This window comes from Micromonospora sp. LZ37 (assembly GCF_059359015.1).
Genome location: NZ_JCADBL010000019.1, coordinates 1 through 55,578, shown reverse-complemented (window position 1 = coordinate 55,578; position 55,578 = coordinate 1). Strand labels below are relative to the sequence as shown.

The following is a 55,578-nucleotide window of genomic DNA, read 5'->3' as shown; positions in this document are numbered from 1 at the left end:
CACCAGCAAGTCGTTCACCGCGCTCGCGGTGACGCAACTGGCCCGGGCCGGCCGGGTCGACCTCGACGCCCCGGCGCGCACCTACCTGCCGTGGCTGCGGCTGGGCGACGGGGACACCGCCCGCACGGTGACGGTGCGGCAGCTACTGACGCACACCAGCGGACTGCCGGCCGTGTCGAACTCCACGCTGACCGACCGCTACGACAACAGTTCCGGCGGGCTCGCCCGGTCGGTGCGCGACCTGGCCTCCGTGCGTCCCGTCGCCGCGGTCGGGCAGGGGTACCGGTACAGCGACGCCAACTACATGATCCTGGGGGCGCTGGTCGAGAACGTCACCGGTGAGACCTTCGGCGGGTACCTGCGCCGCCACGTCCTGGACCCGCTCGCGATGACGCGTTCCGCGGCGACCGCCGAGGAGGCCCGCGCCGTGGACGTGCCGCCCGGGCACCGGTACTACCTGGGCCGCCCGCAGCGGCACGACACACCGTTCGACACCGCCGGGGTGCCGTACGGGTTCCTCGCCGCCAGCCTCGACGACCTGACCCACTACGCGAGCGCCCAGATCGGCGGCGGCCGTTACGGGGACGCGCCGGTCCTCGACGCCGACGGAGTGCGACAGATGCACACCGGAACCGCGGACACCGGTCACGGCGGCAGCTACGGCCTGGGGTGGAAGAACAACACGCTCGACGGCACGGGCATCGGCATCGTCTGGCACTCCGGCGCCACGCCGAACTTCTTCAGCCACGTCGTGCTCGTGCCGCGGTCGAACCTGGCGGTGGTCGTGCTGACGAACGTCTACGCGCTGCCGATGGACGCGCCGTTCAACGCCGGAGCGTTCGACCTCGCCCGGATCCTGCACGGCCACGCCCCCGCGGTGGCCGCCGCCGAGGACCCGATCTTCATGTGGGTCCTGGTCGGGCTGCTCACCATCGCGGCCGTGCTGCTCGCCCTGCTGGTGACGACGCTGGTCCGACTCGTCCGCGCCCGCCGACGGGACACGGTCCGCTCACGCCGCCGGACCATCGTCACCACCGCCGCGTGGATCGGCGGATGTGCCCTCGCCGCGGCCGTTGCCGCCTGGCTGGTGCCCACCCTGTGGGGGGCCGGCCTCGCCAAGGTGCACATGTGGGCCCCCGACATCGGCCACGCCATCGTCGCCGTGGTGGCCCTGGCCGGTGTCCTCGCGCTGACCCGGATCGGCATCGGCGCGCACGCCCTCGGCGGGCCTCAGAGATCGAGGATCAGGGCGCGGTGATCGAAGATCTCCGGCTCCGTCGGGATCTCGAAGTGCTTGACCGCGGCCCGGTCGGACACGAGCAGTTAGCTTGCGAGCCGCTCTGCCTGGTGGCGGCGGGCCGGGGTGTCGCCCTTGCCGGCGGGGTCGCGCCGCCCGTGCACCTGGACCACCCACACCGCGACATGGCGTTCCGCCGCGCCCTGGTCACCTTGAAAGGCGGTGACCGCGCCTACGTGCACTGGGAGACCCCGACCGCCCGCCTGCTGCCCCGGCTGCTGGCCGGGCCGCAGCGCCGCCGAGTTGCAGGCCAAGTCCCGCCACCACGCTCGGCATCTACGTCCGGCTCGGTGAGGAGACCTCCGCCCGCATCACCGCCGAGAACGACGAGCACCACCATCGGCACAGGCGCTGACCGCGTCCCACGTACCGGGATCACGGAAAACGGCCGAAGCGGCTCACCGGAAACCCTCAGCTTGAGGAAATGACCCCAGGTGAGGGCCTAGATCAACTGCTTACCGTTGTCTTTAATCTGGAAACTACGGGCGGTCCACGGACCGGTCCCGGCTGGCCCGCGCGTCGTCCAGCCCGCTCCGGGCGGGGGCGGGGCGGTCGGGTCGCCGTGTGCCGCCGGGGCCGGGCGGGGTGAGTGAGTCCGGCCACCACCTCCGCCCGGCGGCGTTGGCGCGGCGCGGGCCCGTACTACCGTCCTGCGGGCGGTCGCCGCCCCGGCCGGGGACGCCGCGCCCACCCTGCCCACGAAGGACGGCCACATGCGCGCCACCGTGATCCACGGACCGAACGACATCCGCGTCGAGGAGGTCCCGGACGCCGCCGTCCGCCGGCCCACCGACGCGGTGGTGCGGGTGGTCACCGCCTGCATCTGCGGCAGCGACCTGTGGGCGTACCGCGGGGTGGCCGCCCGCCGGCCGGGGCAGCGGATCGGACACGAGTTCCTCGGCGTGGTTGAGGCGGTCGGCGCCGACGTCACCTCGGTGCGGACCGGGGACCTCGTCGTCGCGCCGTTCGTGTGGTCCGACGGGGTCTGCGACTTCTGCCGCGAGGGCCTGCACACCTCCTGCCCGCAGGGTGGGTTCTGGGGCTCCGAGGGCTCCGACGGCGGCCAGGGCGAGGCCGTCCGCGTCCCGTACGCCGACGGCACCCTGGTGCGGCTGCCGGCCGAGGCCGCGGACGACGAGCGGCTGCTCACCGCGCTGCTCGCCCTCTCCGACGTGATGGCCACCGGCCACCACGCCGCCCTCGCCGCCCGGGTCCGTCCCGGCGTCACCGTCGCCGTCGTCGGGGACGGCGCCGTCGGGCTCTGCGGCGTGCTGGCGGCCCGCCGCCTCGGCGCCGAGCGGATCATCGCGCTGGGCCGGCACGCCACCCGCACCGACATTGCCCGCTCCTTCGGCGCCACCGACGTGGTCGCCGAGCGGGGCGACGCCGCGATCGCCGCGGTGCAGGAGCTCACCCGTGGTCAGGGCGCGCACGCCGTGCTGGAGGCGGTCGGCACCGGGGAGTCGATGCGGACCGCCATCTCGATCGCCCGCGACGGCGGGGCGGTCGGCTACGTGGGGGTGCCGCACGGCGGCAGCGCCGGCGTCGAGATCGGGCAGATGTTCGGCCGCAACGTCGCCTTGGCCGGCGGCGTCGCCCCGGCCCGCGCGTACCTTCCGGAGCTGCTCGCCGACGTGCTCGACGGCACCCTCGACCCCTCGCCGGTGTTCGACCGGACGGTCACCCTCGACGGGGTGCCCGACGGTTACCGGGCGATGGACGAGCGCACTGCGCTCAAGGTCCGCATCACCTTCTGATCACGGAATGCCGCCCCTGCCGGCCGGCGTCCGGCGGACCGGTACGGTGCTCGCCGTGACCGCAGACGATCACCGTCCGGCCGGCCCCGTCGCCGTGCTCGCCAACCCGTCCGCCGGCCGCGGGCGGCACCGTGACCTGCTGCCCCGGCTGCTCGACGGGCTGGCCGCCGCCGGCCGCGCGGTCGAGCTGCTGTCGGCGCGTACCCCCGACGAGGCCGAGGCGGCGTGCCGCGCCGCGGTGGCCGGCGGCGCCGCCGCGCTGGTCGCGGTCGGCGGTGACGGCACGGTGCACCAGGCGTTGCAGGCGGTCGCCGGTACGGCGGTGCCGTTCGGCCCGGTCCCGGCGGGCACCGGCAACGACTTCGCGGTCGACACGGGCTTCCCCGCCGACCCGCTCGCCGCCGTCGAGGTGATCGCCGCCGCGCTGCGCGAGCGCCGCAGCCGTCCGGTGGACCTGGCCCGGATGACCGGCCCGGACGGCGGCGACCGCTGGTACGGGGCGGTGCTCGCGGCCGGGTTCGACGCGATCGTCAACGAACGGGCCAACCGGATGCGCTGGCCCCGCGGTCCCCGCCGGTACGACCTGGCGATCCTGGTCGAGCTGGCCCGGCTGCGCCCGCGCCGCTACACGCTGCGTCTCGACGGCGAGGAGCACCACCTCGACGCGGTCCTCGTCGCGGTCGGCAACTGCGCCAGCTACGGCGGCGGGATGCGGATCTGCCCGGCCGCCGACCCGACCGACGGCCTGCTGGACGTGGTGGTCGGCGGGCGGTTCGACCGGCACACCCTGATGCGGGTCAAGCCGCGCATCTACGCCGGCACCCACGTGACGCACCCTTTAGTGCGCAGCTACCGGGCGCGCGAGGTGGAGCTCTCCGCCGAGGGCATCACCACGTACGCGGACGGGGAACGCTCCCTCGCCCTGCCGGTGCGGATCACCGCCGTGCCGGGGGCGGTGCGGCTGCTGCGCTGAGCCGCCCGCCGGCGCCCTCGACCACCGGTCCGCCGTCCGGTGCCTGACCGGCGGTGGGGCCGGCGGCCCGGACCGCGCCGACGCTGGCGGCGATCACCAGCCCGATCGCGAGCACCTCCGTGGCGTGCAGCTCCTGCCCGAGCACCAGCCACCCGGCGAGCGCGGCGAGCGCCGGGCCGAGGCTCATCAGGACGGCGAACGTCGAGGTGGCCAGCCGGCGCAGCGCCAGCAGTTCGAGGGTGTACGGCAGCACGGAGGCGAGCAGCGCCAGCCCGGCGCCGAGCGCCAGCACACCCGGCTGCCACAGCCGCGCCCCGGCGTCGAGCAGCCCGACGGGCAGGGTGACCAGCGCCGCCACCGCCATGGCCAGGGCCAGGCCGTCGGCGCGGGGAAAGCGGCCGCCGACCCGCGCCGAGCAGACGATGTACGCCGCCCACAGCGCGCCGGCGCCCAGCGCGAGAGCCGCGCCGACCGGGTTCAGCCGGTCGAAGCCACCCTGGCCGAGCAGCGCCACCCCGGCCAGCGCCAGGGCGGCCCAGCACCAGGCGGTCCACCGGCGTGCGCTCAGCACCGACAGCGTCAGTGGTCCGAGTACCTCCAGGGTCACCGCCGGCCCCAGCGGGATCCGCTCGATGGCCTGGTAGAACACCGAGTTCATGCCGGCGAGGGCGAGCCCGAACGCGACCACGGCAAGCCAGTCGGCCCGGTCGTGCCCGCGCAGCCGGGGCCGGCAGACCAGCAGCATCAGCAGCGCGCCGAGGGCCAGCCGCAGGGTCACCGTGCCGGCCACCCCGGCCCGGGGGAAGAGCAGTGCGGCGACCGCCGAGCCGAAGTTCACCGACAGCGCCCCGCCGAGCACCAGTGCGACCGCCCCCGCCCGGCCGGCGCCCCAGCGGCGCAGGGTGCGGGCGGGTGCCGTGGGGCCTGCCGCGCCGGCGGGCGTCGACGGGCCTGCGGTGCGGGCGTCCATGCCGGCGACGCTAGTGTGCCGGCCCGGCGGCCCTGCGGCCGGTGGTCGCCGGGGTCGACACCGCCACACCGCCGAAGCACGTCGCGGGGTGGCGTCTGCGGACCGATGACCCCGACCAGCCCTCGCCGATGGCGGCCGCGGCCCTCGGCAGCCGTTGCCGTCACCGGCCCGCACGTAGCGCCGTGCCCGCAGCCGCCACCGGCGCGGCCCACAGGCATCGCCGGACGGCGCCCGCAGGCATCGCCGGACGGCGCCGCAGGGCGGCCCAGTCGTCACCGGGCTCGACTCGTCCCAGCGGCGACGGTGCCGGTTGTGCGTCCTTTAGAGCTGATGACGTAAACGAATCACCGCCCCGGGCCCGGGTGAGTCGTTTACGTCATCAGCTCTAAAGGGTCAGCCGACCGGGTCTCGGGTTGCGCGGAAGCGAGCGCAGCACGGGGACGAGCGCACTCGGGCAGGTTCGGCGCGTCGGCGGCGACGACGGCCGCCTGGTCGTGATCGGTCAGGGTGGCCAGGACGGCGTGTTGACGGTGGCCGGCTGACCTCGTGGATCACGGTGTCGGGCCAGACCATCGCTTCGGCGAGCGGCCGGTCCGCCGCGGTCACGGCGACCGCGGTCTCGACCTCGGCCAGGGTGGCGAGCAGGTCCACCACGTCCTCGGCCAGCGCGGCGCGCCAGGCCGAGAGGTCGATGCCCGGCGGCGACCAGGCCACCGGGGCGAGCGGTGCCACCAGCACTCGTCGGGTCAGGCGGTCGGGGGGCGCGCGGCGCCGACGAGGCGGTCGAGCCACTCGGCGAGCAGCGTCCGCTCGGCGGCGCTGAAGCCAGCGGCCACCTCGGGCAGCGCGGCCCGCAGCGCCACGGCGTGCCGGACCGGCCGGTCGGGTGGGCGGATCGCCCGGGCGGCGGGGCTGTCGGCGCAGACCGCCGCGACGAGCGCCTCCCGGGTGGCGGGAGAGAGGTCGGGGTCGCCGCCCTGGATGAGGGTGAGGGTGACTCCGCAGCTCGCGGCGTGCACCATCTCGGCAGCCCGGTCCACGCCGACCCGGAGCCGGCCCGCCTCGGCGACCCGGACGACGAGCTGGCGGAAGATGTCGGCCGCCACCCGGGCGGCGGTGGACCGTACGCCGGGTCGGGGGTCTCCGTACATCAGGGTGTGGAAGGCGGGGTTGGCCACGCCGAAGCCGACGTGCATGTCCCAGCCCCGGCGCAGGTCGTCCACGGGGTCCTCGGCGGGCTCCTGGGCCGCCTGGGCGTGCAGGTACGCCGCGAAGCCGTAGCTGGCCGCCGCGTCCAGCAGGCCGCGCATGTCGCCGAACTGACGGTAGATGGTCGGCGCCTGCACCCCGGCCGCGCGGCTGACCGCCCGGGTGGTCACCGCGTCCCGGCCGCCCTCGGCGAGCAGCGCGGCGGCGACCCGCACGATCCGGTCCCGGGCCGACGTCTCAGTCATGACAGCGACGATAACCTCCGGCTGTTAGCGGCCATCGCTAACGCGAGAATCATGATCGTGTTAGCGGCGATAGTCGGTCGGTTCCGGGCCCGCTACCGGGCGGTGGGGCTGTCGGTCAGCTCGGCAGCGCCAGGTCGAGCACCGCGCCGAGGCCGTTGCGGCGCCCCGGCTCGGCGCACGGCAGCACCAGCACCGCGCAGCCGGCGTCGACCGCGCCCGCGTCGGCCGGGGTGTCGCCCACCATCAGCGCCCGCTCCGGGTCCACCCCGAGCATGCCGCAGGCCCGCAGGAAGATCCCCGGATCCGGCTTGCACCGCCCCACCTCGTACGACAGCGCGTACGCGTCGACCAGCTCGTCGAGGCCCCAGGCGGCGAAGAGCGGCCGGATGTCGAAGCCGATGTTGCTCACCACCGCGACCTTCACTCCGGCCGCCCGCAGCGCGGTCAGCGTGGCGGCGGTGTCCGGGTAGGGCACCCAGCCCTCCGGCACCAGCAGCCGCTCGTAGAGCGCCTCGGCGAAACCCTCGATGCCGGCGTCGACCGTCTCGGCCAGCCCGGTGTACGCCCCCCGGTGCGCGTGCTGGTAGAGGTCCCGGTCGGCCCAGAGCTCCGCCAGCCGGGCCGGCACCCGGGCCGGCGGCGGCCCGCCCGCCCGCCCGGCCGTCATCAGCCGGTCGGCCAGCGCGGTGGCCCGCATCCGCTCCAGGCTCACCCCGCACGCCGACGCGGCGGCGAGCACCCAGTCGCGGGGCTCCTCCACCTGGGCCAGGGTGCCGTGGAAGTCGAAGAGGACCGCCTCCACGGGGCGGCGGGACGCGCCCGAACGGACGGCGTCGTCGGCGCCGTTCGAGGCGAGGGGCGGTTCGGCATGGTCCGGCACGTCGTGCACCCTACCGACCGCCTCGGACGGTCCCGCCGGACGGCCTTGTCCAGTGCGCGTCGGGGGGAAGCACTAATCTTGGACACATGTCGAGCCCCGCCGAGCGGTACGCCGCGGCGCGCCGCCGGGCCGCGCAGGCCTCCGAGTTCCCGGCCCTGGAAGAGTTCGCCCTCGACCTGGGATTCGATCTCGACGACTTCCAGCGGGAGGCGTGCCAGTCCCTGGAACGGGGCAGCGGTGTGCTGGTCTGCGCTCCCACCGGCGCCGGCAAGACCGTGGTCGGCGAGTTTGCCGTACACCTCGCGTTGCGCGGCACCCCCGGCAGGCCGGCGGGGGCCGACGGCGCCGACGGCCCCGCCCCCCGGCGCAAGTGCTTCTACACCACCCCGATCAAGGCGCTGTCCAACCAGAAGTACCACGACCTGGTCGACCGCTACGGCGCCGAGCGGGTCGGCCTGCTCACCGGCGACAACGCGATCAACGGCGACGCGCCGGTGGTGGTGATGACCACCGAGGTGCTGCGCAACATGCTCTACGCCGGCTCCAGCACCCTCGAGGGCCTGGCGTACGTGGTGATGGACGAGGTGCACTACCTCGCCGACCGGTTCCGCGGCGGGGTCTGGGAAGAGGTGATCATCCATTTGCCCTCCTCGGTCACCCTGGTCTCCCTCTCGGCCACCGTCTCCAACGCTGAGGAGTTCGCCGACTGGCTGGTCACCGTGCGCGGCGAGACCGCGGTGGTGGTCAGCGAGCACCGGCCGGTGCCGCTGTGGCAGCACATGCTGGTCGGCAAGCGGATGTTCGACCTGTTCCACGACGCCGACGCCGCCCGCAAGCACGACGTGCACCCGGAGCTGCTGCGCTACACCCGCGACACGGTGCGCCGGCTGGAGCTGGGCGAGGGCCGCAGCGCCGGACCGGGCGCCGGTCGGCGGGGCCCCCGCTGGCGCGGGCCGATGCGCCCCGACATCGTCGACCGGCTCGACCGGGAGGGGCTGCTCCCGGCGATCCTGTTCATCTTCAGCCGGGCCGGCTGCGCCGCCGCGGTGCAGCAGTGCCTCGCCGCCGGGCTGCGGCTCACCTCCGCCGAGGAGCGCGCCGAGATCCGCCAGGTGGTGGAGAGCCGGGTGACCGCGATCCCCGGTGAGGACCTGACGGTGCTCGGCTACTGGGAGTGGCTCGACGGCTTGGAGCGCGGCCTGGCCGCCCACCACGCCGGCATGCTCCCGGTCTTCAAGGAGGTCGTCGAGGAGCTCTTCGTCCGGGGGCTGGTCAAGGCGGTCTTCGCCACCGAGACCCTCGCCCTGGGCATCAACATGCCGGCCCGCTGCGTGGTCCTCGAACGGCTGGTCAAGTACAACGGCGAGGCCCACGTCGACCTCACCCCGGGGGAGTACACCCAGCTCACCGGCCGGGCCGGTCGACGCGGCATCGACGTCGAGGGGCACGCCGTGGTGGTCTGGTCCCCGGAGACCGACCCGCGGCACGTCGCCGGCCTCGCCTCCACCCGCACCTATCCGCTGCGCTCCAGCTTCCGGCCCTCGTACAACATGGCGGTCAACCTGGTCGGCACCGTCGGGGCGGAACCGGCCCGGGCGCTGCTGGAGTCGTCGTTCGCCCAGTTCCAGGCCGACCGCTCGGTGGTCGGCCTGGCCCGGCAGGTGCAGCGCAACACCGAGACCATCGAGGAGTACGGCGCGGAGGCCGCCTGCCACCACGGCGACTTCGAGGAGTACTTCGCGCTGCGGGTGGCGATCGCCGACCGGGAACGCGCCATCGCCCGGCAGGGACAGAGCCAGCGCAAGGCCGCCGCGGTGGAGTCACTGGAGCGGCTGCGGATCGGCGACGTGATCCGGGTGCCCTCCGGCCGCCGCGCCGGTCTCGCGGTCGTCCTCGACCCGGCCACCGGCGGCTTCGGTGAACCGCGCCCCCTGGTGCTCACCCAGGACCGCTGGGCCGGCCGGGTCACCCCCGGAGACTTCACCACCCCGGCCGAGGTGCTCGCCCGGATCCGGGTGCCGAAGCACTTCAACCACCGCTCCCCGGCGGCCCGGCGTGACCTGGCCGCCGAGGTCAGCGGCACGGGGCTGGACCGGCACGGCGGTCGCCGGGGCGGCCGGTCCCGGCAGACCCCGGGCGACGACCACCAGCTCAGCCAGCTCCGCAACGAGCTGCGCCGGCATCCCTGCCACGCCTGCCCGGAGCGGGAGGAGCACGCCCGCTGGGCCGAGCGGCGCCGCCGGCTGGAGAAGGACACCGAGGAGCTGCGGCAGCGGGTCGCCGGCCGGACGGGCTCCCTGGCCCGTACCTTCGACCGGATCGTCGCGCTGCTCACCGCCCGCGGCTATCTCGCCGCCGACGGCGCGGTCACCGACGCCGGCCGGATGCTGGGTCGGATCTGGACGGAGGCGGACCTGCTGGTCGCCGAGTGCCTGCGCCGCGGCGTCTGGGACGGTCTCTCCCCGGCCGAGCTGGCCTCCGCCGTCTCCGTGGTGGTCTTCGAGGCCCGCCGCGACGTCGATGAGCGTGCCTCACTGCCGCGCGGCGCGGTCGCCGACGCGGTCGACGAGACGCTCAAGCTGTGGAGCGAGATCGAGGCCGACGAGGCCGGCCGTGGTCTCACCGTCACCCGCGAACCGGATCTCGGCTTCGCCTGGCCGATCTACCGCTGGGCGCGCGGTGAGGCCCTCGCCAAGGTGCTCGCCAGCGGCCACGAAATCGACGGGGAGATGCCCGCCGGTGACTTCGTCCGCTGGGCCCGGCAGGTGGTCGACCTGCTCGGCCAGCTCGCCGACTCCGGCGGCGCGTCGGTGGAGCTGCGGGCCACCGCACGCCAGGCGATCGCCGCCGTCAACCGGGGCGTGCTCGCCTACCACGCCACGGCATAGTCACCAGCGGGTCACGCGGGCCGGCCGCGGCGGTCACCACGACCGCCGCAGCCGGCCGTAGGGCATCAGGAACGGTCGGCCAGCGCGTCCACCAGCCGCCGGCACGAGCCGGCCAGGTTCCACCGCTGCGCCAGCTCCAGCAACCGGTCCGGGTCCACGGGCGCCGTCGGTAGCGCGGTGGCCAGCTCCGGCAGCGGGACGTCCCGCGCCACCTCCACCACCTTCGGCGCGACGGCCAGGTAGTCCCGCGCCCCGACCAGCCGGGCCCGCAGCCCCGGCGCGAAACCCGATCCGGGGTCGTCGAGCGCGTCGAGGATGCCCGGCAGGCCGCCGTAGCGCTCGATCAGCCGGGCGGCGGTCTTCTCGCCCACGCCGGGCACCCCGGGCAGTCCGTCACTGGGGTCGCCGCGCAGCGCCGCGAAGTCGGCGTACCGGTCGGCCGGCACGCCGTACCGGGCGCGGACCGCCGCGTCGTCGCAGTCGTCCAACTTGGCCACCCCGCGACCGACGTAGAGCAGCCGCACCCCGCGGACGTCGTCGACCAGCTGGAACAGGTCGCGGTCGCCGGAGACCACCTCGGCCGGCGCGGGCTGCGTCACCGACAGGGTGCCCAGCACGTCGTCGGCCTCGTAGCCGGTGGCGCCGACCGCGGTGATGCCGATCGCGGAGAGCACCTCCAGGATCACCGGCACCTGCGGAGAGAGGGTGTCCGGCACCACCTCACCCCCCTCGGGCGCCACCCGGTGCGCCTTGTACGACGGCAGCAGCTCCACCCGCCAGGCCGGCCGCCAGTCGTGGTCCAACGCGCAGACCATCCGGTCGGGCCGGCGGGTGCGGACCAGCTGGGCGAGCATGTCGAGGAAGCCGCGCACGGCGTTGACCGGCTGGCCGTCCTCGGTCCTCGCGGCCGACTCGGGGATGCCGAAGTACGCCCGGAAGTAGAGGCTGGGCGAGTCGATCAGCAGGATCGGGGGTCGCTGTGTCACGCCGGACAGCCTGACACAGCCCCCCGACGACGTGGGGGAGGGCGGGCCCTCGCCGAGGGTGGAGGGGCCGCGGTGCCGCCCGTTCAGCGCCGGTCGTCGTGCCGGTAGAGGCTCTCCCGGCGGGCCAGGTGCTGCACGGCGTAGCTCGCCACCAGCAGCGCGATCGCCAGCACCACCTCGATGCCGGCGAGAGCGCCGTCGGCCACGGTGAGGCCGAGGGCGAGCAGCACCAGCCCGACCAGGGCGAGGATGCCGGCCCAGAGCAGCCTTCGTCGGCGTACCCCGGCCCGGTCGTCCGCCACCGCTCCCACCTTCCGCCCGATCCGCTCCCGGTCCAGGCTATCGGCGGTGACCGGCCGGCGGACCGATAACGGGTGGGTGGGGCCGACGTCGACCGGCAGACTGCGAGGCATGGCGTTCCTGCCCGGTCTGATCCTCTGCCGCCGCTTCCACGACGAGGTCGTCGCCCCGCTGCTGGCCCGCCACCTGCCCGGCCTGCGGTACGCCGCCGGTCTGCTCGACGGCGGTTCGGAGCTGCTCGGCCTGGACACCCCGCGCTCCACCGACCACGACTGGGGCCCGCGGGTGCAGCTCTTCGTCGCCGACCCGGCCGAGGTCGCGCCGGTCCGCGCCGCGCTCGACGCCGACCTGCCGCCGGAGTTCCTCGGCTGGCCGACCCGGTACCGCGGCGGCGCCGACACCCGGCTCGGCGTGGCCGATCCCGGGGGTGACCGGCACGGAGTGAGCGTGGACGAGCTGGGCGGGTGGCTGCGCGGCCGGCTCGGCTTCGACCCGGGGGCGCCGGTGGCGGCCGCCGACTGGTTGGCCACACCCACCCAGCGGTTCGCCGAGCTGACCGGTGGCGCGGTCTTTTACGACGGCCTGGACGGGGCGCTGACCACCGCCCGGGCCCGGCTGGACTGGTATCCGGACGACGTGTGGCGGCACGTGCTGGCCGCCGCGTGGAGCCGGGTCGGGCAGGCCGAGCACCTGGCCGGACGGTGCGCCGAGGTCGGCGACGAGCTGGGCAGCCGGGTGGTGGCCGCCGGACTGGCCCGGGACCTGATGCGACTCGGGCTGCTGCTGCACCGCCGCTGGCCCCCGTACGACAAGTGGCTCGGCACCGCCTTCGCCCGGCTGCCGGCGGCGGCGCCGGTGATCGGCGCGCTCGGCGACGCCGTCGGTTCCGGCGACTGGGCCGACCGGCAGGCCGGCCTGGTCCGGGCCCTGGAGAGCCTCGCCGGCTGGACCAACGACACCGGGCTGGCCGCGCCGGTCGACCCGACGGCGCGCCCGTTCCACTCCCGTCCGTTCCTGGTGCTCGACGCCGCCCGGTTCGCCGCCGCGCTGTCCGTCGCGATTACCGACCCGGCGCTGCGGAGGCGCCCGCCGGTCGGCGCGGTCGACCAGTACCTGCACAGCACCGAGGTGCTCGGCCACCCCGACCGGGTCCGCCGGGTCGCGGCGGCGGTGCTGCCGGACTGATCGCCGGCGGTTTCCGGTCGTTCCGTCGCTGCCACCGGGTGGGCCCGCATCGCCTCGGGTGTGACGCCCGCCGCCCAGAGCCCGGCGATCGGTGGTGCAATGAACGACGCCCTGCCCCAGCTCGGACCGGTCCGGCAGGTCCGCACCGACGTCCTAGACGTCGGCTACGTCGACCTGGGCCCCGCCGACGGTGATCAGGTGCGAGGTGGCGCGACCCTGACGACCGGCCGGGCTACGCCGGCCCGGCGGGGAGGTTGCGGTCGCGCTGCCGCACCCCCGGCCCGCCGTACGGGTAGTCGGCGACCGGCGGGGCGCTCGCCTCGTCCAGCAGCCGGGTCTGCTCCGCGTCCAGGCTGAGGTCGGCGGCGGTGAGGTTGTCGTCGAGCTGGTCGGTGGTCCGGGCGCCGAGGATCACCGAGGTGACCGCGGGCCGGTCGGCCAGCCAGGCCAGCGCCACCGCCGACATGGAGACGGCGCGCTGGGCGGCCACCTGCCGCACGGCGTCGATCACCCGCCAGGTGCGCTCCTGGGCGTTGCGCCCCGCGTACGCCTCGACGCCCCGCTCCGGGTCCTCACCGAGCCGGGTGGCGCCGGTGGGTGCGCTGTCCCGCTGGTACTTGCCGGTGAGCCAACCACCGCCCAGCGGGGACCAGGGCAGGATGCCGATGCCCTCGTTCTCGCAGACCGGCACCAGCTCGAACTCGACCTCGCGGACGAGGAGGTTGTACTGCGGTTGCAGGGTCACCACCGGGGTGAGGCCGAGGTGCTGGGTCAACAGCGCGGCCTTTTGCAACTGCCAGCCGGTGAAGTTGCTGACCCCGGCGTAGCGGATCTTGCCGGCGCGTACCGCGTCGTCGAAGAAGCGCAGCGTCTCCGGCAGCGGCGTCAGCGGATCCCAGGCGTGCGCCTGGTAGAGGTCGACGGCCTCCACGCCGAGCCGCCGCAGGCTGGCGTCCAGGGCCCGGGTGAGGTGCACCCGGGACAGGCCGGCGTCGTTGGGCCCGGGTCCCATCGGGAACCGCCCCTTGGTGGCGATCACCACCCGGTCCCGCAGGTCCGGGCGCGTGCGCAGCCACCGTCCGACGATCTCCTCGGAGACCCCGGCGGAGTAGACGTCGGCGGTGTCGACGAAGTTGCCGCCGGCTTCGACGAAGCGGTCCAGCTGGGCGAAGCTGCCGGCCTCGTCGGTCTCCGCGCCGAAGGTCATCGTGCCCAGGCAGAGGTTCGACACCACCGTTCCGGTGGCCCCGAGGGTGCGATAGCGCATGGCGTCCTTCCGGTGGTCGGCTGCGACTCCGCCGATCCTCGCACCGGGCCGCGCCGTCCGCACGGGCGCCCACCGGCGGCCCCGCACTGCGGATCGGCGCGGCATCGGGCAGAGTGGCACCCGCGATCGGGATGATCCGACGCGAGGCGCGAGGAAGGGACAGTGGCCGTGGCCGATCCGTCCGGGGTGATGTTTCCGCGCACCGGTGCGGGGCGCAGCACGAGCGCCTTCGGTCGCGCCGTCGTCGCCGACGCCCTGCGCGCCGTCGACCCGGTCGGCGCCCGCTCGGTGGAGCACGAGACCGACTGGCGGCACGGCTACCTTAGACACTTCCGCCGGCTCGTCGAGGCGGGACTGCTCTCCCGCGACGCCGCGCTCACCATCGCCCGGGACGGGCTCGCCTCGCTGCACGCCCGGATGAGGGTGGTCGGCGCCGACGGCGGCGAGACCGGACTGGACGAGGTCTTCGCCACCGCGAGCGACCACGAGGCGCTGGAGACGGCGACGGTCACCGGCGCCGGCCCGGTCGAGCGGGAGCTGTCCCTGCCGTACCGGGGCCAGCGGCTGCGCGGCGACGACCTGCGGCGGCGACTGGACGCCTGGGTCGCCGCCGGCGTGGTCGAGCCGTCCTGCGCCGAGGCGGTCGGCGCGGTCCTCGCCAACCCGGACTGGCTCGACCTGCGCGACCAGCGGGTGGTGGTGCTCGGGGCGGGCGCGGAGATGGGTCCGCTGCCGTCGCTGCTGCGCTGGGGCTCCGACGTCGTCGCGGTCGACCTGCCGCGTCCGGAGCTGTGGCGGCGGCTGCTGCGGACCACCCGCCGCCACGGCGGGCGGCTCCGGCTGCCGGTCCGGCCCGGCACCACCGCCGACGACCCGGCGCTGGAGTCCCGCGCGGGCGCCGATCTGCTGCACCGGCTCCCGCAGGTCGCCGAGTGGCTCGGCGGCACCGACGGCCGGCTGGTGCTCGGCAACTACGTGTACGCCGACGGGGCGACCAACGTGCGGGTCGCCATGGCGGTCGACGCGCTCACCGTCCACCTCCGGCAGCGTCGTGACGACGTCGCGCTGGCGTTCCTCGCCACCCCCACCGACGTCTTCGCCGTACCGGCCGACGCGGTGGCCCACGCCGAGCGGGGCTACGCGGCCCGTGGCTGGGCCCGCCGGTCCCTGCGCGTGGTCTCCGGCGGCCGGCTGCTGCACCGTAACTATCCGCCGGGCGCCGACCCCGGCGTCAACGACAGCCTGGTGCCGCAGCAGGGGCCGAACTACGCCCTGGCGAAGCGGTTGCAGCGGTGGCGGGCGACGGTGGCCCGGGCCGAAGGGGCGACGGTGTCGTTCACGGTGGCGCCGCCCACCCGGACCCGTTCGGTGCTGCGCAACCGGGCGCTCGCCGCCGCGTACGCCGGGGCCCACCGGTTCGGCATCGAGGTGTTCGAGCCGGCCACCAGCAACACGCTGATGGCCGCGCTCCTGGTGCACGACCTGCGCACCGGTGGCGGGCCGGCGCTGGCGCACCCGTGGCAGGACGAGGCGTACGCCGCGGCGCACGGCGGGCTGTGGCGGGTGCCGTACGCGCCGCGCAGCGCCCTGGGGCTCGCGGTGCTGCTCGGCCTCGGCGGCGCCCGCGCCTGAGCGGTCCGGCGCGCACCGCGGTGGGTGCCACCCCGAACGAACGTTAAGCTGACCGGGTGGGAACCGACGAGCTGTATCCGGCCGACCGGATGGTCGCCGCGCAGCGCGCCACCGCCGCCGCCGGCCTGGACGCGCTGCTGCTCACCCCCGGTTCCGACCTGCGCTACCTGACCGGCTACGACGCCCACGCGGGGGAGCGGCTGACCTGCCTCGTGCTGCCCGCCCAGGGCGAGCCGACGCTGATCGTCCCCACCCTGGAACGCCCGGCGGCGGAGGCCTCCCCGGCCCCGGCCACCGGTGTACGGATCGTCGACCACGCCGACGGCACCGACCCGTACCCGCTGGTCACCGCCGCTCTCGGCGGGCCGGTCGGTGCGGTCGGCCTGGCCGACCGGATGTGGGCCGAGCAGGTCCTCGCGCTGCGCGCCGCGCTCCCGGCCGCCGCCCAGCGGCTCGCCTCGGACGTGCTGCGCGAGCTGCGGATCCGCAAGTCCCCGGCGGAGGTGGCCGCGCTGGCCGAAGCCGGCGCGGCGATCGACGCGGTGCACGCCCGGATGGGCCAGTGGCTGCGTCCGGGCCGGACCGAGGCCGAGGTGGCCGCGGACATCGCCGCGGCGATCCGCGCCGCCGGCCACGTGAGCGTCGACTTCGTCATCGTCGCCGCCGGCCCGAACGGCGCCAGCCCGCACCACGGCACCTCCGACCGGCCGATCGGCGCGGGCGAGCCGGTCGTGGTCGACATCGGCGGCACCATGCCCTCCGGCTACCGCTCCGACTGCACCCGCACCTACGTGGCGGGCGGGCGGCCGCCGGCCGAGTTCACCGACTACTACGCGGTGCTGGACGCGGCGCAGCGCGCCGCCGTGGCCGCGGTCGCGCCCGGCGTCACCGCCGAGGCCGTCGACGCCGCCGCCCGGGAGCCGATCACCGCCGCCGGGTACGGCGAGGCGTTCCTGCACCGCACCGGCCACGGCATCGGCCTGGACGGGCACGAGGAGCCGTACGTCGTGACGGGCAACCCCCGTCCGCTGGAACCGGGCATGGCGTTCTCCGTCGAACCCGGCATCTACCTCGCGGGCCGACACGGCGCCCGCATCGAGGACATCGTCGTCTGCACGACGGACGGCGTGACCCGGCTCAACACCATCCCCACGGAGCTCATCGCGCTATGACCATCGACCGGATCCTCCCCACCGACGAGGCCCACGACCTGCTGGACCTCGCCACCGAACTCGCCGACCGCGAGCTCGCCCCGAAGGCCGCCGGCTTCGAGGAACGCGCCGAGTTCCCCCGGGAGGTGCTGCGCACCCTCGGCCGGGCCGGCCTGCTCGGCCTGCCGTACGCCGAGGAGCACGGCGGCGCCGCCCAGCCGTACGAGGTCTACCTCCAGGTGCTGGAGATCCTGGCCAGCCGCTGGCTCGCGGTCGCCGAGGCGGTCAGCGTGCACACCCTGTCCTGCTACCCGGTGGCCCAGTTCGGCACCGACGAGCAGCGCAAGCTGCTGCCCGACATGATCGGCGGGGAGCTGCTCGGGGCGTACTGCCTCTCCGAGCCGCAGGGGGGCTCGGACGCCGCGTCGCTGACCACCCGCGCGGTCCGCGACGGCGACTCCTACCTGGTCTCCGGGACCAAGGCGTGGATCACCCACGCCCGGGTCGCGGACTTCTACAACATCTTCTGCCGCACCGGCGGCCCCGGCCCGAAGGGCATCTCCTGCCTGCTCGCCGACCGCGGCACCCCGGGGATCGTCCCGCAGGCCGCCGAGCGGACGATGGGCCTGCACTCCTCCCCGGTGGCGCAGATCGCCTTCGACGACGCCCGGGTGCCCGCGGAGCGGCTGATCGGCGGGGAGGGGGCCGGCTTCACCATCGCGATGTCCGCCCTGGACTCCGGCCGGCTCGGCATCGCCGCCTGCGCCGTCGGGCTGGCCCAGGCGGCGCTGGACTACGCCGTCGGCTACGCCAAGGAGCGGCAGCAGTTCGGCCGGGCGATCATCGACTTCCAGGGGCTCGGCTTCACCCTGGCCGACCTGGCCACCCAGATCTCCGCCGCCCGGGCGCTGACCCTGGCCGCCGCCCGGCTGCGCGACGCCGGCCGGCCGTACTCCATCGAGGCGGCGAAGGCGAAGCTCTTCGCCACCGACGTGGCGATGCGGGTGACCACCGACGCGGTGCAGGTCCTCGGCGGCGCCGGCTACGTCGCCGACCACCCGGTCGAGCGGTACATGCGGGAGGCGAAGGTGCTCCAGATCGTGGAGGGCACCAACCAGATCCAGCGTCTGGTCATCTCCCGGGCGCTGGCGAAGGGCTAACCTGTGCCGGTGGCCTTCCCCCGGATCACCATCGACCCTGAGGTGATGGGCGGTGCGCCCTGCGTGCGGCAGTCCCGGATCCCGGTGGCGACCCTGCTGGCGATGATGGCCGAGGGAATGTCCGTCACGGACATCCTCACCGACCTGCCCTTCTTCGACGAGGAGGACATGGCGGAGGTGTTGAACTTCGCCGCGGACGCGGTGCGCGACCGGTCGGCCCGCTGAGCGTGACGCTCGGCGGGCCCGTACTCGCACGGCGGCGCCGCAACCGGTAGGTTGCCTGCCGTGGAGGAGATCGACCGCGCCATCGTCGCCGCGCTGACCGTTGACGGTCGGCTGTCGTACACCGACCTGGCCGAGAAGGTCGGGCTGTCGGTCTCCGCGGTGCACCAGCGGGTCCGCCGGCTGGAGCACCGCGGCGTGATCAGCGGCTACACCGCGAAGGTGTCCTTCGAGGCGCTGGACCTGCCGCTGACCGCCTTCGTGGCGATCCGGCCGTTCGACCCGTCGCAACCGGACGACGCCCCGGAGCGGCTGGCCCACCTGCCCGAGATCGACTCCTGCTACTCGGTGGCGGGGGAGGACTTCTACCTGCTGCTGGTGCGGGTGGCCGGCCCGGCCGACCTGGAGCGGGTGCTCCAGGAGATCCGGACCGCCGCGAACGTCACCACCCGCACGACGGTGGTGCTGTCCACGCCGTACGAGGGCCGGCCGCCGAAGACCGCCGGCGGTGGGTCGCGGGTGCGGTCGCGGGAGGCGAACGGCTCCTGACCCGCGGCGGCGCGGGTCGGCGGCGCGCGGTCAGCCGCCGTTCCAGCGGCGGATGACCGGCCGTCCGTGCTCGTAGCCGAGGACGCTCACCGTGGCGGTGTCCAGCCGCAACTTCCCGCCGCCGGAGACGGGCAGCCCGATCCAGCGGGCGCCGACCACCCGGAGGCAGTGCCCGTGGCCGGCCAGTGCGACGCTGCCGTGTTCCAGCAGGGGAGTGACCCGGGCGAGCAGCCGGTCGATGCGCTCGCCCACCTGTTCGGGGGACTCGCCGCCGGGGCAACCGTCGGTCCAGAGGTTCCACTCCGGCCGGTCGACCTGGATGTCCGCGGTGGTCCGGCCCTCGTACTCGCCGTAGTTCCACTCGGCCAGGTCGTCGTCGGTGGCGTCGACGGTGAGACCGGCGAGCTGCGCGGTGCGCAGGGCCCGGAGCCGGGGACTGGAGAGCACCCGCACGAACCGGTGGCCGACGAGCACCCCGGCGAGGGCCCGGGACTGTCGCTCGCCGTCGGGGGTGAGCTCCAGGTCGGTGTACGAGGTGTGTTGGCGGCTGAGGCTCCAGGCGGTTTCGCCGTGCCGGACCAGGACGATCTCGCTCATGCCCCCAGTCAACCAGTCCCGGCCGGTGCAGGCAGGCGGTAGCGCAGCCACCTATTGTCCTAGGACGCGCCAGGCGGTGTGACGGAGGGCCGCAGGACGGTGAGGCGGGGGAGGCTCGACAACGCCCGGTGCCTCGTGGTGGCCGACAGCCGCGCTGTCGCTCAACCTGTTCGGTCCGGCCGCTCGGCCGACCCGCTATCGCGCCGCGTGCGGTCCCCGCGCCCCCAAGATCGTGCTCGATCCGGGAAGTAGTGGCTTCCTGGCCAGCTGGAGACCCCTATTTCCTGGATCGAGCACGATCTTGGCGGGTGGCGCAGCACCGGATGCCGTCCCTGACCGCGTGCGCGGCCGGAGCCCTGCCGGGCGTCGTCGACGCTGGTCCTGGCAGCGGCGTCCACGCGCGCCATCAAGATCCGGGCCTGCCAACCGCCCAACTCGGCGACGTCACCTAGCATCCTAGGATGCACTAGAGGGTGCAAGGCCGCACACAAGGACAAGTTGATCGCCAGGCACGGTGGGCCCGGCCGCCGACCAGGAGCGGAGACAGCAGGCCGGGGTGGCCGAGGACCTCGACTAGCGTGTGGGCATGCTGGTCGTCCGGTCGCTGCTGCTGTTCGCGCTCGCCGCGCTCGCCGAGATCGGGGGAGCCTGGCTGGTTTGGCAGGGCTGGCGGGAGCACCGCGGCTTGTGGTGGATCGCCGCCGGCGTGATCGCGCTCGGCTGCTACGGCTTCGTGGCCACCTTCCAGCCGGATGCGCACTTCGGCCGGATCCTGGCGGCGTACGGGGGCGTGTTCGTGGCGGGGTCGCTGGCCTGGGGGATCGTGGTGGACGGGTTCCGGCCGGACCGGTGGGACCTGGCCGGGGCGGCGATCTGCCTGGTCGGTGTCGCGGTGATCATGTACGCGCCGCGGGCCTGACCTCCGCCGGGTCGTGGTGGTGGCGGTCGGCCACCAGCATCACGGTGAGCAGGGCGGTCACCAGGGCAAGGTGCAGCACGGCGTTCACCGTGGCGCCGATCGGGGTGCTGAGCAGGATCAGGGCGGCGACGGCGAGGCGACCGGTCAGTCGGCCGGTGCCGAAGGTGCGGCGCGCGTCGGCCATGCCGGTGAGGAAGAGCGCCGGTCCGCCGGCGAGGGCGAGCGCGGCCGGCCAGCCGGCGGGTTCGTCGGGGTGGGCCACGACGGAGTGCAGCCCGGTGGCGGAGAGGATGACGCCGAGCAGCAGCACGAAGTGCCCGAAGACGTAGGTGTGGGCGGTGAGCCGGGTGCGGGTGGCCGGTGGGGCGTCGGCGAGGGCGTGCTCGGTTCGCGGGGCGTCGGTGAAGTAGGTCCACCAGAGGGCGGCGGGCAGGGCCAGGGCCAGCACGACGGCGCCGGCGGTGTCGGGGCCGACGTGGTCGAGGGGCACGCCCATGCCGATGGCGATGACGGTTTCGCCCAGGGCCACGATGAGCAGCAGGCCGTGCCGTTCGACGAAGTAGGCGGCGCTGACCTGGAAGCTCGCGGCCATGCCGATCCAGGAGTGGCGGGGTGTCAGGTAGGGCAGGACGCTCTGGACGAGCACGGCCGCGGTCCAGAGGGCGGGTACGGCGGGGCCGGTGAGCAGGCCGGCGGCGAGGACCAGCACGGCGGCGCTGAGGTTGTAGGGGGCGAGGCGGCGGACGCTGGCGCGAACGCTGCTGCGGGCGAACAGGGTGAGGTGGACGAGGACGACGATCAGGTAGCCGCTTCCGAAGATCAGGCCGCCGCCGTGGAGGGCGTCGGGCAGGGCGACGGCGGTGAGCAGGAAGCCGGCCATGCCGGCGAAGATCAGGAGTTTGCGGCCGGTCCCGCGGGGCGGCACGTGGTTGGTGAGCCAGACGTAGCCGGTGTAGAGGTACCAGAGCAGCCCGAAGATCAGGACGACGCGGCCCAGGCCGGTCCAGTTCAGGTCGGCCTCGAGGAGTTGGGCGAGCTGGATGGTGGTGAGGACGAAGACGACGTCGAAGAAGAGTTCGACGGGGGTGACCCGGTCGGCTGCCTCGGGGCGGTCGGCTGGTGGGGGCCGCATGTTCCGACGCTAGCGTCGGTGGGTGGGGCTGGGGTGGAAAGTCGGCACCCCCGCCGGCCGGTGGGCCGTACGGGGGTGCCGTAGGTGGTGGGCGGGTCAGTCGTTGCGGTGGTCGGACCACCACTGCTGGCCGGCCGCAGGCAGGGTGTCGATCGGGTCGTAGTAGGCGTAGCGCTTGTTCAGCGCCTCCAGGTCGGCCGACTCGATCGAGGTGCGGTAGTTCTTGGTCCAGTACGAGATGCCGCGCTCGCGGTCGTACTCGGTGAGCATGTGCACCCAGCGCTTGCCGACGAAGGGGACGTCGCAGACGATCCGCGGGGTGGCGTAGCCGGGCAGGTAGCCCATGATGTCGTGCTGGAGCTGCTGGGCGTGCCAGACCGGGACCCGCCAGTGCTCGGCGTTGGGGATCATGTCGCACATGTAGAAGTAGTACGGCAGGATGCCCGCCTCGCCCTGGAGGGCGAAGCAGAGGTCGAGCAGGTCGGGGGCGGTGGCGTTGACGCCGCGCATCAGCACGCCCTGGTTGCGGACGTCGCGGACGCCGACGTCGAGGGCGGTCTGGGCGGCCTTGGCGACCAGCGGGGTGATCGACTGGGCGTGGTTGACGTGGGTGTGGATGGCCAGGTTGACGCCGCGGCGGGCGGCGGTGCGGGCGACCCGTTCCAGGCCCTCGACGACGTCGGGCTGGAGCCAGTGCTGGGGCAGGCCCATGAGCGCCTTGGTGGCGAGCCGGATGTCGCGGACGGTCTCCAGTTCCAGCAGCCGCATCAGGTACGACTCGAGGTTGCGCCACGGCACGTTGGCCACGTCGCCGCCGGAGACGACGACGTCGCGGACGCCGGGGTGGCCCTTGAGGTAGGCGATGTGGGCGTCGTACCGGTCGACGGGCTTGAGGGTGAGCTTGAGCTTGTCGACGGCGGGGGTGGAGTTGCCGACGAGGTCCATCCGGGTGCAGTGGCCGCAGTACTGCGGGCAGGTGGAGAGCAGCTCGGCGAGGACCTTGGTGGGGTAGCGGTGGGTGAGGCCCTCGGCGACCCACATGTCGTGCTCGTGCAGGGAGTCGCGGCTGGCGTACGGGTGGGAGGGCCAGTCGGTGCGCCGGTCGGAGGCGACGGGGATCATGTAGCGCCGGATCGGGTCGGCGAGGAACGCCTCGGTGGTCATCGGCGCGAACGGCACCATCGTGTTGATCATTTGTGGTGGCACCAGCATGGACATGGTGGCCAGGGCCTTCTGGTCGGCCTCGAGGTCGGCGTAGAAGGTCTCGTCGACGAGGTCACCGAGCACGGTGCGCAGCTGCTTGATGTTCTTGACGCAGTTGACGCGCTGCCACTGGGCGTTCTCCCACTGGTCGCGGGTGATGTGGCGCCAGCCGGGGAAGCGGGTCCAGTCGGGTTCGACCAGGGGGCTGCGGCGGTATTCGTACGGCTGCCCGGCGGTCGGTACGGCGACCGGGGCGTGACGGGGCTGAGGGATGGTCTCAACCGGTTGGGTCTGGGTCACGGCCCCTCCTCGTGGTGTGTGCGGATGATCAGCGACCCCGAAGGCTACTGGAAATTATCCGGTGAAGAAATTAGTCTGCCGTAAGTTTTCCCGCGACGCGAGCCCTGACCGGGGGTTCGGGCGGCTGGACAGGGGAGGTCGGCGTGACGTCACCGGTGGGTCTGCACCGCGTCGTGGAACCGGCGGGGGTGCTGCCGCAGGCGGCCTGGCGGCTGGACGCCGACCCGTCGATCGCGCCGAACGAGGTGCGCATCCGGGTGGAGCGGTTGAACCTGGACGCGGCGAGCTTCCGGCAGTTGTCGGAGAAGCACGGCGGGGACGGGGAGAAGGTCCGCGCCGAGGTGCTGGAGATCATCTCCACCCGGGGCAAGATGCAGAACCCGGTGACCGGCTCGGGTGGCATGTTGATCGGCACCGTGGAGGAGGCCGGGCGCCGCTCGCCGCTGGGGCTGCGGGTCGGTGACCGGGTCGCGACGCTGGTGTCGCTGACGCTGACCCCGCTGACCGTCCTGGACGGGCTGGCCCGCTGGGACGGGCGCAGTGAGCAGGTGCCGTGTGACGGGTACGCGATCCTGTTCGCCCGGTCGATCGCGGCGGTGCTGCCGGAGGATCTGCACCCGGAGCTGTCCCTGGCGGTGCTGGACGTGTGCGGGGCGCCGGCGTTGACCGCGCGGGTCGTCGCCGAGCACGTGGCGCGCCGGCAGCGCGAGGGTGACCCGACGCCGGTGCGGGTCGCGGTGATCGGCGGGGCGGGCAAGAGCGGGTCGCTGTCGCTGGCGGCGGCGCGGCGGGCGGGCGCGGCTCGTACCGTCGGGGTGGTGCCGGTGGCGGCGGAGCGGGACGCGCTGAGCGCCGCCGGGCTGGCGTCGGTGGTGGCGTTGGCCGACGCCCGGGATCCGGTGGCGTTGTCGACGGCGGTGACCACGGCGTTGGGCGCGCCGGCGGACGTGACGGTGGTCTGCGTGGACGTGCCGGGCTGTGAGCACGGGGCGGTGCTGGCCACCGCCGACGGCGGCACGGTGATCTTCTTCTCGATGGCGACGAGTTTCGCGGCGGCGGCGCTGGGGGCTGAGGGCCTGGCGGCGGACGTGACGATGCTGGTGGGCAACGGGTACGTGCCGGGGCACGCGGAGCTGGCGTTGGGTCTGCTGCGCTCGGAGCCGGGGGTCCGTGCGCTGTTCGAGTCGCGGCTGGCGGCAGACTGAGTGTCATGACGAACCCCTCGACGTTGTACCGCGGCGGGACGCTGCACTGTCCGGCGGAGCCGAGCGCGACGGCGCTGCTGGTGTCCGGCGGCCGGATCGCCTGGTTGGGTGCGGACGCCGACGCGCCGGCCGCCGACCGGGTGGTGGAGCTGGACGGCGCGCTGGTGACGCCGGCGTTCGTGGACGCGCACGTGCACGCCACGGACACGGGTCTGGCGTTGTCGGGGCTGGACCTGTCGGGGGTGCGGTCGGCCGGGGAGCTGTTGGACGCGGTGTCGGCGTTCGCGGCGGGTGTGCCCGGTGACGGTGTGGTGCTGGGGCACGGGTGGGACGAGTCGAACTGGTCGGATCCGGCGCTGCCGGACGCGGCGGCGCTGGATCGGGCGGCGGGTGGCCGGCGGGTGTACCTGTCGCAGGCGTCGATCCATTCGGCGTTGGTGTCGGCGGCGTTGCTGGCGGCTCGTCCGGAGGCGGCGGACGCGGCGGGCTACGACGCGTCGGGGTGGCTGCGGCGCGACGCGCACCACGTGGTGCGGGAGGCGGCGCTGGGCTCGGTGTCGGCGGCGCAGCGGGCGGCGGCGCAGCGGGCGGCGTTGCGGCACGCGGCGTCGCTGGGCATCGCCGCGGTGCACGAGTGCGGCGGGCCGGGTACGTCGGACGAGGCGGACTTCACCGGCCTGTTGGCGATCTCCGGTGCCGGGGTGCCGGAGGTGTACGGGTACTGGGGTGAGTTGCTGGGCGCGGCGAAGGCGCGGGAGCTGGGTGCGGTCGGCGCGGGCGGGGATCTGTACGCCGACGGGGCGTTGGGCTCGCGTACGGCGCACGTGTCGGCGGCGTACCTCGACGGTGAGCCGGACGCGTGCGGGCACGGGTACGTGACCGCGGAGCAGGTACGCGACCATCTGGTGGACTGCGCGGCGCACGGCATGCAGGGCGGGTTCCACGCGATCGGTGACGCGGCGATCGGCACGGTGCTCGAGGGGTTCGCCGGGGCGGCGCAGACGTTGGGCGTGGACCGGTTGCGGGCGGCGCGGCACCGCATCGAGCACGCCGAGATCATGAACAAGCGGTTGATCGCCGGGTTCGTGGAGTACGGGATCGTGGCGTCGATGCAGCCGGCGTTCGACCGGTTGTGGGGTGGCGCGGGCCGGATGTACGAGGCCCGGTTGGGTCTGTCCCGGTCGTTGGCGTCGAATCCGATGGGCGCGATGCATTCGGTCGGGGTGGCGTTGGCGTTCGGGTCGGATTCGCCGGTGACGCCGCTGGACCCGTGGGGTGCGGTGCGGGCGGCGGCGGCGCATCACAATCCGGCGCAGCGGATGAGTGTGCGGGCGGCGTTCGCCGCGCACACCCGGGGTGGCTGGCGGGCGGTGCACCTGGACGCCGAGGGTGTGCTGGCGTTGGGCGCGGCGGCGACGTTCGCGGTGTGGTCGACGCCGGCGGGGGTGGACCGTGGTCTGCCGGTGTTGCAGGCCGAGGACCCGGAGTTGCGGGGTCCGTCGGACCCGACGCCGTTGCCGGTGTGCCGGCGCACGGTGCTGCGCGGTGAGGTCATCTACGAGGAAGGCAATTCGTGACGGGCAAGCTTGACCTGGATCCGGTGCTGGTGGCCCGGGCGCGGGAGTTGGCGCGCCGCGCCGGGCGGCCGGTGGTGGAGCTGGCGCGCAGCCACACCACGGTGTCGGTGGAGCGGGCGGTGCTGCGGTTGGCGGGGGTCAGCGGCGCGGACCCGGACGGTATTCCGTGGGTGAACCGCCTCGTGGATGCGGTGGTGGCCGATGTGGGGCTGGGGCACGGGGTGGCGGCGCCGGTGTTCGACGCCCTGGCCCGGGAGCAGATCGGCGATGTGACGCTGCTGGCGCAGAAGGCGGCGGCGGGGTCGGTGCGGTTCACGCAGCCCACCGGGAAGGCCGCCACGGCGGCCCGCCGGGCGGCGCGGAAGGCGGTCGCGGCCGGGGTGCGGCAGATCGACCGGCGCCGGGCCGAGCGGGACCGCCTCGTCAAGCGGTACGGGGATCCGAAGCAGCGGCCGTGGATCTACCTGATCGTGGCGACCGGGGACATCTACGAGGACATTCCGCAGGCGCAGGCGGCGGCCCGGGCGGGCGCGGACGTGATCGCGGTGATCCGCTCGACGGGGCAGTCGCTGTTGGACTACGTGCCGGAGGGGGCGACCCGGGAGGGTTTCGCGGGCACGTACGCCACGCAGGAGAACTTCCGGCTGATGCGGGCCGCTCTCGATGAGTCGTCGCGGGAGTTGGGCCGGTACGTGCGGTTGACCAACTACGCCTCGGGGCTGTGCATGCCGGAGATGGCGACGCTGGCCGGCCTGGAGCGGTTGGACATGATGCTCAACGACTCGATGTACGGGATCCTGTTCCGCGACATCAACCCGGTGCGCACCTTCGTGGACCAGCGGTTCTCCCGGCAGGTGCACGCCCGGGCGGGGATCATCATCAACACCGGTGAGGACAACTACCTGACCACCGCGGACGCGGTGGACGAGGCGCACACGGTGACGGTGTCGCAGCTGCTCAACGAGTACTTCGCGCACGAGGCGGGGTTGGCGGACTGGCAGTTGGGGCTGGGCCACGCGTTCGAGATCAACCCGGATGTGCCGGAGTCGTTGCGCCTGGAGTTGGCGCACGCGCTGCTGGCGCGGGAGTTGTTCCCGGACGCGCCGTTGAAGTGGATGCCGCCGACGAAGCACATGACCGGGGATGTGTTCCGGGGCAATCTGCTCGACGGGTTCTTCAACCTGGTGGGGACGATGACGGGGCAGGGCATCCTGCTGGTGGGGATGATGACCGAGGCGGTGGTGACGCCGTGGTTGTCCGACCGGGACATCGCCCTGCAGAACGTGCGGTACGTGCTGGGCGCGGCGGGTGGGCTGCACGAGGACTTCGTGCCGGCGCCGGGCGGGTTCATCCAGCAGCGCGCGAACCGGGTGCTGGGGGAGGCGTTGGATCTGCTGGAGCGCATCGGGGACCAGTCGTTGTTGACGGCGATCGCCGAGGGCACGTTCGGGATCATGAAGCGGCCCGCAGATCGGGGCAAGGGCCTGGCCGGGGTGGCCGCGCACGAGGCCGACTACTACAACCCGGCCACCGACATCCTGGAGGGCCCGGCGGCATGAGCGACAAGACGATCGTCCGGCCGTACGGGGACACCACCGGTGACGGCATGGTGCAGGTGTCGTTCACGTTGCCGGTGCCGCACGACAAGCGGGCCGAGGGCGCGGCGGTGCAGCTGGCCAACAAGATGGGCATCGACCCGGCGATGCTGGTGCACGCCAAGCCGATGAGTGACGGGTTCACCTTCTTCGTGGTGTACGGGCGGGTGAACCATCTGGTGGACCTTTCGGCGGTGCAGGTGGTGGAGCGGGACTTCCCGTTGCTGAGCGCCAAGGAGGTCAACGCGGTGGTGAAGCAGCGGTTGCGGCGCAAGCTGTCGGTGGTGGGGGCGTGCATCGGCACGGACGCGCACACCGTGGGCATCGACGCGATCCTCAACGTCAAGGGCATCGCGGGGGAGAAGGGCCTGGAGTACTACCGGGAGTTGAAGGTCACCAACCTGGGCGCGCAGGTCAGCGTGCCGGAGCTGGTGGAGGCGGCCCGGCAGGAGAAGGCCGACGCGGTGCTGGTGTCGCAGGTGGTGACGCAGCGCGACGCGCACCTGCACAACACCCGGGAGATGTCGGCGGCGTTCCGGGAGGCGATGCCGGCGGGGCGCCGGCCGTTGCTGATCGTGGGCGGGCCGCGGTTCGACGAGTCGATGACCGGCGAGTTGGGTGTGGACCGGATCTTCGGCCGGGGCACCACCCCGGGTGAGGTGGCCAGTTACCTGGTGCACGCGTTGATCACGAGCAAGAAGGCGAAGGCATGAGTGATTCCCGGGTCGGTCTGACCGTCACCCACCGGCGGTACGTGCCGTACTCGCACGCCCACTACGCGGGGAACCTGGTCGACGGGGCGTACGCGCTGGGGTTGTTCGGGGACGTGGCCACGGAGGTGTGCATCCGCACCGACGGCGACGAGGGGTTGTTCGCCTCGTACTCGGATGTGCAGTTCCGCAGCGCGATGCGGGCCGGGGACGTACTGGAGGTGGTCGCGACGGTGACCCGGGTGGGTACCCGCAGCCGCACCATCGACTTCGAGGCGCGGGTGGTGTGCCGGGGCCGGCCGGAGCGGTCGGAGTCGGCGGCGGAGGTGCTCGAGACGCCGATCGTGGCGGTCACCGCGACCGGCACCGTGGTCGTCCCGCCACCGGCGTGAGGTTCGCCGTCTGCGCCGACGTCGGGTCCACGTACACGAAGGTGACAGTGGTGGACCTCGACGCGGGCGCGCTGGTCGCGGGGGCGTCGGCGCCGACCACGGTCGGCACGGACGTGCTGCACGGCCTGGACGCCGCGGTGGCGGCGGCCACCGCCGGCCTCGGCCGGGGTGAGCTGCCCTGGTACGTGTGCTCGTCGGCCGGTGGGGGGCTGCGGCTGGCCGTGGTCGGCTACGAGCCGCTGGTGACCGCGCAGGCCGGTCGGCGGGTCGGCTTGTCGGCGGGGGCGAACGTGGTGCACGTGGCCGCCGGCCGGCTCGGCGCGCCCGAGCTGGCCGCGTTGCGGGCCGCGCGCCCCGACGTGGTGCTGCTGGTCGGCGGCACCGACGGCGGTGACGCCGAGACGTTGACGCACAACGCGACCCGGTTGGCCAAGGCCCGCTGGCGGGTGCCGACGGTGCTGGCCGGCAACACCGACGTCCGCGACGACCTGCACGCCCTGCTGGCCGCGGCGGGGGTGCCGGTGACGGTGGCCGACAACGTGCTGCCCCGCATCGGGGTGCTCGCCGCGGCGTCGGCGCGGTCGGCGATCCGGGAGGTGTTCCTGCGGCACGTCATCGGCGGTAAGCGGCTGTCGCGGGGCGGCCGGTTCGCCCGCCTGGTGCGGGCGGCCACCCCGGACGCGGTGCTGACCGGGGTGGAGGTCCTCGCCGACGCCCTCGGCGGGGACCTGGCGGTGGTGGACGTGGGTGGGGCCACCACCGACGTGTACTCGGTGCTCACCCCCGACGAGCGGGCCACCGGCCCCGGCCGGGAGGTCGCCGGGACGCTGTGGCGGGCCCGCACGGTCGAGGGGGACCTGGGGATGCGGTGGAGCGCCCCCGGGGTGGTCCGCGCCGCCGTGGAGGAGCGCCTGCTGGCCCCGGGGGAGCAGGACGGGTTGGCGGCCGCGGCGGCGGTGCGCGCCGCCGATCCGGGGTTCCTCGCCGACGCCGCGCCCGAGCGGGCCGCCGACCGGCGGATCGCGGCGCTGGCGGCGACGGTGGCGTTGCGCCGGCACGCCCGGGGCGCGGCGACCGGGGAACGGGCCGGCCGGGACCTGCGCGACGTGCGGCTGATGGTCGGCTCGGGTGGTGTGCTGCGTCACGCTGCCGCCGCCGACGCCGCCGGGGTCCTCGCCGCCGTGCTGGACGACCACGCCGGCGGGTGGCCGTTGCCGCGCGCGGCGCGGGCCGTGGTGGACGTCGACTACGTGCTGGCCGCCGGTGGTCTGCTCGCCGGAGATCATCCACGGGCGGCGGAGGCGTTGCTGCGCCGCCACCTGGGCACGGATTGAGACGCGCCGACGCGACACGCCGTGGTGCAACACACGACTGGCCGGGGGTGGGTTGACAGCGGACGGGGTGTAAGCCGTACCGTCTTTGAGTCCTACTACGGGAAGCGGCTGTTGTTCGCTTCGTCCCTTCGTCCGCTGGCCGAGCGACACGGTGCACTTCGTCGCGGCGGCCAGGTCCAGCGGGCGGGGGTCGGCGGGGCGGCGCGAACCGGCCGCGGTTACCGGTGTACGGGCAGGGTGAAAGGCACGGCCAGTAGACAACGGCCAGGCGGGGACAGCCAGTCCGCGTCAGGTCGGTCCGAAGGTCGGCGCCGCTCATTCTCGCCCCACCGGCCGGGAAGGGCCTGGGAGCATCGGGGCGCGGCGCATGCCGCGCCCCGATTTCTGTTCACCCACCGCGCGCGTAGCGCTCCAGCAGGTCGGCCAGGTGGCGCGGCTGGCTCAACGCCAGCAGGTGGCCGCCGGGCAGCTCGTCGGGCCGCACGCCGAGCCGCTGCGCGGCCAGGCGACGCTGGAAGTCCGCCGGGAAGAACCGGTCGTCGCGGCCGGTGACCACCCGGGTCGGCACGTCCGGCCAGCGGCGCAGCGGGTTCGGTCGCACGAACACCGCCTCGGACTCGTCGCCGCTCCCGCCGGCGAGCATCCGGGTGGTCACCTCGGCCGGCACGTCGTGGAAGAAGTCCACCGCCAGGTCGACGCCGGCGTCGGGGTCGCGGCCCTGCGCGGCGGCGTACGCGGCGCGGGCCCGCCCGTGGCCGGTCGCCGCCCACCAGTGGCCCGCCGTCTCACCCGGGGCGGGGATCATCGGGTTGACCAGGACCAGCAGCCGCACCGCCGGATGCTCGGCGACCAGCGGCGCGGTGAACGCGCCGAGGGACTGCGCCACCAGCACCACCTGCGGGTGCCCGTCGACGGCGGCGCGGACCGTGGCGGCGTACTCGGGCAGCGCGGCGTGCGGGTCGGCGGCGGGCAGCTGCACGGCCACGGCCTGCCGGCCTCGCCGGTGCAGCTCGTCGACCAGCGGCTGCCAGTAGGCGGCGGCGCCACCGGCGCCGGGGATCAGCACGTACGTCACCGTCGCGGGCCCTGTCATGCGGCTCACGGTGCCAGCCGGGTACGACAGCACAACCGCCCCCGGCCGGCGGCGTCTTCCGGCGCAGGCCGGGTAGCCTTCGGCGCGTGATCGTGGTGAGGTGCCGGTGACGACGCTCGACCGGGATGAGAGGCGTACCCCCGAGGTGGTACGCGCGACGGACGCCGGGCGTGCCCTGCCGCTGCGCGCGGCGGCGCCGATGGCCGTGGCCGCCGGGGTGGCGCTGCTGCTGGCGTTCCCCCCGTACGGGCTGTGGCCGCTGGCCGCGGTCGGGGTGGCGCTGCTGGCCGCCGCGGCGCACCGGCGGCGGCTGCGCGCCGGCGCGGGCCTGGGCTTCCTGACCGGGGTGGCGTTGTTCGCGCCGCTGCTGGAGTGGACCAACCTGCACACCGGCTACCTGCCGTGGACGCTGCTGTCGCTGCTGCAAGCCGGCTACCTGGCGCTGCTCGGCGCGGCGACGGCCTGGGTGTCCCCGCTGGTGGACCGACACCGGTGGAGCTGGCCGGCGATCACCGGGCTGCTCTGGGTCGGCCAGGAGGCGCTGCGCGACCGCACCCCGTTCGGCGGGTTCCCGTGGGGGCGGCTGGCGTTCAGCCAGGACAGCTCCCCGCTGCTGCCGCTGGCCCGGCTCGGTGGCGCCCCCCTGGTGAGCTTCGCGGTGGCGCTGGCCGGTGGGCTGCTGCTCGCCGCGGCCTGGCGGCGCTGGCCCGGCCGCGACGTGCGGCGCTGGGCGCCGGTGGCCGCACTCGGCGCCGTGCTGCTCGCCGTCACCGGCGGTGCGCTGCTGGTGCCCACCGGCGTGGCCGGGGGCGGCCGCACGGTCACCGTCGCCATCGTGCAGGGCAACGTGCCGCGCCTCGGGCTGGACTTCAACGCCCAGCGCCAGGCGGTGCTCAACAACCACGTCGAGGCCACCATCGACCTGGCCGCGCAGGTCAGCGCCGGCACCGCCGCCCGACCCGACCTGGTGGTGTGGCCGGAGAACTCCTCCGACATCGACCCGCTGCGCAACGCCGCCGCCGGGCAGCGCATCTCCGCCGCCGCCGACGCGATCGGCGCGCCGATCCTCGTCGGCGCGGTGCTGCTCGGCCCCGGCCAGGGCGAGGTCCGCAACGCCGGCATCCTCTGGCAGCCCGGCACCGGCGCCGACCTGGACCAGCTGTACGTCAAGCGGCACCCGGTGCCCTTCGCCGAGTACGTGCCGCTGCGCGAGGTCGCCCGCATGGTCAGCTCCCAGGTCGACCGGATCCGCAACGACTTCGTCGCCGGCACCACACCCGGCGTGGTGCGCGCCGGCCCGGCCGTGCTGGGCGACGTGATCTGCTTCGAGGTCGCCTACGACGGCCTCGTCCGCGACACCGTCGACGGGGGCGCGCAGCTGCTAGTGGTGCAGACCAACAACGCGACCTTCGACGTCGCCGAGGCCCGCCAGCAGTTGGCCATGGTGCGGCTGCGCGCCGTCGAGCACGGCCGCGGCGCGCTGATGGCCTCCACGGTCGGGGTGTCCGGGTTCGTGACCCCCGACGGGCGGGTAAGCGGCGCGACCGGGTTCAACACCCGGGCGGTGGTCCTCCGGGAGATGGTGCTCGCCGACGGGCGTACCCCGGCCAGCCGGGCGGGAGTGTGGCCGGAGGTGGCCCTGGTCGGCCTGGCCGTCGCCGCGCTGGTCGGCGCGGCCGTGCCGCGTCGCGCCCGCCGCCGCGAGGTCGACCCGGACGGTTAGGCCGCCACCCGGGCACGCCGGGGCAGATGCGGAGGATGCGGTGACCGAGGCAGCCGACGGCGGCCACCCCGGGGTGGGGCGGGTGCTGGTGGTGATCCCGACCTACAACGAGGCCGACAACGTCACCGACGTCGTCGCCCGCCTCCGCCGGGTCGCCCCGGCCGTGGACGTCCTCGTCGCCGACGACAACAGCCCCGACGGCACCGGAGTGCTCGTCGAGGCCCTGGCCGGCACGGACCCGCGCGTGCACGTGCTGCACCGCCCCCGCAAGGAGGGCCTCGGCGCGGCGTACCTGGCCGGGTTCGCGTGGGCGCGTCAGCGCGGCTACGACGCGGTGGTGGAGATGGACGCCGACGGCTCGCACGCCCCGGAGGACCTGCCGGCGCTGCTGCGCGCCGCCCGGGACGCCGACGTGGTCATCGGGTCGCGGTGGACGCGGGGGGCGCGGGTGACGAACTGGCCGCTGCGCCGGTTGCTGCTCTCACGCGGCGGCAACCTGTACGCGCGGCTCGCGCTCGGTGTGCCGGTCTCGGATGCCACCGGCGGCTACCGGGTGTACCGGGCGGCGGCGTTGCAGGCCATGGAGCTGCGTTCGGTCCGCTCGCAGGGGTACTCGTTCCAGGTGGAGCTGTCCCGGCTGGCGCACCGGGCCGGGGTGCGGATTGTGGAGGTGCCGATCACTTTCGCCGAGCGGCAACGCGGGGCGAGCAAGATGAGCCCGCTGATCGTGGCGGAGGCGTTGTGGCGGATCACCACCTGGGGGCTGCGGGACCGGCGGGTACGGCGGACCCGGCGTGGTCACCGACGGTGGCCCTGAGCGCCGGCGTGTCATGCTGGAGAGGCGGGATGTCCCTTCACCCCGTGTCCGGTTCTCACCGGCGGGGCGCCCGCGCGACGCGATGAGGTGAGATGCGCCGATACCTGAGGTTCGTGCCGTTGGCCCTGCTGCTGGCGGTGCTGGTGGAGTTGGTGGCGTTCGTCGGCGTGGGCCGCACGATCGGGTACGGCTCGGCGGTCCTGCTGGGCTTCGCGGCCTCGCTGCTGGGGCTGGTGCTGCTGCGCCGGGAGGGCACGCGCGCCTGGCGGGGGTTCCGAGCGTCGGTGGAGTCCCGGCAGCCGCCCGGGCCGCAGGTGACCGACGGTCTGGTCGGTCTGGGCGGTGCGCTGCTGCTGGCAGTGCCGGGGCTGGTCAGCGCCGTGGTGGGGCTGGTGCTGCTGGTGCCGCCGGTGCGCCGGCTGGCGCGCGCCGGGGTGCAACGGGCCGCCGAGCGCCGGGTGTCGTCGATGGTCGCCGGTGACCTGTTCGGGCCCCGGCGGGTCAAGGTGCGCCGCGCCGACGCGCCGCCCGCGCCGGAGCCGACCGTCGCCGGGCCGGTGGTCGAGGCCGAGGTGGTCGACGCCGGGCGGGCCATTGAGGGTGAGATCGTGCCGCCGCGTCGCCCCTGACATGCCGACGCGACGGCGCCCCCGGGAGGATCTCCCGGGGGCGCCGTCGTGGTTGGTGCGGCTCAGGCGCGGCCGCGGCGGGTGCGGACCTCCTGGAGCCGCTCGGCCAGGATGTCCTCCAGCTCGGCGATGGAACGCCGCTCCAGCAGCATGTCCCAGTGGGTACGCGGCGGCTTGGCCTTCTTCTGCTCCGGCTCGGTGCCGTCGACGAGACGGGCGACGCTGCCGTCGAACTTGCACTCCCAGGTCGTGGGGACCTCGGCGTCGACAGCGAACGGGACCTCGAACTGGTGGCCCTTGGCGCACAGGTACTCGCGGGTCTGTCGCGGCGCGAGCTCCGTGTTGCGGTCGGACTCGTAGCTGACCGCGCCCAACCGGCTTCCGCGCAGCATACGCTCGCCCATGATCGACTTCCCCTCGTTCGTGGTGCTGGTCTTCTCGGTGTAACGAACCGTCTCCACCGGGGCATTCCCGCCCGGATCGGCTGACCCGGCGCGCGGGTGACCCGTGCAAGGGTAACCGGCCATGCCCACGACCCGGCGGGGTCGTCCCCGGCCGGGTCGAATCGGTGGAGTGTTTCGGCGCTCACCGGGGATGTTAGCCGCCCAGGTGAGCGGGAGGTGACGATGACCAGTGACGCGCCGGTCGACGCCCGGCCGCCCGGCGGGAAGACCTTCTTCGGTCACCCGCGGGCGCTGTCGACCCTGTTCCTCACCGAGATGTGGGAGCGGTTCAGCTTCTACGGCATGCGCGCGATCCTGGTGCTGTACCTGACCGCGGAGGTCGCCGACGACGGCCTCGGCCTGGGCGCCTCCACCGCCAACGCCGTGTACGGCACCTACAACGCCATGGTGTACCTGATGGCGCTGCCCGGCGGCTGGGTCGCCGACCGGCTCATCGGGGCCCGGCGCAGCGTCCTGTGGGGCGGTGTCGTCATCGCCGCCGGGCACTACGTGATGGCGGTCCCTGTCGACGGGAGCGTCTTCGCCGGCATGGGCCTCATCGTGCTCGGCACCGGGCTGCTCAAACCCAACATCTCCACCATGGTGGGCGACCTGTACGACCGGGACTCCCCACGCCGCGACGCCGGCTTCTCGATCTTCTACATGGGCATCAACCTGGGCGCGTTCATCGCCCCGCTGATCACCGGCTTCCTCGGCGAGAAGATCAACTGGCATCTGGGCTTCGGTGCGGCCGCCGTCGGGATGACCTTCGGGGTGCTGCAGTACGTGCTGGGCCGGCGCAACCTCGGCGAGGCCGGCGCGCGCCCCGCCGACCCGCTGCTCGGCGCCGACCGCCGCCGCGCGCTGACCCGCGTCGGTCTGGCCGTGCTGGCGATCCTGCTGGTCCTGGCCGTGCTCGCGCTGGCCGGCCTGTTCACCGTCAACAGCGTGGTCAACCTGCTCACCATCGTCACGGTGCTGGTCACCATCGGGTACTTCACCCGCATCCTCACCGACCGGGAGATCAGCGGGACCGAACGCAGCCGGATGAAGGCCTACCTGTGGCTGTTCGTCTTCGCCGCCGCGTTCTGGCTGATCTACGACCAGGCCGGGTCGGTGCTGAACATCTTCGCCGCCGACCGGACCGACCGGGACGTGCTCGGCTTCACCTTCCCCGCCTCCTGGCTCCAGTCGGTCAACCCGATCCTGATCATCATCGGGGCGCCGCTGGCCGCCCTGCTCTGGGTGCGGGTGGGCCACCGGGTCTCCACGCCGGCGAAGTTCGCCGTCGGCCTGGTCCTCAACGGCCTGTCGTTCGTGCTGATGGCCGCCGCCGCGCAGGCCGCCGTCGGCGGCGATCGGGTCTCCCCGTGGTGGCTGGTCGCCGTGTACGCCATCCAGGTCGCCGGTGAGCTGTCGCTGAGCCCGGTGGGCCTGTCCGCCACCACCCGGCTCGCCCCGCTCAAGTACGCCAGCCAGATGATGGGCCTGTGGTTCCTGGCCACCGCCGTCGGCGACGCGATCGGCGGGCAGGTCGCCCGGCTCGCCGAGACCTGGCCGGAACCCACCTACTTCCTCACCTTCGGGCTGGCGTCGGTGGCCCTCGGCGTGGGCGCGGTGATGTTCAGCCGGCACATCTCCCGGCTGATGGCCGGCATCCACTGACCGGCGGGGCCCCGGTCCCGGCCCGCCCACGGGGTCCCCACCGCACGGACACGGCGATGGCATGCGCCATGGCCCCCACCAACACCGTCAACGCGGTCACCGGCGTGCGGGACACCGACCTGGGTGGCGGGCCGACCTTCCACGACACCCGGGTGCAGGTCCAGGCGGCGCCGGCCGGTCAGCTGCCCTGAGCGGGGGCGCCGAGCCGGGCCAGCGCGGCGGCGAGGTCGCTGACCTGGTCGGCGAGCTGCGCGGCGCGGCGCTGCGCGGCGTCCCGGTCGGCTTCGACGGCGCTCAGGCGTACCTCCAGCTCGCTCAGGCGGGCCTGGGCGGCGGCGCCGGCCTGCCGCGCGGCGGCCAGCTCACCGGCCAGGGCGTCGCGCTGCCCGGCCGCCGCGGCCAGCTCCTCGCGGTCCCGGGCCGACACCGCGGCGCTCTCCTGCCGGGCCTGCTCGGCGGCGGCCCGCGCCGCGTCCCGGTCGCGGGCCGCCGCCTCGGCCGCCGCCCAGGCCTGACCGGCCTCCTCGCGGGCCCGGCCGGCCTCGTCGCGGTGCCGGTCGGCGTCGGTACGCGCCCGCGCGGCCTCGGCGCTCGCCTGCTCGGCCCGGCGCAGCGCCTCGGCCGCGGCGGCGGTGGCCCGCTGCGCGTCGGCGCGGGCGGCGTCGCGTTCCACGGTCAGGTCGGCGGCCCGTTGCCGTTCGGTGTCCCGCTCGGCGCGCAGGGTGCGCAGCTCGTGCCGGGCGGCGTCGCGGTCCCGCTCGGCCTGCACCCGCAGCGCCTCGGCGGCGCTGGCGTCCCGGCGGGCCGTGTCCCGGTCGGCCTCGGCGGCCTCGGCGTGCTCCCGCGCCGCGGCGGCCCGCTCGTCGGCCTGCTCGGCGCGGCCTCGCGCGGCGTCGCGCTCGACGATGGCGGCGCGGGCCTCCTGCCGGGCGCGGGTGGCCTCGGCCTCGGCCGTCTCGGCGTCGCGGCGGGCGTCGTCGCGTTCGGTGTGTGCCCGCGCCACCTCGGTGGCGGTCTCGGCGCGCAGCTGCGCGAGCTGCCGCTCCACCCCGACCGGGGACAGTTCGGCGTGCAGCGCCTCGGTCAACGACTCCACGATCTGGTCGAGCCGGTCCACCGCCTCCCAGGTGCGGGCCACCTGGCCGGGCAGGCCGGGGGCGTTGCGGTGCCGCATCCGGGAGTTACGGGAGGCCCGCTGGCAGGCCCCGTCGTTGTCCCGGCAGTAGCGGAACGGCCGGCCCGCGCCGGCGCGCTGCGGCACCTCCCGTCCACAGTGGGCGCAGGGACGGGTGTCGGCGGTGGTGGGCTGGACGTCCATCGGCTCGGAAGTCTAGTGCCGGGTGATCGTCACCGGCGCCGGGACGGCCCCGCCGGCGTCGCAGCGCCACCGGCTAACGTGGGCCGCGTGGCCGTCCCCGCGTACGTCGCGAAGCTGCGCGCCCACGTCGGACACGACCTGCTCCTGCTGCCCGGGGTCAGCGCCGTGGTCCGCGACGACGCCGGCCGGGTGCTGCTCGCCCGGCGCAGCGACAACGGCCGCTGGTCAGTGCCCGCCGGGAACATCGACCCGGGCGAGCAGCCCGCCGACGCGGTGCTGCGGGAGGTGTACGAGGAGACCGGCGTGCGCGTGCGCGTCGAGGGGGTCGGCGGTGTGGCCACCCACCCGGTGGTCTATCCCAACGGCGACGTCTGCGAGTACCTCAACATCTGGTTCCGCTGCCGGCCGGTGGGCGGCACCGCCCGGCCCGATGGCGACGAGTCGACGGAGGTGGGCTGGTTCGCCCCGGACGACCTGCCGGAGCTGGACGACTGGGCGCGCCTGCGGATCGACACCACCCTCCGGGCGGACGCGCCGACCTGGCATGCCCAGCCCGGCCAGCGGCACCCGGCGCTCGGCCAACCCGACGCGCTCTGACCGCGGTGCCACGCCGCAGCCGACCGGGCGGCGCTGCGGTCGGTTCAGCAGACCTCGATGACGACCCTGCCGGCATTGCCGCCGGCCGCGAGGGCGCGCTGCGCCTCGGCCGCCCGCTCCAGCCGATAGCGGGCACCGACCCGGACGGCGAGGTCGCCGGCCTCGGCCAACCGCACCAACGCGGTGAGGTCGGCGTGGTCCAGCCGGCAGAAGACCGCGACGACGCCCGGCAGGCCGAGCTCGGCAACCGAAGCCACCCGCGCGTCGGGGCGGGCGGCCCCCGCGGCCGCGGCGAGCGTGCCGCCGCCGGCGGTGTCGAGGACCGTCTGCACCCCCTGGGGGGCCAGTGCCCGGACGCGGTCGGCGACCCCCGCGCCGTAACCGACCGGTTCGGCCCCCAGTGAGCGCAGGTGGTCGCGGTCGCGCGGCGCGGCGGTGCCGATCACCCGAGCGCCGCGCGACCTGGCGATCTGCACCGCCAGGGGCGCGTTGCTGCCCACGTGGGGCGAGGACTGGTTGGAGCTGTCGTACTGGCTGGGCGTCACCAGTCGGGTCGACCTGGCTACGACGGTGCTGGCGTCGCTGGAGCACGGGGCGCAGATTCTGACCGGGGAGGGCCACCGCTACGGCGAGGGCCTGCCGATCAACTACATGCCGAATCAGTGACCGGGGCGCCGGCCCGGAGGTCAACGTCCCGCAGGCTCCTTGCCTGCGTCCGGCTTGTGGCGCTTAGCGTGTGACATCGCCCTACGCGGCGGCGGGACGCTCCCGGCGGGCAACCTGGGCCAGCGCGCGGACGACGTCGGCGGGCAACACGGTAATCGGCTCGTCGCCAGCGGCGTCGAGCGTGGCGTAGTGCGCCTCCACGATCTCCTGCAGGATCGCTCCCGGTTTCACGCCGCGGGCGCTGATGTGTACCTGGCTGACCCCGCACGCGGACGGCATGGCGGCGCACCCGCTGAGCCAGCTCATCGACGGGCCGGCCACCCGCGCCGCGCTCGGCTCGACGCTGGAGGTGGTGCCGGAGCGGCTGCTGCACGTCGCCCGGGTCGGGCAGCCGGTCGGCCCGGCGGCCCGCTCGGCGCGCCGGATCGGTGGCACCCGGTACGCCGGCCCCGGCCCGCACGGTGCCGGCCGGAAGAGCGTGACCGGTTTCGATCTAGAGATGGACACCGCGGCTCCGGAGAAGAGAATATGGGCGTTCTCCGTGATCGAACGGATCCGTTCAGTGAGAAGGAGTTGCGCCGTGCGTTTTTCCCTGAAGACCCTCGGTATCGGGGCGGCTGCCGCCGCGCTGCTGGTTGCCAGCCCGACACCGGCCATGGCCGACGACGGCCACGTCTCCGTCCATGTCCAGACGTACCCGTCCGGCGGTGACTCGGGCGGAACGACGTACGCGGACCTCAACTTCACCTCGGCACGTTCGGTGACCTACAACAACTGGGTCATCAACGACACCTGCCCGGGTGACGGCTACCGGGTCATCGCCCGGGCGCGCGCCCTCCTCCGGGACGGCACGTGGGCCAACGGCGTTTGGCACGAGGACGACGGCACCTGCGAAAGCGCCCCGTGGGGTCCGTACGACGGCAAGGAGCTGAACACCACCCGTGACATCATGAAGGCCGGCCTGCAGGTCTGCGTCGATCTCGGATCCTCGCTCAAGTGCGACGCGGACTTCCGGGACAACCCCCACACCTCGTAGCCGGCGAGCCGGATCTCGCAGGCTCTCGCTTGAGGAACACGAGCGGCTCAGAAGCCGTCCGGAGGCAACCTCCGGACGGCTTCGCCGATTCTCCGGGAAACCGTCAGCCACCGCCGTGGACGTTCCTGGTCACGGCCCTAGCCATGCTCCTCATCCGTGTCCTGACGACCGCGCCTTCTCGGCCGTACCAGCCCGTCGACTCCCGCTCCGGGGCCCTTGGCGGTGCCGAAGACGCCCTTCGCGGCGGTTCAATACCTGCGGTTCGTCCGGGATCCAGTCGCCGTCGCGGTCCAGCCCTCGCCCGTACGCTGACCAGTACCCAGATCGCCGTGTTTCTCGCCATCTCAGCCCGACGGGCAGCCTTCCCGCTCGCTCACGCCGCCTCCGGTGTGTTCGCGGTGCAGGAACACCGCAGCCAGTTCGGGTTGAAGGACAACACCTGGCGCAGCCAACGTGTGCTGCACGCCTACGGCCTGGTGAACCTGTCCATGACCCGGAGCGCAACGCTCAGAGCGGCAGGATCACCGACTACGGCACCCGCTGGAAAAGCACGAGGTAATGGCCTCCCGGTAGTTTCCGGACCAAGAACAACGCGCCGAACTGCAGCAGGAGCCGACCTACCAGCAGCAGTGCCCGCCGGTGGGCCTGGACGAGATCCTCGACCTGGTGGCACTCGGTCGGCTCGTCACCGTCGTCGGCTCGTCCGTCGCCGACCGCCTCGTACCCGACGTGGTCGCTGTTGCGGTGTCGGACCTGCCGGCCACGACGCTGGCCCTCGGCTGGCCCCGGCAGACGTCGCGGCCGGAGGTCACCTCCTTCGCCCGGACCGCGCAGCGCCTGGCGGACGGCCGGAGCCGGCGGACCCGGCCGCCTGATCCGGTAGCCGCTCAGGCCTCGGCGTCCAGGAACTCGTCGACCATCGGGGCCAGCCACTCGGCCCGCTGCGGCAGCGAGGTGTGGGTGGTGCCCGGCAGGACCGCCAGCCGGCACCGCGGCAGACCGGTCAGGTCACCCGGGACCCCGCCGCCGAGCAGCGTGAACATCTCCACCGCGTGCGCCGGCCGGATGATGTCCGAGTCGCCCAGCACCAGCAGCACGGGCGCGGCGACCGCCCGGATCTGGTCGGCCGACCACTGCGGCAGGTCGCTGTCGAGCCGCTTGACCTTGGCCACCAGGTTGGCGAAGCCGGCCGGGTCCGGGGCGGTGCGCAGGTACTCCTCGTGGAACTCCGAGCCGTGCAGGTGTTCCGGCCGCAGGTCCTGGATGCCGTCGAGCAGGCCCGGATACATGCCGTCGAGGGTGAAGCACACCGAGGCCAGGACGAGCCGGCCGACCCGCCCGGCGTGGTCGGTGCCCAGCCGCAGCGCCGTCGCCGCGCCCATGCTCCAGCCGAACACGTCGGCCCGGGCGATGCCGAGGTGGTCGAGCAGGGCCACCACGTCGGCGGCGAAGTCCTCCACGGTCAGGTCGCGGTCGATGTCGGCGGTGCGCCCGTGGGCCTGTAACTCCACCGCGATCACCCGGCGGCTCTTGGCCAGGATCGGCAGGATCGCGCCGAAGGACGTGCCGATCCCGGAGAGCGCCCCGTGGATCAGGACGACCGGCCGGCCGGCGTCGGTGCCGTGCTCCTCGTAGTACATGTCCAGGCCATTGACCGGTGCGTAGCTCATGAGCGTGGTCCTCTCTGCGATCGGCTGACACCCACACCGTGCGCGCTGCCGCTTACGGTCCACTTCCGGCCGGCTTACGGCTTGTAGGGTGGCCGCCATGCGGTTCGGTGTCCTGGGCCCGCTCGCCGTCACCACCGACGCCGGCGAGCCGGTGACCGTGCCCGGTGTGAAGGTCCGCGCGCTCCTGGCCGACCTGCTGGCCAACCGCAACCAGGTCGTCTCCGCCGACCGGCTCATCGACGACCTCTGGGGCGACGACCCGCCGGCCAACCCGGCCGGCGCGCTGCAGGTCCGGGTCTCCCAGCTGCGCAAGGCCCTCGGCGAGGCCGAACCCGGCGCCCGTGACCTGGTCGAGTCCCGCCCGCCCGGCTACCTGCTGCGCGCCGTCACCGACGCCGACCGCTTCGCCGACCTGGCCACCGCCGGGGACGCCGACCGGCTGACCGAGGCGCTCGGGCTGTGGCGCGGCGAGCCCTACGCGGACTTCGCCGACGCCGGGTACGTCCGCGCCGAGTCGATCCGCCTGACCGAGCAGCGGCTCGCCGTGCACGAACGCCTCGCCGAGGCCCGCCTGGCCCGCGGCGAACACGACCTGGTCGTCGCGGACCTGGCCGACCTGGTCGCCCGGCATCCGCTGCGGGAGGGCCTGCGCGCCCTGCACCTGCGCGCCCTGTACGCCGCCGGCCGGCAGAGCGAGGCCCTGGACAGCTACGCCGACCTGCGTGACCGGCTCGCCGAGGAGCTCGGCCTCGACCCCGGTCCGGAGCTGGTCGCCCTGCACCGGCGGATCCTGGCCCAGGACGCCGGCCTGACCGGGCCGCCGCGCGCGGCCCGCATCCGCAACAGCCTCCCCGCCCGCCTCGACGAGCTGGTCGGCCGGGCCGAGGCCCTGACCGAGCTGCGGGCGCTGATCCCGCGGCGGCGACTGGTCACGCTCACCGGCCCGGGCGGGGTCGGCAAGACCCGGCTGGCCACCGAGGCCGCCCGCGAGCAGTCCCACCCCGACGGCGTCCACCTGGTCGAACTGGCCGCGCTGCCGCCCGGCGACGACGGCGTCGCCGACCGGGTGCTGGCCACCCTGGACGTCCACGAGGCGGCCGGCAGCAGCGTCGCGGCCATCGACCGGCTGCTCGCCGCGCTGCGGCACCGGCGGCTGCTGCTCGTGCTGGACAACTGCGAGCACGTCATCGCGCCCGCCGCCGACCTGGTGGCCCGGCTGCTGCGGGACACCACCGGCGTCACCGTGCTGGCGACCAGCCGGGAGGCGCTCGGGCTCACCGGCGAGCTGGTGTGGGAGGTGCCGCCGCTGGCCGTACCGGAGCACGACCGTGACCCGGACGCGGTCCGCCGCTGCGCCGCGGCCCGGCTCTTCGCCGCCCGCGCCGCCGCCCAGCAGCGCGGCTTCCGCCTGGACGACCGGACCGCGCCGGCCGTCGCGCAGCTCTGCCGCCGTCTGGACGGCCTGCCGCTGGCCCTGGAGCTGGCCGCGACCCGGGTCCGCGCGCTGGGCGTCACCGGCGTGGTGCAGCGCCTCGACGACCGGTTCGCCCTGCTCGCCACCGAACAGCGGGACATGCCGGCCCGGCAGCGCACCCTCGCCGCGGTGATCGGCTGGAGCTGGGACCTGCTCGACGACGCCGACCGCCAGGTGCTGGCCCGGCTCGCGGTGTTCAGCGACGGCGCCACCCTCGACGCCGCCGAGGCGGTCTGCGCCGCCGACCTGGACGTGCTGGCCCGCCTGGTCGACCGGTCCCTGCTGGTCATGGACGACACCGCAGCCGGCCCGCGGTACCGGCTGCTCGAGTCGGTCGCCGCGTTCTGCCTCGACCGCCTCGCCGACCCGGCCACGGTCCGGGCCCGGCACGCCGCGTACTTCACCGGCCTGGCCGAACGCGCCGACCCCGAGCTGCGCGGCCCCCGCCAGGGCGAGTGGCTGGCCCGGCTGGACGCCGAGGACGCCAACCTGCGCTCGGCGCTCGCCCACGGCGGCGGGCTGCGGCTGGCCACCGCGCTGAGCTGGTACTGGTTCCTGCGCGGCCGGTTCACCGAGGCCCACCGGGCGCTGGCGCTCGACGGTGAGGCCACCGCGCGGTCCCGGGCCGCCGCCTGGCGGGTGGGCTTCGCGCTGCTGCGGGGCGAACCGGTCGACACCGCCGACCTGCACGGCTACGACGACAGCCGCGGCACCTGGTTCGTGGCCGCCGCGCTGATCGAGCGCAGCGAGGTGGCCCTGGCCACCGAGCTGCTCGCCGAAGCGGCCGGGTCCGCCGACCGGTGGACCGAGGCGGCGGTGCTGGGCAGCCGGGCCAAGCTCGCCCACGCCGCCGAGGACGTGGCCGCCCTGGAACGGCACGGCGCCCGCTGCGCGGAGCTCTTCGCCGAGCTGGGTGACCGCTGGGGTCGGCTGCAGGCCACCGACTGGGTGGGGGGCCTGGCCGAGCTGACCGGGGAGTACGACCGCGCCGCCGCCCTGCACCGGGCGGGCCTGAGCTGGGCGCAGGAGCTGTCGCTCTGGCCCGAGGTGGGCAGCAAGCTGTCCTGGCTGGCCTGGCTCGCGGTGCAGACCCGCGACTATGCGCAGGCCCGGGAGCTGGGGGAGCGGGCGTACCGGCTGGCCGTCGAGCAGGACTCGCCGGGCGCCCTGGTCTTCGCCGAGCTGGGCCTGGGCTTCGCCGCCCGCCGCGACGGCAAGCTGGACGTGGCCGTCAGCCACCTCGAGCACCTGGTGGAGCTGGCCCACCGCGACGCCCGGCCGGCGCTGTACCTGCCGATGGTGCTGGTCGAACTGGGATACGCGGCCGAGCAGGGCGGCGATCCGGCGACCGGGCTGGCTCGGCACGTCGAGGCGTTCGACGCGGCGCAGGCGATGGGTGCCCCCCGCGACGCGATCGGCGCCCTCGAAGGCATCGCCTCGGCCGCCGCCTGGTCGGTGCCGCAGGTCGCCGCGCGGCTGCTCGGCGCGGCGGCGGCCGCTCGGCTCGCCGCGGGGTTCGCCACCGCGCCCGTCGAGCGCGACGACCTGGAGCGGACCGCCGAACGGCTGCTCGCCGCGCTCGGCCGGGAGCGGTTCGAGGCGCTGGTGGCCGCCGGGAACGACCTGAGCCCGGACGAGGCCCGCGCTCTGGTCTGATCCGCCGTCCCGGCCGGTCCTGGCCGGTCAGCTGTTCCTTTCCCCCTCGAGCCAGCCGCGCACGCCGGCCAACGCCTCAGGGCCGGAGTCTGCGTCGACGTCGCGGGCGAGATCGGCGATCGTGACCGCGGCGAGGGCCTGGTGCCAGGCCTGCTCGGCCGCGGCCATGGCGCGGGAGATCGCGCACGGCGTGGTGCAGGCCTCGGCCGGGGACGCCAACGGGCCGCGCTGGCGGATCTCCGTGCAGGCGAAGGCGGGCCCCGCGCCGTCGACCGCCCGCACCACGTCGAGCACGGTGATGCTCTCCGGGGCGCGGGTGAGCGCGTAGCCGCCGGACTTGCCTTGGACGGAGTGGATGAGGCCGGCGCGGGCGAGGGACTGCAACTGCTTGGCGAGGTAGCTGCCGGAGACGTCGTGCAGTTCGGCGAGTTTGGCCGCCGCGACGGGTCTGCTGCTGGTAGTCAGGACAACACAGCAGTGCAGCGCCCATTCGACCCCGCCGGACATCTTCATCGGTCCACCCTAGCCACGCCCCCCATAACCCGGTCATCCTCTATCCGAGTATATTCCCGGACAGAAAAGGTCCGAGTTTCGGCTGCGCTGCGGCGAACCGGACCAGCGGCTCCACGAAAAAGGGTGTGATGGACATGAAGATCGCCGTGATCGGCGGGACCGGGCTCATCGGGTCGCAGGTCGTCAAGCTCCTGCAGGCGGCCGGGCACGAGGCGGTACCGCACTCGCCGTCCACCGGCGTGGACCTCCTCAGCGGTCAGGGCCTGACCGAGGCGGTGCAGAGCGCCCAGGTCGTGGTCAACCTGACCAACTCGCCGACCTTCGACGAGGCCTCGGCCGACTTCTTCCGGACCAGCATGGACAACCTCCTGGCGGCCGCGCAGCGCGCGGGTGTCGGCCACGCGGTGATCCTCTCCATCGTCGGCGTCGACCAGGTTCCGGACCTGGCCTACTACCGCGCCAAGGTCCTCCAGGAGGACGTCCTCAAGGCCGGCCCCCTGCCGTACTCGATCGTCCGCGCCACCCAGTTCTTCGAGTTCATGGACGCGGTGCTGTCCTGGACCGCCGACGAGAACACCGTCCGCCTGCCCCGCACCCCCGTACAGCCCATGGCCGCGGCCGATGTCGCCCGGGCCGTCGCCGACGTCAGCGCGGGCAGCCCCCTGCGGGGCATCCGGGACGTCGCCGGCCCAGACGTCTTCCCGCTCGACGAACTGGGCAGGATCACCCTCGCCGCCCGTGGTGACCAGCGCACCGTCACCACCGACGACAGCGCCGGCATGTTCGCCGCCGTACCCGGCGACGTCCTCATCGCCAAGGACGGCGCCGTCATCGCCCCCACCACCTACCGGGAGTGGCTCGGACGCCAGGCCCGCTGAGCGGACTGACCCTGCGGTGCCCGGCCGGGCCCGCACGACGCGATCGTCTCGTCGTCGTGCGGGGCCGGCTCGGACACCACCCCGCCGCCCGCCGCCGGCGCTAGGATGCGGCGACCGCGGCGCGGGACCGGTCGGCGGCGATCCGCACCGCCAGGCCGGCCAGCAGGGTGCCCATCACGTAACGCTGCGCCCGCGCCCACGCCGGACGGCGGGTCAGAAACGCCGACACCGACCCGGCCGTCAGCACGATCAACGCGTTGACGGTCAGCGCGATCACGATCTGGGTCAGCCCGAGCAGCAGGCTCTGCACCGCCACGTGACCACGCGCCGGGTCGACGAACTGCGGCAGCAGGGAGACGTACAGGATGGCGATCTTCGGGTTGAGCAGGTTGGCGACCAGGCCCATGGTGAACAGCCGCCGCGGCCGGTCCGGCGGCAGCGGCGCCGGGGTGAACGCCGAGCGCCCACCCGGGCGCACCGTCCGCCAGGCCAACCAGAGCAGGTACGCCGCGCCGGCCAGCTTCACCGCCGTGTACAGCGGCGGCACCAGCACGAACATGGCGGCGATCCCGGCGACCGCCGCCGCCAGGTAGACCAGGAACCCGACGGCCACGCCGAGCAGGGAGACCAGCCCGGCGCGCCGGCCCTGGGTCACCGACCGGGACACCAGATAGACCATGTTCGGTCCGGGGGTGAGCACCAGACCCAACGCCACCAGGCCGATTCCCGCCACCGCACCGAACGTGACCATCGACGCCCCCGCCTTCACCGTCTCCTCGCGACCCTACGCCCGGCCGTCGCCCTCGGGCGCGCGCGAACCGGCTTCGAAGGGGTGTCGGGACGCGCGCTCACGCGCGAGACTGCTCAGGTGTCCACGACCCTGCAGGCCCCGGCGACCGTGTCCGCGCCCGAACTCGTGCTGCGCTGCTGGCGCGACGACGACGTCGCCGCGCTGTTGGAGACCTACCGTGATCCGGTCCTGCGGGCGCGGACCCGCGACCCGTTGGTCACCGCCGCCGACGCGCGCCGGTGGGTGGCGCGCAACCGGCAGGCCTGGGCGGCGGGCCGTCGCTTCAGCTTCGCCGTCTGCGAGCCCGAGCCGGCGACGGGGGAGCACCGGGTCGTGGCCTGCGTCCTGCTCAAGGACGTGGTGCCCGGTCGAGCCTACGCCGAGGTGGGCTACTGGACGGCGGCGTCGGCGCGGGGGCGCGGGGTGGCGTCCCGCGCTCTGGAGGCGGTCACCGGGTGGGCGTTCACCCGGTTCGCGGCCAGCGGGCTGATCCGCCTGGAACTGCTGCACCAGATCGACAACCCGGCCTCCTGCCGCGTGGCGGACAAGACCGGGTACGCGTTCGTCGAGGTGCTGCCACCCCATCCGCCGTTCCCTCTGCCCGGGCACCGGCACGTTCGCCGAGGCGGTTGAGACGCGGCGCCGGTCGGTCACCCGCCGGTGATCGGGGTCACCTCGCCAGTGGTGTCGCTCACACCGGTGGTGGTGCGGCGGCCGGCCCGAGCAGCCGCAGCAGCAGCCTCGGCTCACCCGGCCAGGCGGCGAGCAGCACCTCGCGGGGCACCTGCCGGCCGGCGTAGCGCAGCGCCAGGGCGACCACCACGATGTCGTCGAGCGGCCCGATGACCGGCAGGAACTCCGGGATCAGGTCGATCGGGCTGGCCAGCCACAGCCCGGCGAGGAGCACGGCCACCTTCGCCCGGCGCGGCACCCGCGGGTCGGCGCGTAGCCGGCGCACCGCGGTCAGACAGTCCGGGATGAACGCCGCCAGGTCGCGCAGGATGCCCGGCGGCAGCCGCCGGGCCAGCAGCACCAGCAACGCCCAACTGGCCACCAGGCAGGTCATCGCCACCGCGAGGCCGATCAGCCAGTCCCGCACGGTGTCCTCCTCCCGGTCCTGCCCGGAAATGTACGCCGCCACCGTCGCCCTTCCGGCGGGGAATGCCGGGCCGGTCGCAGGCGCTGAATCCTGCCGGTGTGCCGGTTACGGTGAATGCGGGGGAGGTGCCAGCGGTGAGCAACGCGTGGGAAGCGGCGGTCGAGGCGCAGATCCGCTCCGCCCAGGAGCGCGGCGAGTTCGACAACCTGCCCGGTATGGGCAAGCCGATCCCGGGCCGGGACGCGCCGTACGACGAGTCCTGGTGGATCAAGAGTTTCCTGGAGCGCGAGGCGCTCCCCTCCGAGCTGCTGCTGCCCACCCCGCTGCAACTGCGCCGCCGGGTCGAGCGGGTACCGGCGGAGGTGCGTGACCTGCCGACGGAGGAGTCGGTGCGGACGTACGTCGGCGCGCTGAACGCCGAGATCATGGCGTGGCTGCGTACCCCGACCGGTCCTCGCGTCGTGGTCCGGCCGGTCAACGTCGAGGACGTGGTCCGCCGGTGGCGGACCGACCGGGAGCGGGCGGCGGCGGAGCGGGTCGCCGCGGCGGCGCAGCAGGCGCCGGCGCCGAGGTCCCGGCCGCGCCGGCGCTGGCGCCTGTGGTGGCGCCGCCGCTGACCTCATCCCGTGTTCGGCCGAGCCGGCCGTCACCGGGGTTCCGGCCGCCGCCGGCCCGGCGCGCTGCCGTCGTGGTTCATCTCAGGAACGCCGCGGTGGCCGTCACGAACCGGTCGGCGTCGTGGAGCCAGGGGAAGTGCCCGGCTCCGGGCTGGACGACCGCCTGGGCGTGGGGGAAGAGGTCGGCGAAGTCGGCCAGCGTGCGGGGCGGAGGATTCAGGTCGCCCTCCCCACCCAGCAGGAGGACCGGCGAGGCAAATCGGGCGTACGCCGCGCGGGTGGCGTCCGGGTCGAAAACCCCCTCGCCGCCGAATACGGCGGCGGCCTCGTCGTTGCGCTGTGCCTCCAGCGCCGCGTGGTGGGCCTGCGCCGTGTCGTCCCAGCGACCGTAGAAGAACGGGGCGATCGCCTGGAACGACTCCGCGGTGCCCCGGTCCGCGGCGACCGCTTCCAGCGCCGCGTACGCGGTCGGGAACCACGGCTCGTCCCGGCGCAGCCGCGCGGTCTCCAGCCGCAGCTCGCCCGGGATCGCGATGCCGACGGCCAGGACACTCGGCGTGACCAGCACGAGCCTGCCGACGCGCTGCGGATGCCGACCCACGTACAGCGCGGCCAGGTTCGCCCCGGCGGAGTGCGCGAGCAGGTCCATCCGGTCCAGGCCGAGGTGCTCGCGCAGGGCTTCCACGTCGTCGACGAGTCGGTCGCAGCGGTAGGAGGAGACGTCCTGCGGGGTCGCCGACCGCCCGGTTCCCCTGAGATCCAACATGATCAACTGCCGGTGCGTCGACAGGCCACCGAGGTCCCCGAGGTACCCGGAGGCCTGCATCGGTCCGCCGGGAAGGCAGATCAGCGGGGGACCGTCTCCGAACACGTGGTAGGCGAGTTCGGTCCCGTCGGGTGCGGAGAAGGTCGACATGGGGGCGACCCTGTCAGCGGGGTGCGGGGCGGGGCAACAGAGTTCCCCGCTGACGGCCCCGGGCTCGGGTCGCTGCCTCGATCCGGGTCCGGCCGAGTCCCGACAAGCTCGGCGGTGTGGGAAAGCGCTGGTGGTACGAAATAGGTGCGCGTGCGGTGCGGTTGCGCTTGGTTGGCGGCCTAGGTCAGACACCCAGGGCAGGATCGACCTGGCCCGGGTGCGCCGGCACTGCCGGCCCTCCTGCGACTGGTCGCCTCGATGTACACCGGCACCATCTCGGCGTACGACGCGATGCGGATGCTGCATGCCGGCGGGAACCCGACCCAGGCCGATGAGGCCCTGGCCCACCTTGGGCGGGTCTTCAAGACGCCGCACGTGCTGGCCTACGTCGATCTGCCGCCGCATCGGCGGGAGATAAAGGGGATGCGCAATCTGCAGGAAGGCCGTCACGGCCTGGGCCGGCACGTGTCTCACGGCCGCAAGGGTGAGCTGTACCGGGCGTAGCGCGAGGGCATGGGAGACCAGCTCGGCGCTCTTGGACTGGTGCTCAACTGCATCACCCTGTGGAGCACCGTCTACCTCGACGCCGCGATCGGGCAGCTCCGCGGCGTCGGGTACCAGGTGCTGGACGTCGACGTCGCCCGCCTCTCGCCGTACCTGCGCAAACACATCAACCGCCACGGTCAGTACTCATTTTCAGCTTCCTGAACTGGGCGGCGAGCGGCGAGCCCTGCGCGATCCCGACGCCGGCAACGAGGAATAGCCGGCTCATTCGAGGCGTGACTCGCGTATCCCGCAGGTGGTCATCGCCAGAGATGTCGTGGGGGTTAGCCCCCATAACGGTCGGAGGACAACCGCGTATCGGGTGGGGGCCTCGGCTCCTAGCGTCATCGGTGTTGAGCTGACGATGCGGGGAGACACGAACATGAGGACTGTGGTGGACGCGTCCGCTGTTGAGCGATCGCCTCGACGCCGGAACCCGATGACACGGTTGTTCGTCGAGGCCGAGGGAAGACCGCGGCGAGGGTGGCGACTGGCCGCCTACCTGGTGAGCCTGCTGGTACCGATGGGCGTGGTGACCGCCGCGACCCGGGGGTCATTGGTGATGAACGTGGCCGGGCATGCGCTTATCGCGGTGCTCGCGCTGGCGGTGACGTACGTGTTCCGCCGCTACGTCGACCAGCGGCCATGGCACCCGATCGGGCTGTCGACATGGCACTGGCGGCACGTCGTCACGGGCCTCACCGCCGGGGCGGGGTCCATGCTGGTGGTATTCGCCACGGCATGGGCACTCGGGTGGGCGCAGGTGACCGGCACGGAACTCAGGGAGCGCGGAACTGCCGCCGTGCTGGTCCTGCTCGGGACAGGGCTGTTCATGTATGCGACGAGCGCCTTCGTGCAGGAGCTGGCGTTCCGGGGGTACGCGTTGCAGACGTTGGCCGAGGGCTGGCCGCTGCGCCGGGCAGCTCTAGTGTCCAGCTTGATCTTCGCAGTCCTGCACTTCGCCGGGGTACCGACCTCGGCCTGGTTCGTGCTGGTGTTGCTGGCCGACATCATGTGCATGGCCGGGTTCTTCATCCTGACCCGGTTGTCCACCGGCGCGCTGTGGCTGGCCATCGGCTTCCACACGATGTGGAACTGGGTGATGGACGACGTGCTGTCGATGGACACCGACGTCGGCGCCAATTACGGTGACGCGCTGGTACACGTCCGGCTGCACGCGCCCGACCTCGGCCTGGGTCATGGCGGCAGCGTGGAACTCCTGTACCTGCTGAACAGCGCCGCGTTGCTCGCCGGGTACTGGCTGCTCCTGCGCCGGCGCCGGGTGCGGACGATGGAAGGCTGATGAGCGTTCTCCTGCGGTTGGTGACCGAACCGGTGCGGGCCCGCACGTGGCGCGAGACCGGATATCTGCTGCTCGGCCCGTTCGTCGCAGTCGCCTGTCTGCTCGCTTTGGTGACCATGCTGTACGCCGCGGTGGCGAGCATCACCGTGATCGGTCTGGTCGCCTTGGCGGCCGTGGTGACCGCCGCCCGCGGGATCGGCGCGATCGAACGCATCCGCGCTCGTCGGTTGCTGGGGCTGACGATCGCGGCACCCGCCGCACGGACGCGGACCCGGCCGGGGCTGACCGGCTGGGTCCGTGACGCCCTCACCGACGCGACCGGATGGCGGTGTCTGCTGTACGCGATGACCGCCGTTCCCTTCGGCCTCGCCCAGGCATACGTGATCGCACTGTGGTGGGGCCTGTCACTACTGACCGCCACGTATCCCGCCTGGTACCGCTTCCTGCCGGAGCGGGACGGGCACCGCTTCGACGAGATCGAGCTGACGTCGTTCTGGCACTGGTACCCGGACCGCTGGCCGTACCCGGTACTCATGTCCGTGATCGGGCTGGCTGGCCTGCTGGCAGCACCGTGGCTGGCCCACGGATTCACCGCTCTGGACCGGCTGCGGCTGCGGCTCCTCACCATGGGAGCCGGCCGAGACGAGCAGGTACGCACCTTGCAGCGGCGCCGCGACCACGCCGTGGAACAGGCCGGCGCCCACCTACGCCGCATCGAACGCGACCTGCACGACGGCGCCCAGGTCCGCATGGTCGCCCTCGCGATGGAGCTGGGACGCGCCCGGGAGGAACTTGAACAGGGCACCGACCCGCGCCAGGCCGCGATCCGGGTTGCCACCGCCCACGAGGACGCCAAGCAGGCACTCGCAGAGCTACGGGAACTCGCCCGGGGAATCTACCCGGCGGTGCTCACCGACCTCGGCCTGGACGGCGCGGTCCCCGCACTGACCGCCCGCTGCGCCATACCGGTTACCGCCGACATTGACCTAGACACCCGGCCCCCTGCTCCGGTCGAGGCCACCGCATACTTCTGCATCGGTGAACTGCTCGCGAACCTCAGTAAACACAGCGCAGCCACCACCGGATGGGTCCGGGTTCGCCGATCCGGCTCCGCGCTACGCGTACAGGTCGGCGACGACGGCATCGGCGGAGCCGCCGCCCACCCCACCGGCGGGCTGGCCGGGCTGATCGACCGGGTCGACAGCATCGGCGGCACCCTCACCATCGCCAGCCCCACCGGCGGGCCGACCCTGATCACCGTGGAGCTGCCGTGCGGATCGTGATCGCCGAGGACGCTGTGCTGCTGCGCGACGGACTGACCCGCCTGCTCACCGACAAACAGCACGAAGTCGTAGCCGGCGTATCCGATCCCGACGCGCTGCTCACCCACGTCGCAGCGTACCAGCCCGACCTGGCCATCGTGGACATCCGAATGCCCCCGACGTTCACCGACGAAGGACTGCGCGCCGCCCACACCATCCGCGAACGCCACCCAGGTGTTGCAGTGCTGCTGCTCTCGCAATACGTCGTCGCCCAATACGCCGCGGACCTGCTCAGCGGCGACGTCCGCGGCATCGGTTACCTGCTTAAAGACCGGGTTGCCGACATCGCCGACTTCCTCGAAGCGGTGCACCGGGTCGGCTCCGGCGGCACCGTCATCGATCCCGAAGTCGTCCGGCAACTACTGAGTCGCAGCAACCGCGCATCCCGCCTGCACGCCCTCACCGACCGCGAGCGGCAGGTCCTCACCGCCATGGCAGAAGGCCGCTCGAACACCTCCATCGCCACGGCCCTGCACATCTCCGAAGGATCCGTCGAGAAACATGTGGCCAGCATCTTCGGCAAGCTCGGCCTCCTGCACGACCGAGAAACACACCGGCGTGTCCTCGCTGTCGTCGCCTACCTCCAAACGTGAAGCTGACGCGTCAGACATAACCCGCATCCGCCGAGCACCAACACGGTGGAAACCGGAAAGGCTCGTTCGCTTCACACCCGAACGGAGCGCACGTTCGCCCAGGTCAGCTATGTCACGCAACCGGTGTCCGCGCCTTTGTCAAGCTCTCGGAGGATCGCGACACAGCCCGGGCATGCGGATCGGCTACGGACGGCTCTCCACCTGCGACCACAACCCCAATGCCCAACACGACGCCCTCGCCACGGCCGGCTGTGAGCAGATCTTCACTGACAAGGCGTCCGGCAAATCGCCCGCCGGCCCGAACTCGACAAGGCGCTCCTGGTAGAAATGTACGAGGAAACCGGCTCCGACGGCCGGCGCGTGCACACCGTCGCCCAGATCGCCTCGGAGATCGGCGTCACCCGGCCTACCATTTAGCGGAACCTGGCCATCCTGCCCGCGGAGACGCCGGCTACTGGCTGACGACTACCGCCAGTTTCCGTTCCGATGGTCCTCGCGGGCCGAGTCGGCGAGGTGCCAGATGTCGGTGAGTTCGGGCACCAGCGAGATCTTGCCGATCCCGATGTTGAGTCTCGGCGTCACCGTCGGGTGGCGAGCGACTGGTTCGTCGTCGAACAGGCTGTCCGCTCCCGCATGGCGACGACCTGCGGGAAGCCGGGGCGTGCGTTGTCTGGGGCAGATTTGGTGCGGTGGTCACTCGTGGCCGATGGCGGCGGCGATGACCTCCGCGAACAGGGACGACATGGCCCGCAGCCGTCGAGCGGCGGAGGTCCCGTGAAAAACCCTTTGGCACAGCGTCGGATCCGGGGCGAGTCGTTCGTAGAACAGGTGAGCGGCCGGAGGCGGCCGCCGGGACCAGGGAGTCATGGGATGACGCAGTACTTGATCTCGTTCAACGACGGCGCGATGGACCACATCCCCGGCGAGGACATCCCCGACGTGGGCAAGGCCGCGCACGCGGTGGTCCAAGAGGCCGTGAACGCCGGCGTGTGGGTGTTCGGCGCCGGACTGGAAAGGCAAAGGGCGAGCGTCGTGGCCACGGACGGCATCGTCACCGACGGCCCCTACCCGGAGACGAAGGAAGTCATCGGCGGGTTCGTGGTCGTCGACGTGGCCTCACGCGAAGAGGCGCTGGCCTGGGCTGCCAAGTTCGCCGCCGCTTGCCGCTGCGCGCAAGAGGTCCGGCAGCTCATGCCCGACCCCGAAACGGACGCGATGCTCCGCCAGGCTGACAGGCGATGATGAGTTCCTGACGACGTCTGGCCGAGGACGACCAGCCATCTTGGAGCAAGCGACTTGCGTGGCCGCGGTTGACGAAGCGGCCTATGGATCGACCTGAACTGGGAACGCGGGCGGTGACCCCGGGGATCGGGTGTGGGCGAAGCCCGGTCCCCGAACTTGGCCGGATTCCCGCAACCACTGATCGCCTCCATGGAGCGACAGCCACGCCCGTCGCGGCGGGTGTGCCCGCTCATCTTTGCGCGTCGACCCGTCGTTCGACATTGCAGTCGAGGCCCTACGGAGAGTGGCTCAAGGGCCAGTTGCTGAGGCATCGTTGCCTCCATCGACGACCTCCCGCTGCGCGACCAGGAGAGCGCGTCGGCAGCCGGATGGCGGCAGATGAAACCTGATCTTGTCTCCGAGGCCTCCGATGCGCTGCCGGCCCGGCCTACGGAATCGCTCCGCAAGGTGAGCATGCTGATGGCGTTCTACCATGCGTCCGCCGAAACCCCGCACGCCGACCACGCCGGAGCACCCATGCCTTTGACGCTGCGTCATGCCTTGCGCGAACCTGGTGTCCCGCCGCTGCGGCAGCTACCAGCCCAGGTCGCCGACCTCCTCGTCGAGTTGAACGCGCCACCTCGGTTGGCCGCGCATCTGCGCGCCGTGCACGACGTCGCCGCCCAGCTCACGGCCTGGCTCACCGTTCACTACCCAACCCTGGTCCTCGACCGCGAGGCCGTTCTCTTCGGCGCGGCCACCCACGACATCGGCAAAACGGTTCACGTCGAGGAACTGTCCGGACCAGGCTCCCGGCATGAGCGAGCCGGGCAGCAGCTCCTGCTCGACGCCGGCATCGAGCCTTCCCTGGCGCGCTTCGCCGCGACGCATGCCAGTTGGCGGACGAACGCCGCCGAGATCGAAGACCTGCTCGTCAGCCTGGCCGACAAGATCTGGAAGGCCAAGCGCGTCCCCGACCTCGAACAACTCGTCGTCGACCGGCTCGCCGCCGCTTCCGGGGAGGAGCCCTGGCAGGCTTTCCTCAACCTCGACGACCACCTCGACAAGATCGCGATGGACGCGGACCATCGGCTCGCCTTCCAGAACGGCTATCCCACCGTGACCGGCTGAGACGTGCCGAGCCGGGTCCGGCAGCTCTGCACCGGTCACTTCGCGCATGAGAGCTGACGGTTTCCAGCAAGTCTACCGATCGGTCCTACCCTCGTCGCTGCGTCAGAGCAGGGTGACCGCGTCGCGGCGACGATGTAGCGGCGGCCGTGCGGTGCACGATCAGAATGGTGCGGGTCCGCGGCCTGCCAACGACATCAAAACCTGCGTGGCGAGTAGCTTGCGTATGCCGG

Annotated in this window: 53 protein-coding genes and 2 pseudogenes (1 of these 55 only partly in view); 35 read left to right on the top strand and 20 right to left on the bottom strand. The window is 73.7% G+C overall.

Annotated elements, in window-relative coordinates; genetic code table 11:
- From AC5L3Z_RS28675 to AC5L3Z_RS28665, 3 genes are all read left to right on the top strand, one after another.
- On the top strand, positions 1–1,258 hold the 3' portion of the coding sequence (locus tag AC5L3Z_RS28675) for a serine hydrolase domain-containing protein (protein WP_494846382.1). 182 nt of this gene lie to the left of the window's left edge; only the last 1,258 of its 1,440 coding nucleotides appear in the window; its start codon lies off the left edge, out of view; the stop codon is at positions 1,256–1,258.
- 752 nt (positions 1,259–2,010) lie between these two features.
- Positions 2,011–3,054 (top strand): zinc-dependent alcohol dehydrogenase family protein, encoded by a 1,044-nt coding sequence (locus AC5L3Z_RS28670; protein ID WP_494846381.1) that lies wholly within the window; start codon positions 2,011–2,013, stop codon positions 3,052–3,054.
- Positions 3,055–3,100: 46 nt separating this feature from the next.
- Entirely contained in the window at positions 3,101–4,027 is a 927-nt protein-coding gene (locus AC5L3Z_RS28665; RefSeq protein WP_494846411.1) for a diacylglycerol kinase family protein, read from the top strand.
- Here AC5L3Z_RS28665 and AC5L3Z_RS28660 read toward each other — a convergent pair.
- The 4 genes and pseudogenes from AC5L3Z_RS28660 to AC5L3Z_RS28645 form a co-directional block, all read right to left on the bottom strand.
- Positions 3,990–4,997, bottom strand: a complete 1,008-nt coding sequence (locus AC5L3Z_RS28660) for an EamA family transporter (protein WP_494846379.1) — start codon at positions 4,995–4,997, stop codon at positions 3,990–3,992. The genes AC5L3Z_RS28665 and AC5L3Z_RS28660 overlap by 38 nt on opposite strands.
- Before the next feature lie 452 nt (positions 4,998–5,449).
- A pseudogene (locus AC5L3Z_RS28655) lies at positions 5,450–5,747 on the bottom strand (hypothetical protein); the annotation flags it as partial.
- On the bottom strand, positions 5,744–6,451 hold the full coding sequence (locus AC5L3Z_RS28650) for a TetR/AcrR family transcriptional regulator (RefSeq protein WP_494846378.1): 708 nt from the start codon (positions 6,449–6,451) through the stop codon (positions 5,744–5,746). The pseudogene AC5L3Z_RS28655 and the gene AC5L3Z_RS28650, both read right to left, overlap by 4 nt.
- A gap of 115 nt (positions 6,452–6,566) precedes the next feature.
- A complete protein-coding gene (locus AC5L3Z_RS28645; protein WP_494846377.1) occupies positions 6,567–7,331 on the bottom strand; it encodes an HAD family hydrolase in 765 nt (254 codons plus the stop codon).
- A gap of 86 nt (positions 7,332–7,417) precedes the next feature.
- Here AC5L3Z_RS28645 and AC5L3Z_RS28640 point away from each other — a divergent pair, with 86 nt between their 5' ends.
- Complete coding sequence (locus AC5L3Z_RS28640; protein WP_494846375.1) at positions 7,418–10,219, top strand: DEAD/DEAH box helicase; 2,802 nt, start codon at positions 7,418–7,420, stop codon at positions 10,217–10,219.
- Between the two features lie 65 nt (positions 10,220–10,284).
- Here the strand turns inward: AC5L3Z_RS28640 and AC5L3Z_RS28635 are convergent, their stop codons facing one another.
- Positions 10,285–11,205, bottom strand: coding sequence for a 5'-3' exonuclease (locus tag AC5L3Z_RS28635; RefSeq protein ID WP_334530495.1), 921 nt, complete (start codon positions 11,203–11,205; stop codon positions 10,285–10,287).
- Between the two features lie 83 nt (positions 11,206–11,288).
- The gene (locus AC5L3Z_RS28630) at positions 11,289–11,618 is read right to left on the bottom strand and encodes a hypothetical protein (protein WP_494846374.1); all 330 of its coding nucleotides are present in this window, start codon (positions 11,616–11,618) and stop codon (positions 11,289–11,291) included.
- Between AC5L3Z_RS28630 and AC5L3Z_RS28625 the strand changes: the two genes are divergently transcribed.
- On the top strand, positions 11,617–12,690 hold the full coding sequence (locus AC5L3Z_RS28625) for a DUF4037 domain-containing protein (RefSeq protein WP_494846373.1): 1,074 nt from the start codon (positions 11,617–11,619) through the stop codon (positions 12,688–12,690). The genes AC5L3Z_RS28630 and AC5L3Z_RS28625 overlap by 2 nt on opposite strands.
- A gap of 232 nt (positions 12,691–12,922) precedes the next feature.
- Here the strand turns inward: AC5L3Z_RS28625 and AC5L3Z_RS28620 are convergent, their stop codons facing one another.
- Positions 12,923–13,957, bottom strand: coding sequence for an aldo/keto reductase (locus AC5L3Z_RS28620; protein ID WP_494846371.1), 1,035 nt, complete (start codon positions 13,955–13,957; stop codon positions 12,923–12,925).
- A 168-nt stretch (positions 13,958–14,125) separates the two neighbouring features.
- Here AC5L3Z_RS28620 and AC5L3Z_RS28615 point away from each other — a divergent pair, with 168 nt between their 5' ends.
- The 5 genes from AC5L3Z_RS28615 to AC5L3Z_RS28595 all read left to right on the top strand — a co-directional run bounded on the left by AC5L3Z_RS28615 (position 14,126) and on the right by AC5L3Z_RS28595 (position 18,671).
- Positions 14,126–15,589, top strand: a complete 1,464-nt coding sequence (locus AC5L3Z_RS28615; protein WP_494846370.1) for a hypothetical protein — start codon at positions 14,126–14,128, stop codon at positions 15,587–15,589.
- Positions 15,590–15,678: 89 nt separating this feature from the next.
- The gene (locus tag AC5L3Z_RS28610; RefSeq protein WP_494846410.1) at positions 15,679–16,761 is read left to right on the top strand and encodes a M24 family metallopeptidase; all 1,083 of its coding nucleotides are present in this window, start codon (positions 15,679–15,681) and stop codon (positions 16,759–16,761) included.
- Positions 16,758–17,900 carry an acyl-CoA dehydrogenase family protein gene (locus AC5L3Z_RS28605; RefSeq protein ID WP_494846369.1) on the top strand — a complete coding sequence of 381 codons (1,143 nt, stop codon included), beginning with the start codon at positions 16,758–16,760 and terminating at the stop codon, positions 17,898–17,900. The genes AC5L3Z_RS28610 and AC5L3Z_RS28605 overlap by 4 nt, the downstream gene beginning before the upstream one ends.
- A 9-nt stretch (positions 17,901–17,909) precedes the next feature.
- The gene (locus AC5L3Z_RS28600; RefSeq protein WP_494846367.1) at positions 17,910–18,125 is read left to right on the top strand and encodes a DUF433 domain-containing protein; all 216 of its coding nucleotides are present in this window, start codon (positions 17,910–17,912) and stop codon (positions 18,123–18,125) included.
- Positions 18,126–18,185: 60 nt separating this feature from the next.
- The gene (locus AC5L3Z_RS28595) at positions 18,186–18,671 is read left to right on the top strand and encodes an Lrp/AsnC family transcriptional regulator (RefSeq protein ID WP_494846366.1); all 486 of its coding nucleotides are present in this window, start codon (positions 18,186–18,188) and stop codon (positions 18,669–18,671) included.
- Positions 18,672–18,701: 30 nt separating this feature from the next.
- Here the strand turns inward: AC5L3Z_RS28595 and AC5L3Z_RS28590 are convergent, their stop codons facing one another.
- The gene (locus AC5L3Z_RS28590; protein ID WP_494846365.1) at positions 18,702–19,268 is read right to left on the bottom strand and encodes a histidine phosphatase family protein; all 567 of its coding nucleotides are present in this window, start codon (positions 19,266–19,268) and stop codon (positions 18,702–18,704) included.
- Between the two features lie 586 nt (positions 19,269–19,854).
- Here AC5L3Z_RS28590 and AC5L3Z_RS28585 point away from each other — a divergent pair.
- Positions 19,855–20,187, top strand: coding sequence for a YnfA family protein (locus AC5L3Z_RS28585; RefSeq protein WP_334530468.1), 333 nt, complete (start codon positions 19,855–19,857; stop codon positions 20,185–20,187).
- Here AC5L3Z_RS28585 and AC5L3Z_RS28580 read toward each other — a convergent pair.
- Together AC5L3Z_RS28580 and AC5L3Z_RS28575 are read right to left on the bottom strand one after the other, a co-directional pair.
- Entirely contained in the window at positions 20,165–21,319 is a 1,155-nt protein-coding gene (locus AC5L3Z_RS28580) for a low temperature requirement protein A (protein WP_494846363.1), read from the bottom strand. The genes AC5L3Z_RS28585 and AC5L3Z_RS28580 overlap by 23 nt on opposite strands.
- A 96-nt stretch (positions 21,320–21,415) precedes the next feature.
- Complete coding sequence (locus tag AC5L3Z_RS28575) at positions 21,416–22,822, bottom strand: KamA family radical SAM protein (protein ID WP_334616535.1); 1,407 nt, start codon at positions 22,820–22,822, stop codon at positions 21,416–21,418.
- Positions 22,823–22,965: 143 nt separating this feature from the next.
- Between AC5L3Z_RS28575 and kdd the strand changes: the two genes are divergently transcribed.
- Genes kdd through AC5L3Z_RS28545 form a run of 6 tightly spaced genes read left to right on the top strand, consistent with a single transcriptional unit; the run spans position 22,966 to position 29,635 of the window.
- Positions 22,966–24,027, top strand: a complete 1,062-nt coding sequence (gene kdd / locus AC5L3Z_RS28570) for an L-erythro-3,5-diaminohexanoate dehydrogenase (protein ID WP_494846362.1) — start codon at positions 22,966–22,968, stop codon at positions 24,025–24,027.
- Positions 24,028–24,032: 5 nt separating this feature from the next.
- Positions 24,033–25,604, top strand: coding sequence for an amidohydrolase (locus tag AC5L3Z_RS28565; protein WP_494846360.1), 1,572 nt, complete (start codon positions 24,033–24,035; stop codon positions 25,602–25,604).
- Positions 25,601–27,163, top strand: coding sequence for a lysine 5,6-aminomutase subunit alpha (gene kamD, locus AC5L3Z_RS28560; protein WP_494846358.1), 1,563 nt, complete (start codon positions 25,601–25,603; stop codon positions 27,161–27,163). The genes AC5L3Z_RS28565 and kamD overlap by 4 nt, the downstream gene beginning before the upstream one ends.
- The gene (gene kamE / locus AC5L3Z_RS28555; RefSeq protein WP_494846357.1) at positions 27,160–27,912 is read left to right on the top strand and encodes a lysine 5,6-aminomutase subunit beta; all 753 of its coding nucleotides are present in this window, start codon (positions 27,160–27,162) and stop codon (positions 27,910–27,912) included. The genes kamD and kamE overlap by 4 nt, the downstream gene beginning before the upstream one ends.
- Positions 27,909–28,301 carry a 3-aminobutyryl-CoA ammonia lyase gene (gene kal / locus AC5L3Z_RS28550; RefSeq protein ID WP_494846356.1) on the top strand — a complete coding sequence of 131 codons (393 nt, stop codon included), beginning with the start codon at positions 27,909–27,911 and terminating at the stop codon, positions 28,299–28,301. Before kamE ends, kal begins: the two co-directional genes overlap by 4 nt.
- Positions 28,298–29,635 carry a glutamate mutase L gene (locus tag AC5L3Z_RS28545; RefSeq protein ID WP_494846354.1) on the top strand — a complete coding sequence of 446 codons (1,338 nt, stop codon included), beginning with the start codon at positions 28,298–28,300 and terminating at the stop codon, positions 29,633–29,635. Before kal ends, AC5L3Z_RS28545 begins: the two co-directional genes overlap by 4 nt.
- A 388-nt stretch (positions 29,636–30,023) precedes the next feature.
- Here AC5L3Z_RS28545 and AC5L3Z_RS28540 read toward each other — a convergent pair whose 3' ends face one another.
- Positions 30,024–30,728, bottom strand: coding sequence for an alpha/beta fold hydrolase (locus AC5L3Z_RS28540; RefSeq protein ID WP_494846353.1), 705 nt, complete (start codon positions 30,726–30,728; stop codon positions 30,024–30,026).
- A gap of 106 nt (positions 30,729–30,834) precedes the next feature.
- Here AC5L3Z_RS28540 and lnt point away from each other — a divergent pair, with 106 nt between their 5' ends.
- The 3 genes from lnt to AC5L3Z_RS28525 all read left to right on the top strand — a co-directional run bounded on the left by lnt (position 30,835) and on the right by AC5L3Z_RS28525 (position 33,897).
- Positions 30,835–32,451, top strand: coding sequence for an apolipoprotein N-acyltransferase (lnt, locus tag AC5L3Z_RS28535; protein WP_494846352.1), 1,617 nt, complete (start codon positions 30,835–30,837; stop codon positions 32,449–32,451).
- Positions 32,452–32,491: 40 nt separating this feature from the next.
- Positions 32,492–33,268, top strand: coding sequence for a polyprenol monophosphomannose synthase (locus tag AC5L3Z_RS28530; protein WP_494846351.1), 777 nt, complete (start codon positions 32,492–32,494; stop codon positions 33,266–33,268).
- Between the two features lie 92 nt (positions 33,269–33,360).
- Positions 33,361–33,897, top strand: a complete 537-nt coding sequence (locus AC5L3Z_RS28525; RefSeq protein ID WP_494846350.1) for an FxsA family protein — start codon at positions 33,361–33,363, stop codon at positions 33,895–33,897.
- Positions 33,898–33,959: 62 nt separating this feature from the next.
- On the opposite strand, the gene AC5L3Z_RS28520 is transcribed toward AC5L3Z_RS28525, so the two are convergent.
- Positions 33,960–34,301 carry an RNA polymerase-binding protein RbpA gene (locus tag AC5L3Z_RS28520; RefSeq protein WP_007070998.1) on the bottom strand — a complete coding sequence of 114 codons (342 nt, stop codon included), beginning with the start codon at positions 34,299–34,301 and terminating at the stop codon, positions 33,960–33,962.
- A gap of 222 nt (positions 34,302–34,523) precedes the next feature.
- On the opposite strand from AC5L3Z_RS28520, the gene AC5L3Z_RS28515 reads away from it, so the two are divergent.
- Positions 34,524–36,005, top strand: coding sequence for a peptide MFS transporter (locus AC5L3Z_RS28515; protein ID WP_494846348.1), 1,482 nt, complete (start codon positions 34,524–34,526; stop codon positions 36,003–36,005).
- A 56-nt stretch (positions 36,006–36,061) separates the two neighbouring features.
- The gene (locus tag AC5L3Z_RS28510) at positions 36,062–36,196 is read left to right on the top strand and encodes a hypothetical protein (RefSeq protein WP_494846347.1); all 135 of its coding nucleotides are present in this window, start codon (positions 36,062–36,064) and stop codon (positions 36,194–36,196) included.
- Here the strand turns inward: AC5L3Z_RS28510 and AC5L3Z_RS28505 are convergent.
- The gene (locus tag AC5L3Z_RS28505) at positions 36,184–37,323 is read right to left on the bottom strand and encodes a hypothetical protein (RefSeq protein WP_494846346.1); all 1,140 of its coding nucleotides are present in this window, start codon (positions 37,321–37,323) and stop codon (positions 36,184–36,186) included. The genes AC5L3Z_RS28510 and AC5L3Z_RS28505 overlap by 13 nt on opposite strands.
- A gap of 87 nt (positions 37,324–37,410) precedes the next feature.
- Between AC5L3Z_RS28505 and AC5L3Z_RS28500 the strand changes: the two genes are divergently transcribed.
- Entirely contained in the window at positions 37,411–37,920 is a 510-nt protein-coding gene (locus tag AC5L3Z_RS28500) for an NUDIX hydrolase (protein ID WP_494846345.1), read from the top strand.
- 44 nt (positions 37,921–37,964) lie between these two features.
- Here AC5L3Z_RS28500 and AC5L3Z_RS28495 read toward each other — a convergent pair whose 3' ends face one another.
- The gene (locus AC5L3Z_RS28495) at positions 37,965–38,366 is read right to left on the bottom strand and encodes a zinc-binding dehydrogenase (protein WP_494846344.1); all 402 of its coding nucleotides are present in this window, start codon (positions 38,364–38,366) and stop codon (positions 37,965–37,967) included.
- On the opposite strand from AC5L3Z_RS28495, the gene AC5L3Z_RS28490 reads away from it, so the two are divergent.
- Positions 38,356–38,586 carry a hypothetical protein gene (locus AC5L3Z_RS28490; protein ID WP_494846418.1) on the top strand — a complete coding sequence of 77 codons (231 nt, stop codon included), beginning with the start codon at positions 38,356–38,358 and terminating at the stop codon, positions 38,584–38,586. The genes AC5L3Z_RS28495 and AC5L3Z_RS28490 overlap by 11 nt on opposite strands.
- Before the next feature lie 81 nt (positions 38,587–38,667).
- Here AC5L3Z_RS28490 and AC5L3Z_RS28485 read toward each other — a convergent pair whose 3' ends face one another.
- Positions 38,668–38,817 carry a hypothetical protein gene (locus tag AC5L3Z_RS28485; protein ID WP_494846343.1) on the bottom strand — a complete coding sequence of 50 codons (150 nt, stop codon included), beginning with the start codon at positions 38,815–38,817 and terminating at the stop codon, positions 38,668–38,670.
- A gap of 13 nt (positions 38,818–38,830) precedes the next feature.
- Between AC5L3Z_RS28485 and AC5L3Z_RS28480 the strand changes: the two genes are divergently transcribed.
- Positions 38,831–39,622, top strand: coding sequence for a hypothetical protein (locus AC5L3Z_RS28480; protein ID WP_494846341.1), 792 nt, complete (start codon positions 38,831–38,833; stop codon positions 39,620–39,622).
- Positions 39,623–40,509: 887 nt separating this feature from the next.
- Here AC5L3Z_RS28480 and AC5L3Z_RS28475 read toward each other — a convergent pair.
- Positions 40,510–41,292 (bottom strand): alpha/beta fold hydrolase, encoded by a 783-nt coding sequence (locus tag AC5L3Z_RS28475; RefSeq protein WP_494846340.1) that lies wholly within the window; start codon positions 41,290–41,292, stop codon positions 40,510–40,512.
- A 97-nt stretch (positions 41,293–41,389) separates the two neighbouring features.
- On the opposite strand from AC5L3Z_RS28475, the gene AC5L3Z_RS28470 reads away from it, so the two are divergent.
- Positions 41,390–44,422, top strand: a complete 3,033-nt coding sequence (locus tag AC5L3Z_RS28470; RefSeq protein WP_494846339.1) for an AfsR/SARP family transcriptional regulator — start codon at positions 41,390–41,392, stop codon at positions 44,420–44,422.
- Between the two features lie 27 nt (positions 44,423–44,449).
- Here AC5L3Z_RS28470 and AC5L3Z_RS28465 read toward each other — a convergent pair whose 3' ends face one another.
- Positions 44,450–44,935: an RrF2 family transcriptional regulator gene (locus AC5L3Z_RS28465; RefSeq protein ID WP_494846337.1), complete on the bottom strand. Its 486-nt coding sequence runs from the start codon at positions 44,933–44,935 to the stop codon at positions 44,450–44,452.
- A gap of 134 nt (positions 44,936–45,069) precedes the next feature.
- On the opposite strand from AC5L3Z_RS28465, the gene AC5L3Z_RS28460 reads away from it, so the two are divergent.
- Positions 45,070–45,813, top strand: a complete 744-nt coding sequence (locus tag AC5L3Z_RS28460; protein ID WP_494846336.1) for an SDR family oxidoreductase — start codon at positions 45,070–45,072, stop codon at positions 45,811–45,813.
- Positions 45,814–45,913: 100 nt separating this feature from the next.
- Here the strand turns inward: AC5L3Z_RS28460 and AC5L3Z_RS28455 are convergent, their stop codons facing one another.
- A complete protein-coding gene (locus AC5L3Z_RS28455; protein WP_494846335.1) occupies positions 45,914–46,564 on the bottom strand; it encodes a LysE family translocator in 651 nt (216 codons plus the stop codon).
- A gap of 117 nt (positions 46,565–46,681) precedes the next feature.
- Here AC5L3Z_RS28455 and AC5L3Z_RS28450 point away from each other — a divergent pair, with 117 nt between their 5' ends.
- Positions 46,682–47,236 (top strand): GNAT family N-acetyltransferase, encoded by a 555-nt coding sequence (locus AC5L3Z_RS28450; RefSeq protein ID WP_494846333.1) that lies wholly within the window; start codon positions 46,682–46,684, stop codon positions 47,234–47,236.
- Between the two features lie 58 nt (positions 47,237–47,294).
- Here AC5L3Z_RS28450 and AC5L3Z_RS28445 read toward each other — a convergent pair whose 3' ends face one another.
- Positions 47,295–47,702 carry a YkvA family protein gene (locus AC5L3Z_RS28445; RefSeq protein ID WP_494846408.1) on the bottom strand — a complete coding sequence of 136 codons (408 nt, stop codon included), beginning with the start codon at positions 47,700–47,702 and terminating at the stop codon, positions 47,295–47,297.
- 134 nt (positions 47,703–47,836) lie between these two features.
- Here AC5L3Z_RS28445 and AC5L3Z_RS28440 point away from each other — a divergent pair, with 134 nt between their 5' ends.
- A complete protein-coding gene (locus AC5L3Z_RS28440) occupies positions 47,837–48,319 on the top strand; it encodes a DnaJ family domain-containing protein (protein ID WP_494846332.1) in 483 nt (160 codons plus the stop codon).
- Between the two features lie 76 nt (positions 48,320–48,395).
- On the opposite strand, the gene AC5L3Z_RS28435 is transcribed toward AC5L3Z_RS28440, so the two are convergent.
- On the bottom strand, positions 48,396–49,235 hold the full coding sequence (locus AC5L3Z_RS28435) for an alpha/beta fold hydrolase (RefSeq protein WP_494846331.1): 840 nt from the start codon (positions 49,233–49,235) through the stop codon (positions 48,396–48,398).
- Between the two features lie 228 nt (positions 49,236–49,463).
- Between AC5L3Z_RS28435 and AC5L3Z_RS28430 the strand changes: the two are divergent.
- From AC5L3Z_RS28430 to AC5L3Z_RS28405, 6 genes and pseudogenes are all read left to right on the top strand, one after another.
- Positions 49,464–49,943 (top strand): annotated as a pseudogene (locus AC5L3Z_RS28430) (Tn3 family transposase).
- A gap of 283 nt (positions 49,944–50,226) precedes the next feature.
- Positions 50,227–51,081, top strand: a complete 855-nt coding sequence (locus AC5L3Z_RS28425) for a CPBP family intramembrane glutamic endopeptidase (RefSeq protein WP_494846329.1) — start codon at positions 50,227–50,229, stop codon at positions 51,079–51,081.
- Positions 51,081–52,364 (top strand): sensor histidine kinase, encoded by a 1,284-nt coding sequence (locus tag AC5L3Z_RS28420; protein WP_494846328.1) that lies wholly within the window; start codon positions 51,081–51,083, stop codon positions 52,362–52,364. The genes AC5L3Z_RS28425 and AC5L3Z_RS28420 overlap by 1 nt, the downstream gene beginning before the upstream one ends.
- Entirely contained in the window at positions 52,352–52,996 is a 645-nt protein-coding gene (locus AC5L3Z_RS28415) for a LuxR C-terminal-related transcriptional regulator (protein ID WP_494846327.1), read from the top strand. The genes AC5L3Z_RS28420 and AC5L3Z_RS28415 overlap by 13 nt, the downstream gene beginning before the upstream one ends.
- A gap of 870 nt (positions 52,997–53,866) precedes the next feature.
- Positions 53,867–54,238 (top strand): YciI family protein, encoded by a 372-nt coding sequence (locus AC5L3Z_RS28410; RefSeq protein WP_494846325.1) that lies wholly within the window; start codon positions 53,867–53,869, stop codon positions 54,236–54,238.
- Positions 54,239–54,616: 378 nt separating this feature from the next.
- Positions 54,617–55,348 (top strand): HD domain-containing protein, encoded by a 732-nt coding sequence (locus tag AC5L3Z_RS28405; RefSeq protein ID WP_494846324.1) that lies wholly within the window; start codon positions 54,617–54,619, stop codon positions 55,346–55,348.
- Positions 55,349–55,578 lie beyond the last annotated feature (230 nt).

Coding starts and splice junctions, on each gene's coding strand:
- AC5L3Z_RS28510 (WP_494846347.1), top strand. CDS start 36,062: ATGGCATGCGCCATGGCCCCCACCAACACCGTCAACGCGGTCACCGGC.
- kamE (WP_494846357.1), top strand. CDS start 27,160: ATGAGCGACAAGACGATCGTCCGGCCGTACGGGGACACCACCGGTGAC.
- AC5L3Z_RS28670 (WP_494846381.1), top strand. CDS start 2,011: ATGCGCGCCACCGTGATCCACGGACCGAACGACATCCGCGTCGAGGAG.
- AC5L3Z_RS28520 (WP_007070998.1), bottom strand. CDS start 34,301: ATGGGCGAGCGTATGCTGCGCGGAAGCCGGTTGGGCGCGGTCAGCTAC.
- AC5L3Z_RS28435 (WP_494846331.1), bottom strand. CDS start 49,235: ATGTCGACCTTCTCCGCACCCGACGGGACCGAACTCGCCTACCACGTG.
- AC5L3Z_RS28610 (WP_494846410.1), top strand. CDS start 15,679: ATGGTCGCCGCGCAGCGCGCCACCGCCGCCGCCGGCCTGGACGCGCTG.
- AC5L3Z_RS28660 (WP_494846379.1), bottom strand. CDS start 4,997: ATGGACGCCCGCACCGCAGGCCCGTCGACGCCCGCCGGCGCGGCAGGC.
- AC5L3Z_RS28640 (WP_494846375.1), top strand. CDS start 7,418: ATGTCGAGCCCCGCCGAGCGGTACGCCGCGGCGCGCCGCCGGGCCGCG.
- AC5L3Z_RS28505 (WP_494846346.1), bottom strand. CDS start 37,323: ATGGACGTCCAGCCCACCACCGCCGACACCCGTCCCTGCGCCCACTGT.
- AC5L3Z_RS28410 (WP_494846325.1), top strand. CDS start 53,867: ATGACGCAGTACTTGATCTCGTTCAACGACGGCGCGATGGACCACATC.
- AC5L3Z_RS28525 (WP_494846350.1), top strand. CDS start 33,361: ATGCGCCGATACCTGAGGTTCGTGCCGTTGGCCCTGCTGCTGGCGGTG.
- AC5L3Z_RS28475 (WP_494846340.1), bottom strand. CDS start 41,292: ATGAGCTACGCACCGGTCAATGGCCTGGACATGTACTACGAGGAGCAC.
- AC5L3Z_RS28590 (WP_494846365.1), bottom strand. CDS start 19,268: ATGAGCGAGATCGTCCTGGTCCGGCACGGCGAAACCGCCTGGAGCCTC.
- AC5L3Z_RS28605 (WP_494846369.1), top strand. CDS start 16,758: ATGACCATCGACCGGATCCTCCCCACCGACGAGGCCCACGACCTGCTG.
- AC5L3Z_RS28515 (WP_494846348.1), top strand. CDS start 34,524: ATGACCAGTGACGCGCCGGTCGACGCCCGGCCGCCCGGCGGGAAGACC.
- AC5L3Z_RS28540 (WP_494846353.1), bottom strand. CDS start 30,728: ATGACAGGGCCCGCGACGGTGACGTACGTGCTGATCCCCGGCGCCGGT.
- AC5L3Z_RS28620 (WP_494846371.1), bottom strand. CDS start 13,957: ATGCGCTATCGCACCCTCGGGGCCACCGGAACGGTGGTGTCGAACCTC.
- AC5L3Z_RS28630 (WP_494846374.1), bottom strand. CDS start 11,618: ATGCCTCGCAGTCTGCCGGTCGACGTCGGCCCCACCCACCCGTTATCG.
- AC5L3Z_RS28455 (WP_494846335.1), bottom strand. CDS start 46,564: ATGGTCACGTTCGGTGCGGTGGCGGGAATCGGCCTGGTGGCGTTGGGT.
- AC5L3Z_RS28480 (WP_494846341.1), top strand. CDS start 38,831: ATGTGTACCTGGCTGACCCCGCACGCGGACGGCATGGCGGCGCACCCG.
- AC5L3Z_RS28460 (WP_494846336.1), top strand. CDS start 45,070: ATGAAGATCGCCGTGATCGGCGGGACCGGGCTCATCGGGTCGCAGGTC.
- AC5L3Z_RS28650 (WP_494846378.1), bottom strand. CDS start 6,451: ATGACTGAGACGTCGGCCCGGGACCGGATCGTGCGGGTCGCCGCCGCG.
- AC5L3Z_RS28565 (WP_494846360.1), top strand. CDS start 24,033: ATGACGAACCCCTCGACGTTGTACCGCGGCGGGACGCTGCACTGTCCG.
- AC5L3Z_RS28470 (WP_494846339.1), top strand. CDS start 41,390: ATGCGGTTCGGTGTCCTGGGCCCGCTCGCCGTCACCACCGACGCCGGC.
- AC5L3Z_RS28580 (WP_494846363.1), bottom strand. CDS start 21,319: ATGCGGCCCCCACCAGCCGACCGCCCCGAGGCAGCCGACCGGGTCACC.
- AC5L3Z_RS28585 (WP_334530468.1), top strand. CDS start 19,855: ATGCTGGTCGTCCGGTCGCTGCTGCTGTTCGCGCTCGCCGCGCTCGCC.
- AC5L3Z_RS28420 (WP_494846328.1), top strand. CDS start 51,081: ATGAGCGTTCTCCTGCGGTTGGTGACCGAACCGGTGCGGGCCCGCACG.
- AC5L3Z_RS28405 (WP_494846324.1), top strand. CDS start 54,617: ATGAAACCTGATCTTGTCTCCGAGGCCTCCGATGCGCTGCCGGCCCGG.
- AC5L3Z_RS28625 (WP_494846373.1), top strand. CDS start 11,617: ATGGCGTTCCTGCCCGGTCTGATCCTCTGCCGCCGCTTCCACGACGAG.
- AC5L3Z_RS28465 (WP_494846337.1), bottom strand. CDS start 44,935: ATGAAGATGTCCGGCGGGGTCGAATGGGCGCTGCACTGCTGTGTTGTC.
- kal (WP_494846356.1), top strand. CDS start 27,909: ATGAGTGATTCCCGGGTCGGTCTGACCGTCACCCACCGGCGGTACGTG.